Origin of the sequence: Peribacillus frigoritolerans, assembly GCF_004358755.1 — a bacterium.
Lineage (GTDB): Bacteria > Bacillota > Bacilli > Bacillales > Bacillaceae > Bacillus_P.
Window position 1 is genome coordinate 57672 of record NZ_SMZY01000002.1, and the last position, 57671, is coordinate 115342.

General features: G+C 41.4%; 58 protein-coding genes and 1 other annotated feature (2 of these 59 cut by a window edge). Of the genes, 7 read left to right on the forward strand and 51 right to left on the reverse strand.

Translation table 11 applies throughout. From position 1 onward, the window contains the following. From ileS to E2R53_RS07960, 35 genes are all read right to left on the reverse strand, one after another. Nucleotides 1–1795: the 5' portion of an isoleucine--tRNA ligase gene (gene ileS / locus E2R53_RS07790; protein ID WP_133311243.1), read on the reverse strand. It extends 977 nt beyond the left edge of the window; the window shows 1795 of its 2772 coding nt (coding positions 1–1795); it begins with the start codon at nt 1793–1795; its stop codon lies off the left edge, out of view. An 80-nt stretch (nt 1796–1875) separates the two neighbouring features. Beyond that, nucleotides 1876–2102: a binding site (T-box leader), on the reverse strand. Between the two features lie 57 nt (nt 2103–2159). Then, nucleotides 2160–2666, reverse strand: a complete 507-nt coding sequence (locus E2R53_RS07795; RefSeq protein WP_133311244.1) for a DivIVA domain-containing protein — start codon at nt 2664–2666, stop codon at nt 2160–2162. A gap of 100 nt (nt 2667–2766) precedes the next feature. Next, nucleotides 2767–3537: an RNA-binding protein gene (locus E2R53_RS07800; RefSeq protein ID WP_286166111.1), complete on the reverse strand. Its 771-nt coding sequence runs from the start codon at nt 3535–3537 to the stop codon at nt 2767–2769. A 66-nt stretch (nt 3538–3603) separates the two neighbouring features. Continuing rightward, nucleotides 3604–3867 carry a YggT family protein gene (locus tag E2R53_RS07805; protein WP_133311245.1) on the reverse strand — a complete coding sequence of 88 codons (264 nt, stop codon included), beginning with the start codon at nt 3865–3867 and terminating at the stop codon, nt 3604–3606. 6 nt (nt 3868–3873) lie between these two features. Then, a complete protein-coding gene (locus tag E2R53_RS07810; protein ID WP_133311246.1) occupies nt 3874–4311 on the reverse strand; it encodes a cell division protein SepF in 438 nt (145 codons plus the stop codon). A gap of 20 nt (nt 4312–4331) precedes the next feature. After that, a complete protein-coding gene (locus E2R53_RS07815) occupies nt 4332–5000 on the reverse strand; it encodes a YggS family pyridoxal phosphate-dependent enzyme (RefSeq protein ID WP_133311247.1) in 669 nt (222 codons plus the stop codon). Then, nucleotides 4997–5836 carry a peptidoglycan editing factor PgeF gene (pgeF, locus tag E2R53_RS07820; protein ID WP_133311248.1) on the reverse strand — a complete coding sequence of 280 codons (840 nt, stop codon included), beginning with the start codon at nt 5834–5836 and terminating at the stop codon, nt 4997–4999. Before pgeF ends, E2R53_RS07815 begins: the two co-directional genes overlap by 4 nt. Before the next feature lie 94 nt (nt 5837–5930). After that, the gene (locus tag E2R53_RS07825) at nt 5931–6194 is read right to left on the reverse strand and encodes a YlmC/YmxH family sporulation protein (RefSeq protein WP_133311249.1); all 264 of its coding nucleotides are present in this window, start codon (nt 6192–6194) and stop codon (nt 5931–5933) included. Nucleotides 6195–6323: 129 nt separating this feature from the next. Further along, nucleotides 6324–7172 (reverse strand): RNA polymerase sporulation sigma factor SigG, encoded by an 849-nt coding sequence (gene sigG, locus E2R53_RS07830; RefSeq protein ID WP_249042921.1) that lies wholly within the window; start codon nt 7170–7172, stop codon nt 6324–6326. A gap of 73 nt (nt 7173–7245) precedes the next feature. Then, nucleotides 7246–7965 (reverse strand): RNA polymerase sporulation sigma factor SigE, encoded by a 720-nt coding sequence (gene sigE / locus E2R53_RS07835; RefSeq protein ID WP_070879092.1) that lies wholly within the window; start codon nt 7963–7965, stop codon nt 7246–7248. A gap of 55 nt (nt 7966–8020) precedes the next feature. Continuing rightward, entirely contained in the window at nt 8021–8950 is a 930-nt protein-coding gene (gene spoIIGA, locus E2R53_RS07840; RefSeq protein WP_133311250.1) for a sigma-E processing peptidase SpoIIGA, read from the reverse strand. 279 nt (nt 8951–9229) lie between these two features. After that, on the reverse strand, nt 9230–13549 hold the full coding sequence (locus tag E2R53_RS07845) for a S8 family peptidase (protein ID WP_133311251.1): 4320 nt from the start codon (nt 13547–13549) through the stop codon (nt 9230–9232). Nucleotides 13550–14065: 516 nt separating this feature from the next. Continuing rightward, nucleotides 14066–15220, reverse strand: a complete 1155-nt coding sequence (gene ftsZ / locus E2R53_RS07850; RefSeq protein WP_133311252.1) for a cell division protein FtsZ — start codon at nt 15218–15220, stop codon at nt 14066–14068. Nucleotides 15221–15264: 44 nt separating this feature from the next. After that, nucleotides 15265–16560, reverse strand: a complete 1296-nt coding sequence (ftsA, locus tag E2R53_RS07855; protein ID WP_133311253.1) for a cell division protein FtsA — start codon at nt 16558–16560, stop codon at nt 15265–15267. Between the two features lie 217 nt (nt 16561–16777). Then, nucleotides 16778–17140, reverse strand: coding sequence for a small basic family protein (locus E2R53_RS07860; protein WP_133311254.1), 363 nt, complete (start codon nt 17138–17140; stop codon nt 16778–16780). Further along, entirely contained in the window at nt 17140–17817 is a 678-nt protein-coding gene (locus tag E2R53_RS07865) for a DUF881 domain-containing protein (protein WP_133312214.1), read from the reverse strand. The genes E2R53_RS07860 and E2R53_RS07865 overlap by 1 nt, the downstream gene beginning before the upstream one ends. 54 nt (nt 17818–17871) lie before the next feature. Continuing rightward, a complete protein-coding gene (locus E2R53_RS07870) occupies nt 17872–18570 on the reverse strand; it encodes a DUF881 domain-containing protein (RefSeq protein ID WP_133312215.1) in 699 nt (232 codons plus the stop codon). Next, entirely contained in the window at nt 18560–19399 is an 840-nt protein-coding gene (locus E2R53_RS07875) for a cell division protein FtsQ/DivIB (RefSeq protein WP_133311255.1), read from the reverse strand. Before E2R53_RS07875 ends, E2R53_RS07870 begins: the two co-directional genes overlap by 11 nt. Before the next feature lie 148 nt (nt 19400–19547). After that, nucleotides 19548–20459: a UDP-N-acetylmuramate dehydrogenase gene (gene murB / locus E2R53_RS07880; RefSeq protein ID WP_133311256.1), complete on the reverse strand. Its 912-nt coding sequence runs from the start codon at nt 20457–20459 to the stop codon at nt 19548–19550. A gap of 169 nt (nt 20460–20628) precedes the next feature. Continuing rightward, nucleotides 20629–21714 carry an undecaprenyldiphospho-muramoylpentapeptide beta-N-acetylglucosaminyltransferase gene (gene murG, locus E2R53_RS07885; RefSeq protein ID WP_133311257.1) on the reverse strand — a complete coding sequence of 362 codons (1086 nt, stop codon included), beginning with the start codon at nt 21712–21714 and terminating at the stop codon, nt 20629–20631. 108 nt (nt 21715–21822) lie between these two features. Beyond that, the gene (spoVE, locus tag E2R53_RS07890) at nt 21823–22923 is read right to left on the reverse strand and encodes a stage V sporulation protein E (protein ID WP_070879083.1); all 1101 of its coding nucleotides are present in this window, start codon (nt 22921–22923) and stop codon (nt 21823–21825) included. Nucleotides 22924–22987: 64 nt separating this feature from the next. Continuing rightward, entirely contained in the window at nt 22988–24337 is a 1350-nt protein-coding gene (gene murD / locus E2R53_RS07895; protein ID WP_133311258.1) for a UDP-N-acetylmuramoyl-L-alanine--D-glutamate ligase, read from the reverse strand. Nucleotide 24338: 1 nt separating this feature from the next. After that, nucleotides 24339–25313, reverse strand: a complete 975-nt coding sequence (mraY, locus tag E2R53_RS07900) for a phospho-N-acetylmuramoyl-pentapeptide-transferase (protein WP_133311259.1) — start codon at nt 25311–25313, stop codon at nt 24339–24341. A 104-nt stretch (nt 25314–25417) separates the two neighbouring features. Then, a complete protein-coding gene (locus tag E2R53_RS07905) occupies nt 25418–26884 on the reverse strand; it encodes a UDP-N-acetylmuramoyl-L-alanyl-D-glutamate--2,6-diaminopimelate ligase (RefSeq protein WP_133312216.1) in 1467 nt (488 codons plus the stop codon). A 242-nt stretch (nt 26885–27126) separates the two neighbouring features. Further along, nucleotides 27127–29067: a stage V sporulation protein D gene (locus E2R53_RS07910; RefSeq protein WP_133311260.1), complete on the reverse strand. Its 1941-nt coding sequence runs from the start codon at nt 29065–29067 to the stop codon at nt 27127–27129. 159 nt (nt 29068–29226) lie between these two features. Further along, on the reverse strand, nt 29227–31431 hold the full coding sequence (locus tag E2R53_RS07915) for a penicillin-binding protein (RefSeq protein WP_133311261.1): 2205 nt from the start codon (nt 31429–31431) through the stop codon (nt 29227–29229). A gap of 2 nt (nt 31432–31433) precedes the next feature. Then, nucleotides 31434–31799, reverse strand: coding sequence for a cell division protein FtsL (gene ftsL, locus E2R53_RS07920; RefSeq protein ID WP_133311262.1), 366 nt, complete (start codon nt 31797–31799; stop codon nt 31434–31436). A gap of 31 nt (nt 31800–31830) precedes the next feature. Further along, a complete protein-coding gene (gene rsmH, locus E2R53_RS07925; protein WP_133311263.1) occupies nt 31831–32763 on the reverse strand; it encodes a 16S rRNA (cytosine(1402)-N(4))-methyltransferase RsmH in 933 nt (310 codons plus the stop codon). A 91-nt stretch (nt 32764–32854) separates the two neighbouring features. Then, nucleotides 32855–33286: a division/cell wall cluster transcriptional repressor MraZ gene (mraZ, locus tag E2R53_RS07930; RefSeq protein WP_133311264.1), complete on the reverse strand. Its 432-nt coding sequence runs from the start codon at nt 33284–33286 to the stop codon at nt 32855–32857. A gap of 123 nt (nt 33287–33409) precedes the next feature. Further along, entirely contained in the window at nt 33410–35038 is a 1629-nt protein-coding gene (bshC, locus tag E2R53_RS07935; protein ID WP_133311265.1) for a bacillithiol biosynthesis cysteine-adding enzyme BshC, read from the reverse strand. A gap of 88 nt (nt 35039–35126) precedes the next feature. Next, on the reverse strand, nt 35127–35519 hold the full coding sequence (locus E2R53_RS07940; RefSeq protein WP_133311266.1) for a DUF3397 family protein: 393 nt from the start codon (nt 35517–35519) through the stop codon (nt 35127–35129). Beyond that, nucleotides 35516–36397 carry a 2-dehydropantoate 2-reductase gene (locus E2R53_RS07945; RefSeq protein ID WP_165970926.1) on the reverse strand — a complete coding sequence of 294 codons (882 nt, stop codon included), beginning with the start codon at nt 36395–36397 and terminating at the stop codon, nt 35516–35518. Before E2R53_RS07945 ends, E2R53_RS07940 begins: the two co-directional genes overlap by 4 nt. A 275-nt stretch (nt 36398–36672) precedes the next feature. After that, a complete protein-coding gene (locus E2R53_RS07950) occupies nt 36673–38214 on the reverse strand; it encodes an acyl-CoA carboxylase subunit beta (protein ID WP_133311268.1) in 1542 nt (513 codons plus the stop codon). A 16-nt stretch (nt 38215–38230) separates the two neighbouring features. Continuing rightward, nucleotides 38231–38446, reverse strand: coding sequence for an acetyl-CoA carboxylase biotin carboxyl carrier protein subunit (locus E2R53_RS07955; RefSeq protein ID WP_133311269.1), 216 nt, complete (start codon nt 38444–38446; stop codon nt 38231–38233). Between the two features lie 57 nt (nt 38447–38503). Further along, nucleotides 38504–39841 carry an acetyl-CoA carboxylase biotin carboxylase subunit gene (locus E2R53_RS07960; RefSeq protein ID WP_133311270.1) on the reverse strand — a complete coding sequence of 446 codons (1338 nt, stop codon included), beginning with the start codon at nt 39839–39841 and terminating at the stop codon, nt 38504–38506. A 218-nt stretch (nt 39842–40059) separates the two neighbouring features. On the opposite strand from E2R53_RS07960, the gene E2R53_RS07965 reads away from it, so the two are divergent. Beyond that, the gene (locus E2R53_RS07965) at nt 40060–40539 is read left to right on the forward strand and encodes an N-acetyltransferase (RefSeq protein WP_133311271.1); all 480 of its coding nucleotides are present in this window, start codon (nt 40060–40062) and stop codon (nt 40537–40539) included. Between the two features lie 35 nt (nt 40540–40574). On the opposite strand, the gene E2R53_RS07970 is transcribed toward E2R53_RS07965, so the two are convergent. The 4 genes from E2R53_RS07970 to E2R53_RS07985 form a co-directional block, all read right to left on the reverse strand. After that, nucleotides 40575–41189 (reverse strand): RsfA family transcriptional regulator, encoded by a 615-nt coding sequence (locus tag E2R53_RS07970; protein WP_133311272.1) that lies wholly within the window; start codon nt 41187–41189, stop codon nt 40575–40577. A gap of 107 nt (nt 41190–41296) precedes the next feature. Then, nucleotides 41297–42055 carry an enoyl-CoA hydratase/isomerase family protein gene (locus E2R53_RS07975; RefSeq protein ID WP_133311273.1) on the reverse strand — a complete coding sequence of 253 codons (759 nt, stop codon included), beginning with the start codon at nt 42053–42055 and terminating at the stop codon, nt 41297–41299. A gap of 180 nt (nt 42056–42235) precedes the next feature. Beyond that, on the reverse strand, nt 42236–42409 hold the full coding sequence (rpmF, locus tag E2R53_RS07980) for a 50S ribosomal protein L32 (RefSeq protein WP_029285043.1): 174 nt from the start codon (nt 42407–42409) through the stop codon (nt 42236–42238). A gap of 76 nt (nt 42410–42485) precedes the next feature. Next, nucleotides 42486–43007 carry a YceD family protein gene (locus tag E2R53_RS07985; protein ID WP_070879066.1) on the reverse strand — a complete coding sequence of 174 codons (522 nt, stop codon included), beginning with the start codon at nt 43005–43007 and terminating at the stop codon, nt 42486–42488. Nucleotides 43008–43239: 232 nt separating this feature from the next. Here E2R53_RS07985 and E2R53_RS07990 point away from each other — a divergent pair, with 232 nt between their 5' ends. Then, nucleotides 43240–44469 carry a nucleotidyltransferase gene (locus tag E2R53_RS07990; RefSeq protein WP_133311274.1) on the forward strand — a complete coding sequence of 410 codons (1230 nt, stop codon included), beginning with the start codon at nt 43240–43242 and terminating at the stop codon, nt 44467–44469. 44 nt (nt 44470–44513) lie between these two features. Here the strand turns inward: E2R53_RS07990 and E2R53_RS07995 are convergent, their stop codons facing one another. Both E2R53_RS07995 and E2R53_RS08000 read right to left on the reverse strand, forming a co-directional pair. Further along, nucleotides 44514–45533, reverse strand: coding sequence for a SepM family pheromone-processing serine protease (locus tag E2R53_RS07995; protein ID WP_133311275.1), 1020 nt, complete (start codon nt 45531–45533; stop codon nt 44514–44516). Then, nucleotides 45523–46323: a patatin-like phospholipase family protein gene (locus E2R53_RS08000; protein WP_435796784.1), complete on the reverse strand. Its 801-nt coding sequence runs from the start codon at nt 46321–46323 to the stop codon at nt 45523–45525. The genes E2R53_RS07995 and E2R53_RS08000 overlap by 11 nt, the downstream gene beginning before the upstream one ends. A gap of 174 nt (nt 46324–46497) precedes the next feature. On the opposite strand from E2R53_RS08000, the gene ylbJ reads away from it, so the two are divergent. Continuing rightward, nucleotides 46498–47709 carry a sporulation integral membrane protein YlbJ gene (ylbJ, locus tag E2R53_RS08005; protein WP_133311277.1) on the forward strand — a complete coding sequence of 404 codons (1212 nt, stop codon included), beginning with the start codon at nt 46498–46500 and terminating at the stop codon, nt 47707–47709. A gap of 132 nt (nt 47710–47841) precedes the next feature. On the opposite strand, the gene coaD is transcribed toward ylbJ, so the two are convergent. Both coaD and rsmD read right to left on the reverse strand, forming a co-directional pair. Further along, nucleotides 47842–48324: a pantetheine-phosphate adenylyltransferase gene (gene coaD, locus E2R53_RS08010; protein WP_070879061.1), complete on the reverse strand. Its 483-nt coding sequence runs from the start codon at nt 48322–48324 to the stop codon at nt 47842–47844. 1 nt (nt 48325) lies between these two features. Then, nucleotides 48326–48895: a 16S rRNA (guanine(966)-N(2))-methyltransferase RsmD gene (rsmD, locus tag E2R53_RS08015; RefSeq protein ID WP_133311278.1), complete on the reverse strand. Its 570-nt coding sequence runs from the start codon at nt 48893–48895 to the stop codon at nt 48326–48328. Between the two features lie 591 nt (nt 48896–49486). Between rsmD and E2R53_RS08020 the strand changes: the two genes are divergently transcribed. Continuing rightward, entirely contained in the window at nt 49487–49867 is a 381-nt protein-coding gene (locus E2R53_RS08020; protein WP_133311279.1) for a DUF7147 family protein, read from the forward strand. Nucleotides 49868–49926: 59 nt separating this feature from the next. On the opposite strand, the gene E2R53_RS08025 is transcribed toward E2R53_RS08020, so the two are convergent. The 5 genes from E2R53_RS08025 to E2R53_RS08045 all read right to left on the reverse strand — a co-directional run bounded on the left by E2R53_RS08025 (nt 49927) and on the right by E2R53_RS08045 (nt 52335). Then, entirely contained in the window at nt 49927–50199 is a 273-nt protein-coding gene (locus E2R53_RS08025; protein WP_070879159.1) for a YlbG family protein, read from the reverse strand. Nucleotides 50200–50651: 452 nt separating this feature from the next. Next, nucleotides 50652–51101, reverse strand: coding sequence for a YlbF family regulator (locus E2R53_RS08030; RefSeq protein ID WP_133311280.1), 450 nt, complete (start codon nt 51099–51101; stop codon nt 50652–50654). Nucleotides 51102–51163: 62 nt separating this feature from the next. Beyond that, nucleotides 51164–51586 (reverse strand): hypothetical protein, encoded by a 423-nt coding sequence (locus E2R53_RS08035; protein ID WP_133311281.1) that lies wholly within the window; start codon nt 51584–51586, stop codon nt 51164–51166. A 99-nt stretch (nt 51587–51685) separates the two neighbouring features. Further along, on the reverse strand, nt 51686–51925 hold the full coding sequence (locus tag E2R53_RS08040; protein WP_133311282.1) for a YlbE-like family protein: 240 nt from the start codon (nt 51923–51925) through the stop codon (nt 51686–51688). Between the two features lie 14 nt (nt 51926–51939). Beyond that, entirely contained in the window at nt 51940–52335 is a 396-nt protein-coding gene (locus E2R53_RS08045; RefSeq protein WP_133311283.1) for a YlbD family protein, read from the reverse strand. Between the two features lie 176 nt (nt 52336–52511). Here E2R53_RS08045 and E2R53_RS08050 point away from each other — a divergent pair, with 176 nt between their 5' ends. After that, on the forward strand, nt 52512–52994 hold the full coding sequence (locus E2R53_RS08050; RefSeq protein ID WP_133311284.1) for a PaaI family thioesterase: 483 nt from the start codon (nt 52512–52514) through the stop codon (nt 52992–52994). Between the two features lie 224 nt (nt 52995–53218). Here the strand turns inward: E2R53_RS08050 and E2R53_RS08055 are convergent, their stop codons facing one another. Both E2R53_RS08055 and E2R53_RS08060 read right to left on the reverse strand, forming a co-directional pair. Continuing rightward, on the reverse strand, nt 53219–54256 hold the full coding sequence (locus E2R53_RS08055) for a CAP domain-containing protein (protein ID WP_133312217.1): 1038 nt from the start codon (nt 54254–54256) through the stop codon (nt 53219–53221). Between the two features lie 262 nt (nt 54257–54518). Next, nucleotides 54519–54950 carry a CBS domain-containing protein gene (locus E2R53_RS08060; RefSeq protein WP_133311285.1) on the reverse strand — a complete coding sequence of 144 codons (432 nt, stop codon included), beginning with the start codon at nt 54948–54950 and terminating at the stop codon, nt 54519–54521. Between the two features lie 191 nt (nt 54951–55141). On the opposite strand from E2R53_RS08060, the gene E2R53_RS08065 reads away from it, so the two are divergent. Together E2R53_RS08065 and ytvI are read left to right on the forward strand one after the other, a co-directional pair. Then, the gene (locus E2R53_RS08065; protein WP_133311286.1) at nt 55142–55498 is read left to right on the forward strand and encodes a YugN family protein; all 357 of its coding nucleotides are present in this window, start codon (nt 55142–55144) and stop codon (nt 55496–55498) included. Nucleotides 55499–55671: 173 nt separating this feature from the next. Then, nucleotides 55672–56730: a sporulation integral membrane protein YtvI gene (gene ytvI, locus E2R53_RS08070; RefSeq protein WP_133311287.1), complete on the forward strand. Its 1059-nt coding sequence runs from the start codon at nt 55672–55674 to the stop codon at nt 56728–56730. Between the two features lie 37 nt (nt 56731–56767). Here ytvI and E2R53_RS08075 read toward each other — a convergent pair whose 3' ends face one another. Beyond that, nucleotides 56768–57671 carry the 3' portion of a GNAT family N-acetyltransferase gene (locus tag E2R53_RS08075; protein ID WP_133311288.1) on the reverse strand. Its footprint extends 257 nt past the window's final position, so only the last 904 of its 1161 coding nucleotides appear in the window; the start codon falls outside the window, past its right edge; the stop codon is at nt 56768–56770.

Here is a 57671-nt window from a genome sequence, read left to right on the forward strand (position 1 = left end):
ACGATTTACTCATTTTTCGTCCTTCTCCGTCAAGAGCAAATCCATGGCTCAGCACTCCTTTGTAAGGAGCTTTCCCAGTTACAGCAACTGCTGTTGATAAGGAAGAGTTAAACCAGCCGCGATATTGATCAGAACCCTCTAAATAAAGATCTGCCGGACGCTGCAGGTCATCTCTTTCTAATAAAACAGCCTGATGGGATGAACCTGAATCAAACCATACATCCATAATGTCCTGTTCTTTCGTGAACAATCCATTCGGGCTGCCCGGATGAGTATATCCTTCAGGAAGTAAATCTTTTGTCTCACGTTCAAACCAAATATTAGAACCATGTTCGCGGAACAAGTCTGAAACATGATTGATTGTTTCATCGGTGATGATTGGTTCCCCGTTCTCAGCATAGAAAACTGGAATTGGAACGCCCCATGCACGCTGTCTGGAAATACACCAGTCGCCGCGGTCGCGGACCATGTTAAATAATCTTGTTTCTCCCCATGCCGGAACCCATTTTGTTTCTTTTACTGCCGTTAGAAGCTCTTCACGGAAATCTTTAATGGATGCAAACCACTGAGCCGTTGCTCTGAAAATCGTTGGTTTTTTTGTTCTCCAGTCATGCGGGTATGAGTGAGTAATAAACGATAGTTTCAGCAATGCGCCTGCTTCTTCAAGCTGTTCTGTAATTGGTTTATTTGCTGCATCATAAAACATGCCTTCAAAGCCTGGTGCTTCATTTGTCATATGGCCTTTTTCATCTACTGGGCAAAGTACGCCAAGTCCGTATTTCTGTCCGACAATGAAGTCATCTTCCCCGTGTCCAGGAGCCGTGTGAACACATCCGGTACCAGCTTCTGTTGTTACATGATCGCCAAGAACAACAAGTGATTCGCGGTCATATAACGGATGTTTCGCAACCACTTTTTCAAGCTGTGCACCTTTAAGTGTTTTTGAAACCGTATAAGTTTCCCATTCAAGTTCTTTAGCAACAGTTTCTAAAAGAGCAGATGCAACGATGAAAGAATCATCATTTACAGATACCACACTGTAATCCAGCTCAGGATGAACGGCAATTCCAAGGTTTGCAGGAATCGTCCAAGGTGTTGTCGTCCAAATCACGATTTTTTCTCCGCCGTTTAATACATCATTTCCTTCGGTAACTGTAAACGCCACATAAATGGAAGCAGATCGTTTATCGTAGTATTCGATTTCTGCTTCTGCTAAAGCAGATTCACTTGATGGAGACCAATAAACAGGTTTTAAACCTTTGTAGATATAGCCTTTTTTCGCCATTTCACCGAATACTTTAATTTGCTGTGCTTCATATTCAGGGTTTAATGTCACATATGGATTTTCCCAGTCTCCCCGAACGCCAAGGCGCTTGAACTGTTCACGCTGGTTATTGATCTGCTCCCAAGCGTATTCAGCGCAAAGCTTGCGGAACTCAGCGACACTTAGTTCTTTCCGGTTCACTTTTTTGTTTTTTGTTAAAGCTGTTTCAATGGGAAGACCGTGTGTATCCCAGCCTGGCACGTATGGTGCATTGTAGCCCGTCATCGACTTGTATCGGACGATAAAATCTTTCAGCACTTTATTTAGTGCATGCCCCATATGAATATCGCCATTTGCGTATGGAGGACCATCATGCAAGACGAACATCGGACGATCCTTCGTGCGCTCTTGAACTTTTTGGTAAATATTCATTTCTTCCCATTTTTCCTGCATTTGAGGCTCGCGGTTCGGCAAGTTTCCGCGCATTGGGAATTCAGTTTTTGGCATTAGCAGTGTATCTTTGTACTCCATGGGTATTCCTCCAAACAATTTTTAAATAGGCTTTAGATGCCAGCCATTAAATCAGAAAACACAAAAAACCTTCTCATCCCATAAGGGACGAGAAGGTTTTCTCGCGGTACCACCCTTTTAGATAACCGGCATTCTGGTTATCCTCTCGACATTCGTAACGTGAATAACGCGTCTTTGCTTACTTTCTATATTGTTTCAGCAAAAAACTCAAGGGTGATTTTCACTTATTCTCCTTTGCCGGGCTTCCACCAGTTCCGGCTCGCTTAAAAAGGATAAAATGAGCTACTCTCCCTCTCATCGTTTCAATTTATGATAATTGTAGTAGTGATCGTATTATATGTGAAACTATGTACGCAAGTCAAGATTACACTTTAGATTCTTCGCGTTCTTCGTAAAGTGCTTCCACTTCATACTCTAATAAATGATCCCAGTCGTCATTTTTAAGGAGATCAAGCTGTGCTTCAATCAGCATTTGGAACCTGGTGCGGAAAACCTTAGACTGCTTTTTGAGCTCTTCAATCTCAACTGCGATTTTTCTTGATTTAGACAGCGATTCATTAATGATGCGGTCTGCGTTTTTTTCTGCTTCTTTTACGATTAATTTCGCTTCTTTTTGAGCGTGGCGGCGAACCTCTTCAGCTGCTTCCTGAGCAACTAGAATCGATTTGTTGAGTGTTTCTTCAATGTTTGCAAAATGACCAAGCTTCTCAGACAATTCTCCGACTTTTGATTCAAGTTCTTTGCGTTCGCGAATCGCCATTTCATAATCCTTTATGACTTGATCAAGGAATTCGTTCACTTCATCTTCATCATAGCCGCGGAAGCCTTTGTTGAATTCTTTGTTATGAATATCTAACGGTGTTAAGGGCACTTGTGCCACCTCCATTATGTATTGAATGAATCGTTTCTTTTAAAAATAGTATAATTCATTATTAGACAGAAATGTCTAAATTCCTGCTAAATCGCTAAAATTATTTTTGTTTTCCAATGGTCAGCTTCCATTTATCTTTCTTTGTTCTGCCATCAATCGACAAAAGTCTGGATCTCCCAAACCCTCTGACAGAAAGGGTATCTCCCTCGCGGCATTCAAAAGAAGTCTGTTCAGTCACTTTCCAGTTTACTTTTACATGTCCATTTTGAATGAGCATGCCGATTTTTTGTCTGGATACATTATAAATAGAAGCTGCAACAGCATCTAGTCTTAAGGAGCTGACAGTTGCAGACAGTTCTTGAATTTCTTCAGCATGCGGAATTCTTTCACTCCAGTCAAGCTTGCGAAGAGAAACCTTAGCTCTGCCGATTTCGGTTACATTCATTAAAATAAAATCCTCAACCTCTTTGGCTGCCACAAGCTGAATCCGTTCTCCAAAGAACAAAACATCTCCAAACTTAGACCGCTTCAGTCCAAGAGACATAAGTGACCCTAAAATATGGCGATGCTCAAGAGTGATAAATTTAACGGGATATTGAATTTCGATCAGGGATAACTGAAAATCATCCAAGGAAGGTGTAAAGTAATCAGGGTAAAGAAGAGCACGCTTTCTCTCCATGTCATCTTCTGAAAACATGACCTTTACTTCCCCATTTGAACCCACTACTGCCTGTACCATTTCCTGCTCTCTCGGATCAAGAAAGTCAGTCAATTTAGGACTGTATTGATTCAGTACATTTTCTTTCCACTCCATCACCTGATCAATAAAGTGACGCTCTTCTTGTCTAAAATGCTGATAAACATGGTTCACTTCATACAGCTCCAAACCGTTCTAAATGAAAACAGTGCCGCATAAACGGCACTTGCAGGACAATTTTTATCCAATCATGCTGAATATTGAATTCAGCCCATATCCCGCAAATCGAAGTGCCAGAAGCGCGACGATCGGGGAAATATCAATCATTCCAAGAGGCGGAATGAATCTGCGGAATGGCTCCAGGTAAGGTTCAACGATTTTAGCTAACAATTGGCCAAAACCGCTTTCTCTTGCATTAGGAAACCAGGAAAGCAGAATATAAATAATAATCGCATACGAATAAATCTGCAATAATGTAAATAATACATCAGCTACAATGCCCATCTAGTCTTACCACCTCTGATCTTCTTCAGTTACAATTTCAGATATCGATCCTGCGACATCCACATTATCAGGAGTGCAAAGAAAAATATTTGCCCCTATCTTTTGAATGTCTCCACCTATAGCGTACACAGTTCCGCTTAAAAAGTCTACAATCCGCTTTGCCTGATCATGCTGAATCCGCTGCAGATTGACAACAACAGCTCTGCGGTTTTTAAGCTGGTCGGCTACATCCTGAGCTTCAGCATAAACTCTGGGCTCACATAATACCACTTTAGATGATTTTTGAACACTTTGCAAACTTACAACATTCTGTTTCGCTTGCGGTTTTGCGGCAAACGGCTGCTCGTCTTCATAATTATCTTCCTGATAACGGTCCTGCTCAACATACTCATATTCTTCTTCATCCAAGGCAAAAAAGCTTTTAAACTTATTTTTAATACTCAACTTTTGACACCTCCGATTTCTTATCCTACCAGGGCAGAGCCTATTCGTATAAAGGTTGCGCCTTCTTCAATCGCGATCTCGAAATCATTCGACATGCCCATTGAGAGCTCTTTGCACGGGGCATAAGGCAAGTGAAGCGCTCTTACTTCTTCGCTTAACTCCCTTAATCTGCGGAATGATTGCCTTAAAACACCTGTATCGTCTGTATGAGGGGCCATTGTCATTAATCCTGCCACATTTATGTACGGAAAGCTTTCAAGTTCTTTAACAAATGGCAAAACCTCATTTGGAGCCATACCATGCTTTGATTCTTCCCCTGATGTATTTACCTGGATAAAGCAGTCTATTTTATTATCGGCACGTTTGCTGATTTCTTTTGCCAGTGAAAGTCTGTCAAGCGAATGAATATAATCCGCTTTCCCGATGATATCTTTCACTTTTCTCGTTTGCAGTGTTCCGATAAAGTGCCATTTCGCCTCTGATCCAATTGCTGTATATTTTTCGTTAAGCCCTTCATTCCTGTTCTCTCCAAGATGGCTGATGCCAGCACTTAACGCTTCTTTAGCACGATTTATATCCACATATTTTGTAACGGCAATGATTTGAATTTCATTAGGATTTCGTCCTACTTTTGAACATGTATTTTCAATTCGGGCATGAATTTCTTTTAAGTTGTCTGCTACACTCATAGCTGGTTGTGCCTCCTCGTCAAACCAATAAAACTGAACATTCTCCCAGTCGATCCCGCGTCTCTGCGATGTGAAAAAAACATGGACGATTCACAGCTTGTACAAAAAGAACTCGTCAAAATCCGGTCCTCTTTCACACCTGCATGAATCAGCAATTGTTTGTTCAGCTGTTTTAGATCAAGAGAATATTGTCCTTTAGATACTTCGTAATATGGCAACGCATCCTTATTCGGCATCACTTGAGTGACCCGTTCAATAACGTAATCGTCAACTACATAGCAGCAGTCTCCGATTGATGGTCCAATCATGGCATAGATTGAGTTTACATCAGCTTCTTCGTCCTTTATCCATGTTTGAATCATTTTTCCGCCTATATCCTTGACAGTGCCCTTCCAGCCCGCATGTGCAGCTCCAATCAGCTTTTTACCGTGTTCATAAAAATACAAAGGAACACAGTCAGCATAACAAAGTGCAAGCATCAAATTTTCTTCTCTTGTATAAAGGCCGTCTGTTCCAGGGATTGCTGAATGATAATCAAGTATTCCTTTGCCCCTATCGGATTGCGTTACTTTATGAATGCTGCTGTCATGGATCTGATCTGCACAAACCCAATTTTCAAGCGGCATATTCAATTCTTCTGCCAGCCGTTTTCGATTTAAAACGACATGTTCAGGCTTGTCTTTTACATGCAGACCAAGATTCAGCGAGTGAAAATCTCCGCTGCTTATGCCTCCGTTTTTTGTAGTAAAACCGACAATCAGCTCATCATTTAATTTTTCCCAGACCGGGCTGTTCAAATGGATTTCATGCTGCAGTTGTAACGGCTGCTGAGTCATAAAATGTTCATTCCTTTTGTTTACAGATTGCTGCATGTTTTTGATATACACGACTATATTTTACCACATCTTTCCCATTCCGACAGAAAGATTGTTAAATTAATTCATTATTTTGGTCTATCTCCCTATTTACACGCACTAAAATGACGTCTTCTCCGATTTTCACAATATTTCTCCAGGGAACAACAAGCTCTTCATCTTTTCCGAAAAAACCCAGCACTTTTCCAGTTCCGCTAATAATCACTGCCTGAATTTTCCCTGTTGTCACATTTATATCAAAATCTGAAACAATCCCTAGTTTCTTGCCATCTGAAACATTGACAACATCTTTCGTCTGAAACTCAGATATATTCATCACCGAAACCGCCCCCTGTTCTTACTTTAACTATATGATTGTAAGTCCTGAATCTATTCGAGCTTTTTACGCAGTATTTTCCCATAAAGGGTGAATGCAGAACAGATAAAAGGACTGTTCAGATGAACAGTCCTAATTTTGTATGTTCTTATTCATTTGTTTGATTGCAGCTTTCTCAAGTCTTGAAACCTGTGCTTGAGATATACCTATTTCTTCTGCTACTTCCATTTGAGTTTTCCCTTGGAAGAACCGCTTTCTGAGAATCAGTTTTTCACGGTCATTAAGCCGTCTCATTCCTTCTTTTAAAGCGATTTCTTCTATCCAGTGGGAGTCTCGGTTCTTCTCATCGCTCAGCTGATCCATTACATAAATCGGGTCGCCCCCGTCATTGTAAATCGGTTCAAACAGAGAAACGGGATCTTGTATAGCATCTAAAGCGAAAACAATTTCTTCATGAGGAACTTCGAGCACCCTTGAAATCTCCTCAGCGGTAGGTTCCCTTGAGGTTTTGCTCATTAATTGTTCTCTGACCTGCAAAGCTTTGTAGGCAATATCGCGAAGAGATCTTGATACGCGGATTGGATTATTGTCCCGCAAATATCTTCTGATCTCCCCAATTATCATGGGTACAGCATAAGTTGAAAATTTTACATTTTGGCCAAGATCGAAATTATCAATTGATTTCATAAGTCCAATGCAGCCTACTTGAAACAGGTCATCAACAAACTCTCCCCGATTGTTAAAACGCTGAATGACGCTTAACACCAGGCGTAAATTGCCGTTTACCAGCTTTTCTCTTGCTGATAGTTCACCGCTTTGCATTTGCCTGAACAAAATTCTCATTTCCTCATTTTTTAGGACTGGAAGTTTGGAAGTATCTACTCCGCAAATTTCAACTTTATTTCTTGCCACATCTTTCCCTCCTAACAGGAGCTGCTGTACAGAGTTAAGTATCTCCTTAGGTGGGAAAAATATGCACATGTCCAGGCACGGAAAATTATTCATAAACGTGAAAAACTATGCCGGTATTGGAAATTATCTGGGTAAAATTTTTTTAAACCATTTTATTAAATTCTTTGCGCAATCTTTTGATAATTCTTTTTTCAAGTCTCGAAATATACGACTGGGATATACCAAGCATATCTGCGACATCTTTTTGAGTTTTTTCTTCTCCCCCCTGAAGCCCAAAGCGGAGTTCCATTATTTGCTTTTCCCTGTCATTCAGCTGCTGAAGAGCTTTCAACAGCAATTTGCGGTCAACATTTGCTTCGAGATCTTTCGTAATAATATCTTCCTCTGTTCCAAGCACATCTGATAGGAGGAGCTCATTTCCATCCCAATCAATATTTAATGGTTCATCAAAGGAAACTTCTGAACGAATTTTATTATTGCGGCGCAAATACATTAAGATTTCATTTTCGATGCATCTGGATGCATATGTGGCAAGTTTAATTTTCTTTTCCGGATTAAAGGTATTAACTGCTTTGATTAAACCGATTGTGCCGATGCTTATCAGGTCTTCAATATTGATGCCTGTGTTTTCAAATTTCCTGGCAATGTATACAACTAAACGGAGATTTCTTTCAATAAGAATCGATCGCGCTGCCTGATCGCCGCCCGGCAGTTTTTTAAGAAGAACTTCTTCCTCATCCTTTGAGAGCGGGGGCGGGAGAGCTTCACTTCCTCCTATGTAGTGGATTTCATCCGTTTTCAGGCCAAGCTTCATCAGTAATTTATACCATAGGTACGTAATGTGCAATTTTAGTTTTTTCATGGTTCTCCCCCTTCTATTTTCCGATTGATCTGAGTACACTACTACAGGATGATGATCACGAAACGTCCTGAACGGCTCCGCTCTGAAGCATCTTCGGATGAACAATGCAGTCGTATTCCCCTTCAGGCGACAGGCTTGTTCGGTTCAATCCAATAATGGCTTTTGGAACCAGTATGGTTTCATCTTTTGTTGTGATCATCACTTCATCAGGTTTAAGGCCAATTAAAAACTGGTTTGATTTTCCAACTACACGGAACGGAATAATCCGCACCCTGTTCTCTAGAGGATGTGATTCTTCCGAAGATGACAATGCCGTCATAACATCTTCCTGAAGGGCTATATTCAGAAGAGCATCCGGCAGGAAACCTCTGAGCTTTCCTGTATCTGCAATCATTACGGGAGACTTTGAAATCGGATCATAAAGCTGATTGCCGCTGTCGATAAGACCTTTTAACGGAATGGTCGAGTCCCCTACTTTAATGAATACACTGACGATCTGATCATACTGGATTTTTTTCATTTCCAGGTCATCTAGCCGCTTTCTCGAAAACATCCAGGCAGCTGGAAAACCGACCAGCACGAACAGCCAGCTGACAGGGTCACCAAAGCCTCCTGAGTTTGTCATGAGAATGCCGTCAGCAACTCCAATTTCCGTCTGAATAAAATAATGTGCTCCCATCATCCCCCCGCCTACCATAAAGGTGACAAAGTAAAAAGTGAACAGCGATTGTGCGAAAAACTTAAACCTTTTAAAACCAAAGGCAGAGAGTACCATAAGAATAGATACAAACAGCTTTCCCAATGGATGCATAGCTAATGGAGCAAACGGCGTAAATAGAAGAACAACGATACTGGATCCAATTAAGGCTCCAATCATGATCCGGAGCTTCATGATCTTTCTTTTCAGCAAAATCGCTGTAAGAAGCAGCAATAGCAAATCAAACGAAAAATTCAAAAACCAGATTACATCCAAATAAATGGCCACGTGAAACTCCTTTCCGAAGGTTTTCACATACATATAAAAAAGGATGAAGGCACTGTCCGATTGGATAGTAATAGTATAGCTGAGCAAAGCCGGTGAAGTCTGTCAGTTACTGCCGATAAAATAGAGTATTTTTGATAGATATCGCTGCTATTTGTCGATGGAAAAGGGTGGAAAAGCTTAAGGAATTCTGTTTGCTGATTAGCTATAGTTTTTTAGAAAACAGAGGAAATCGAAAAAACTCTCATTCCCGTGCTGCTGGAATGAGAGTTTTTCTTTTGTTTAGTACTTCGCCGGCTTCTTGCCGTTTATAAACAGCTTTCCTTCTGCGACAGCTCTTGTTTCGTTGCCAAAATCATCTTTTGCAATGATTTCGACTCTCGCACCGTCAGCCTTCATATTGGATGTTGCTGTGTAATATCCTTCGTAATAACCAGGTGCCGTTTCTCTCATTGGAAGCTCTGTTGCATTTTGAATGCCCGCATTAGTCAGCGGCATATGGAGAACGAAGGTTGCATCTAAATCTTCTTCGCTGTTGAATGCTATTTTCACACTTTCCCCTGATTTGATGTATTTATCTTCGGAAGGTTTTAGATTTTCAATGACTGGTGCATCGTATTTGACATATACTTTAACGGTTTTCTTTAAACGATTTCCTGCTTTGTCTGCTGCAAGAACGGTAATCACGTTCTCTCCGTTTTCAAGCAGGATCCGTTTAGAGAATTTGCCGTCTTTGACTGCTGCCTTTTGACCATTGACTTTTATCCAGTCTAGATGGTCATCTGAAACGGTTCCGCTGACCGTCAATGCCTCTGTATTCAGCTTTTGCCCGTCTTTTGGATTTTCAACAGCAAACTGAGGTTTTGTTTTGTCCAAAGTAATTTTTACCGCATTGGACGCGTCAGTCATGCCTGCATCTGTGCTGGATTTGGCAGTCAGTACATTTTCACCTGCATGAAGTGTTACTTCTGCACGGAATGTACCGTTTTCAGAAGCTTGTACAGAAGCTGCTTCTGTTTCTCCATTGTAAATATGAACGGTTGTAGTCGGTGATGCATACCCTTCAACAACAGCTGTTTCTTGATTTGTAAACGAACCGTCTTTAGGCGACGTAATTTCAGGTGCTGTCACCTCATAATCCACAATTGCCCTGATCATATAGTTTCCTTCGTCAGCAGGTGACGGTGACCAGCCTCCGCTTACCATCTGCCAGCTGCGGCCGGCATTTTCACCATCTTCATCTGTCGCAAGTCCAGGTGAGTTAGGGTTTGCTTTTGTTTGGATGTAAACCATGTAGAAGTCTCCATCGACGACTACACCCTGGTCAAGCAAATCAACCATTGTCCATTCTCCGTTGCGCAGAGCCGTTGCATTGATTGGTCCTGAAAGCTTTTTGCCCGGGGCTCCGTCAGTTCCTGATGCATCGTAGATCGCAACCTGGAACTCAGTGCCTCCAGGTACAGGCCATTCTGTATCCCAGAACCTGAACAGGCCTCCAGTGACCATTGCGCGGTCATTTCCTTCAGCAAGAGACATTTTAACCGCCCAGCCATTGCCTGCTGCATTAAAGGCTCTCGCGTTTTCAGCTGTACCGTCGTCATATCCGATTTCACCAGGATACCCGATGAATGGCTTGAGCGTAATATTTTGAACAGTTGGCTGTTCTGCATCAATCACGATGCTTGTATCCTTGGCATAATAGGAAGGTGCCATCGCTTTTAACGTATAGTCTCCTTCATATGCTTCAATTGAATATTCCCCTTGTTGATTTGTCTGAACAGGCGTAATTGCTGCATCTTCAACAAGCAGAAGTGTTGCGTTTGGCACTGGCTCGCCTGTTGCTTCGTTTGTAACGACACCGCTGACTGTTCCTTGAGGAAGTTCTTCAAGAACAAAGTTTGCTTCTGTTATGCCGTCGTTTTCAATCGTGATTGGCTGAGTTTCTGTTGCGTACCCGTATGCTTCTGCCTGGAGAGTAAATGATCCAGCACCATGAACAATTTCATAGCTGCCATCCTGCAGACTTGAGTATGTGGATCTTCCCGTTTCAACGATGCTCACTTCCGCTCTCATCGGAAGGGCTGCAGGCATCGCAGTTTCCTGAGATCCCCTTACAGAAGCACTGAATGGTGCAGGCATTATTTTATTCGGATAGACTTTTTCTTTTTTCTCTTTAGATGTTTTATCAGCACTTGCAGATTTCCCATCTAAGCCAAGACTTGCTTTGTTTTGAATTTCAATGGCCGTATTGGATAATTTAACATTATCGATGTACCAGCCGTCTTTTACAACGCTTCCGTCAGTGGTTACATTGAATGCAACATAAATCCGCTGGCCTGCATACTGGCTGAGATCAACTTGGCCGTCTATCCACCCGGTTGTATTTCCATTAACCCTGAGGGCCTGTGTCCATGTTTCCTGATCGGTTGAAACGAAAACATGGCCATAGTCATATCGCGCTTCAAGTTCATGCCACTGCTTAAATTGAAGGAAGGCTGAACCTTCAGCAGGCAAATCAATCGGAGGCATAAGCAAATTCATATTTGCTCCATTTTCGTAATCTCCATCTAGATTGGTTGCAAAGACCTTTTCACCTGAAGCGGCATTGCCAGGACCGTTTACCGGAACTCCATGCTCCCAGCTGTTTTTCACTCCGTAAGAAGTCCAGCCGGCAGCGCCTGATTCAAAATCCTGCTCATAGCCAGTCGTAATGCCCGGCTGAACAGCTATTTCATATTCTTCTGATACCACTTCATTTGCGCCAAAATCAACAGCTTTCCACTTATAGACAAGTGTGCCTTCTTCTAATGCCTCACCAGGAATGACTGCTTCGTAATTTCCATTAAGGAAATCACCCGACACTCTGGCAGCTTCAGCTGTCTGCCATTGCCCTCCGTTGTTTTGATAATGAAGTGAGACGTTTGTCACGCTGATATTATCGGTTACATTCACAGTTAAAGGAAGATTCATACCCGCGAATGCCTGTGACGGCCCAGTATGTTCCATAACCGGAGCCTCGGCATCTTCCCCTTCTTTTGCAACCTGTCCTTTTACTTTTCCAAGACCTGTCATCAGAGAGGAAACCGCATCATAGGCATTTACCAGTCCATGGCCATATCCGTTATTGGGAGAGCTGGTAAAAGTTGAATCCGTCAATGGTGTTGCTGTAGTTGTCAGTACGTTTTCAATTTCCTCTACCGTAATGGAGGAATCAACCTGCCTCAACAAGGCCGCTACAGCAGAAACGTGAGGTCCTGCCATTGATGTTCCGTTCCACCCGCCTTCATAAACCCCGCCTGGAACAGATGAACGGATGTTTACGCCCGGTGCTGCAATATCAGGCTTTGTTTCATTGTAAGGTGACGGTCCCTGGAGTGAAAAGCTTCCTAATTGGTTGTTGATGTCTGTTGCACCTGTGGCAAAGGATTCAGGATAGTTTGCCGGATTGGCAATGGATCCTGGACCTCCCGGGTTAAACAATGTCGTGTTGCCTGCAGAGAATTCCGGAAAAATATCTGCAGCGCGCCATGCATTGACCATAGGCCTGTACCATTCATCAAGCCCTGCTCCGCCGCCCCATGAGTTATTGACGACATCCGGCGCCATTTCAGGGTGCGGATTTCCGGCTGCATCTTTAGGAGCAAGAATCCACTCTCCTGCCTCAAGCAAGTCTGCATCTGTTCCGCCATTTGCAGTGAATGCTTTGACAGCAATCCACTTTGCACCTGGTGCAACACCGATTTGATTATTGCCGTTTGGCTCTGCGCCTACCATCGTGCCTGTTACGTGCGTTCCATGCCCATCATCGTCGTATGGCGCTCCCTGATTTGCTGTAGCATCAAACCAGCTGAACTCGTGATCCGGTGCATTTGGTGCAGCTGGATTGAAGCCGCGGTATTTTTCTTTTAATGCCGGGTGATCCCATTGAACGCCTGTATCAATCGAAGCAACAACGGTTCCGCTGCCGTCGATGCCCATCTCCCATGCTGCCGGAGCACCGATCTGATTAATGTTCCACTCGGCAGCAGCAGGAGCTGCTTTTCCATCAGCCTGTTTCCCGAATGTTTTTTCTTTCTCTGCAGTCCCTGCTGCCAGCTGCCGGACTTCGTTTGGAAGAATCTTGTCCACCTCAGGAAATGCAGCAACCTTTTCCATGACATCCTTTGTGGCAGTGACAGCCATGCCATTTACAATGTAAAAGGATTGCACATCTTTTGCATTGCCGGCTTTTACTTCTTTCGTTAAGTATGATTGAAGGTGCTGCTGAGTTTCCATTGCTTTTGCCCGAAGCGATGATACAACAGCCGAACGCTTCTCGTATTTTGCCTGGCTTTTTGATTCCTTAGCGGATGCTTTCATCGCATTTTTTGCCACTTTTGCTGTATCAACCTGCTCCTTTAATTTGATGAGAAAGGTGACCTTTTCTTGTTTCTCAAAAGACTTGGCAAGTTTTTTGGAAACTTTTTCAGCCGCTATGTTTTTTTGATCTTTTACTGAAGTGCTGACGCTTGTGCTTGCTGTTGATACACTTGGAGACAGCAAAGTCAGCAGCAAGATAAAAACTGACAAAATACTGAGCCATTTCACACGTTTCATCCGCATTCCTTAAATTCCCCCTTAATTTGTAGTTTCCCGGAAACGATCCCCCTTTCTGCTTGAATGTTTGTCAGTTCTGGGATGTTATCTTAAATGTATAGAAAATTTTTAGAAAATTTTGTCATTTAATGTAACCAAATTCTTCCTGTTAAGAAAACAAGCGTTTAGTAGGATATATATGGAAAATAATCTGAGGCTAAAGCATGTCAACTAAAAATGGCGATCCTTGATCAAGCAGGCTATTACAGGATTTATAGAAGATGGATATGGAGGCCAAACTATCTATATCAATAGAAACAGCATAAAAAATAAACATTTATTACCTTATTTAATTTTTAATGGCTAGTAATTATTTGAACAAACTGCGGCTATAGTAATAGAAAAAGAGTTAGTTAAAAAGAAAAGTGATGGATAGATGAGGACTTTTAGAGCAAGCTCCAAAGAGGATTGGAGCAAATGGTTTAGATAAATAATTTGCTGAAAAATAAAAAAGACATGGCACTTGGGCCATGTCTTTAAGTTTTATCGGCGTTTATTGCGGTTTCTTAAGAATGTTGGGATATCAAGTGTATCTTCACCTTGCTGCATAGAACGGTTTGTCATTTCTTGTGCAGGCTCTTCGCGCTCACGCTTCATTTCTCTTACATCTCGAGGCTTCGGCATAGGTTTAGCCGATGTATTATTACCAAAAGGTCTTGATGCCGGTTTGCTGTGGTTGATCTCAACTTCATTGAAACCAGTTGCAATAACCGTAACGACAATTTCATCCTTTAAGTTTTCATTAATAACAGATCCGAAAATCATGTTTACATCTTGATCAGATGCAGTCGCTACAATATCAGCAGCTTCCTGAACTTCGTACAAGCTTAAGTTTGAACCGCCTGTAATGTTCATCAGGACACCTTGAGCACCATCAATTGATGTTTCAAGGAGGGGACTTGAGATTGCCTTCTTAGCAGCTTCTGCAGCTCTGCTTTCTCCAGTTGCAACACCAATACCCATTAATGAAGAACCTTTATTGGACATGATTGTTTTAACATCAGCAAAGTCAAGGTTAATTAATCCAGGTACAGCGATCAAGTCAGAAATACCTTGTACACCTTGGCGTAAAACGTTGTCTGCTTCACGGAAGGCTTCAAGCATAGGAGTATTTTTATCTACGATTTCAAGAAGACGGTCATTTGGAATGACGATTAGTGTATCAACTGATTCCTTCATAGAAGATATTCCGCCTGCAGCCTGCATTGCACGCTTGCGTCCTTCAAATGTAAATGGACGAGTGACAACACCTACTGTTAAAGCTCCTAAGTCTTTAGCGATCTGGGCAATAACCGGAGCTGCCCCAGTTCCTGTGCCTCCGCCCATTCCCGCTGTAACGAAGACCATATCAGCGCCTCTTAAAGCTTCTTCAATCTGTTCTTTGCTTTCTTCAGCTGCTTTTTTTCCCACTTCAGGGTTAGCACCAGCACCAAGACCTCTTGTAAGCTTAGAACCAATTTGCATTCTTGTTTCTGCTTTTGAAAGGTTCAGTGCCTGTGCATCAGTGTTCACAGCGATAAAGTCCACACCTTGAACACCGTGTTCTATCATACGGTTAACAGCGTTGTTTCCTCCGCCGCCAACCCCTATTACTTTAATTGTTGCCATGCCATCAATATTGCTTTCAAACTCCAACATACAAAATCCTCCTAATCCATCGAATGACTTCCTCTTGATGCAGGTTATTCAAAGAAGTAACCAAAGAATTTTTTTACTTTGCTTTCTTTTTTCTCTTCTTTTTCTTTTGGTTTTGAACGCTGCTGCTGCTGATTCTGATGCTGAGGTTCTCTTTGAGACGTTTTCTCAAGCTTATCAGGAACAACATTCGAACTGATGCTTCTGCCTTGAATCTTCGCATTTTTATAAGCAAATTGGATTAATCCTACTCCAGTCATATATTGAGGTTCTCTTACACCAATATAATCCGGGCTTGCAATGCGGACATTGTTTTGCAGAACAGCCTGTGAGATCTCAAGAACTCCCGGCATGCTGACCGTTCCTCCAGTCAGAACAAATCCGCCAGGCAGGTCTCTTACTCCAAGTCTCTTAATCTCGTGTAATACTAGTTCAAACATTTCTTCAAGTCTAGCTTCTATAATATCAGATATTTCAAGCTGATTGAATTGCTGTTTTTGGTCTGTGCCAATAATTGCAGCTTCAAACACTTCTTCTTCAGAAGCATAATCATAGAAAGCATGTCCATGTTTCACTTTAATGCGTTCAGCCTCATCCGTTGTTGTGCGAAGTCCGATTGAAAGATCCTTCGTAATATTCTCTCCGCCAATTGGAAGAACGCTGGTCGTTTGCAGATGACCTTGATCAAAAACGGCAATCGTCGTTGAGCCTCCGCCAATATCAACCAAGGCAACACCGAGGTTTTTCTCATCTTTTGATAGGGCAACGGCTCCGGAAGCAAGCGGCTGCAGACAAATATCCGTAATTTCAAGTCCTGCTTTTTCTACACAGCGAAGCAGATTATGTAAAATCGTTCTAGATCCCGTGATGATCGTACCTTCCATTTCAAGACGGACACCGATCATTCCGCGGGGATCGCTGATTTCATCCAAACCATCGACTATGAACTGCTGAGGAATTACATCTATTATTTCTCGTTCTGGAGGTATAGACATAACTTGAGCTGCTTCAATCACTCTTCTAATGTCCTCATTAGCTATTTCACGATTGTCACTTGAAACTGCAACAACACCGTGACAATCCTGCAACTGAACGTGATTGCCAGTCACCCCTACTACGACTCTTTTAAGCGGTATGCCAACCATTCTTTCTGCCTGCTCCACCGCTTTTTTAATAGAATGAACGGTCTCGTCAATATCAACGATAGACCCTTTTCTTAATCCTTCAGATTTCACATTGCCTACACCTATAATGTTTAAATTATCATCTGCCATTTCACCGATGATAACCTTAACACTGGATGTACCGATGTCTAGACTTACAAAGATTTCATTGCTGTTCATTCTATGGCACCTCCTTAACTTATCATTTCCATTCTATTATTAGAGGAACAACAATACAATGAATCTAGTTTTACATATTTGTAACAATGGTGAAAAATATTGTGATAATTGACTTCTCATTGTCACATTTATTTTTCGGCCCGTCATACGGACTCTTTTTAATAAATACATACTAAAGTGAGTATTCGTCAAATCCTTGATTTTCCCTCTTAAAAAATCAACTTTTTTTAAGTTTTTGGCGCGATTGAGTCCAATTGGAAATTAATATTCGTCTAATCACAGCAATATTCTGAAACAGTCTGACTCCAAAAGCAAATATTGCTACCAAATACAAGTCTACACCAAGATGAACACCTAGAAAAGCTAAACTTGCAGCCAATATGATGTTAAAGAAAAATCCGGATACAAAAACCATCTCATCGTACATGTTTTGCAGATGAGCACGGATTCCTCCAAGCAGAGTATCCAGGGCTGCGAGAATAGCAATGGACAGATAATTCGAATATTCACCGGGTATTCGGAGATCAGTCAGCAGCCCCAATGTTATTCCTAGTATTAATCCTAAAATGGGAAGCCACATTATGATTTCTCTCCTTCCTCAACCGGCTTCATATTTTTTATCCGGATCGCATCATCATACGGCGGTATGACAATCCGGTTCTTTGGCTTTGAAATTGAAAGCCGCAGATTGTCAATTGCAAAGGTGTCCATTGTCGTGGACCCGTTCAGGCGGCTGAATAGCTTTTCTGCGTCTTCGGAAATGACTTTAATTTCAATTGGATATGAATTCAAACTGTATCCGTCCATTTTTGTCTGGCCATTAATATCTCGGATGACAGTTGTATTCACAACTCTTCTGCCTGAGATTGCGACATGCTCGGCACCATATGAATTCAGCTCGTTCAACAATCGTTTCAGCAAATCAGGCGCAATGTTTTCTACTTCAGTTTGAGAAACCGCTGCATCAAACAGGGGTTCTATTGTAATGACTACACCCGCTCCAGTCACTTCCGTTAATCCCGCTTCATTTTTAAGTTCCTCAAGAGTCTCTTTCAGCGTTTTTTCTGCACTTTGATTTTCATCATTTTCGTATGTATCTATCAGCTCTTCGTATTTGCGGATCTCAAGCAAAAGGTTCGACTGAGTCTCTTGTTCCTGCTTGAGCGCCTCCCTCAATTGCCACATGTCACGTGTATCTCTTACTGCGGGCTCCTGGATCGATTGAAATTGAACGGCAAGCATTAAGCCAAATATCATGGTCAGCAGTGAGAAGCTGACACCCTTAAGATTTTTCTTCAAGGCAACCACCCATCAAGATTTCTTTTCTTGCAATAAAGGATTCATCTTAATTTCATTTTTCTTCTCAAGGGTTATGACGATATTATCGTAAGCAATCTGCTCGACAATACCGCCGGCGATATTTAATGCCTGGTCCAGAACAGCAGGCTCGCCAATGGCAGAGATGACAAAGGGAGCTGGAAATTGATTTCCATCCACGGTGACGACAGGACCATTACAATATATATACGAATCATGTGATAATCTTTGTCCATTGATGGCTACGGCGCTTGCACCTGATATAAGCAATTCATTAATTACTTTAAAAATATGCCCTTCATGAACAATGTAATTATTTACATTTTCCCCTTCTGGAATGTAGGAGGAATCCTCAAGAGTCACTTCAATCCCCTCCCCTGCTACACCCAGTTCGCCTACATACATTCTGTACTTCTCAACATCTTCAACAAGATTAAAGTAAATCTGCTTTTCATTCTTCAGATTTTCTTCAATTTCTCTTACTTCTTCCTGGCTTTTAAATAGTTCCTTTTGAAGCTCGGTATTTCTCTCCTCCTGCTTGATCAGCAGCTGTCTTGTTTCATACTCTTTGCTCCACTGTTCAGAAGATATTCCATTATTCGGACGCTGTTCTTTAGTGAGCTGATAAGAAAAAGAAACTAAAAAACCGAGAACAAGCATGATTAAAGATAGAACTACATATCTACCTCTCATCTTCATTTTCATTTTGCACTGTCCCCTCCGGCTCTGCTTCTGATGCGGCTCCCTCTTCCGCCGCTTCTTCTGCAGCTTCATCTTTCTTATCATATGATTCAAAATAGGTCCCGACTTCCATATGAATGATGCCTTTGGAATTTGGAGCCAGCTGGCTGACAATGGCTGGATAATCAATCATTTTTTTTGAGAAGCTGCGGACTGAGGCCTGCACTTCAAATCCGTCATTCATGTACAGCGTAATATGCCAGGGATCCGTTTTTTCAGGTGTATGATAAATTTCAGAAATCGCATTTTTTACACTGTCTGGAAGACTCATGAGTTCCATAGCCATTTCTTCAATCTCCTCAGCCTTGCTCCAATTAATCAGAAGCGGTGCATCATCTGGAAAAGTTCCTTCAACCGGGTCAAGTGTTTTGCCGTTTTCTAGGATGGGAGAGTATTGGTCTCCTTTAACGATATAGGCCACTTTATAATATTCTTCAACCACGATCGTCACCTTATTTGGCAAATGCTTGTCCAATTTCACATTTTGAATCTGTTCAAAATCAGAAAGGGCATCATTCACTTCTTTTTCATTGATGCTCCAAAAGCCTGATTTTTCTGTAATTCCACTCATATTTATTATTTCTTCTTCTGATACTGTCTTATTACCGGCAACATCTACGGAAGATACTTTGCTAAGCGGAGATTGAAAGTAGATCACCAATAAAATGAGGATGAAAAAGACGGATAAAAATAAAATTAACCTGCGGTTGGATTTTTGTTTCCGATGCTCCTTGAGCTTTGGAACACGATCTTCAAGCGAAACGACTTTGCCTTTTTCCAACTTGTAATCACCCCTCATCCCGAAACACTTTCGGGGGCGTAAAATCATCTTTAAAAGAGAAACAAACGGCATATAGTATGCCGTTTAGCAACTGTACCTTTAATAAAGACATTATACCACAATAAAAGGAAAAAGAGATAAGCATTCTCTACTCATTTACACCGACAATCTCAACTTCTGTTTCCATTTTGACAGCGTGTTTTTCAAAAATTGTTTTTTTAACAAAATCAATTAAATCAAGAACATCTTTTGCTGTGGCATTGCCTGTATTCACGATGAAATTCCCGTGAAGTTCGGAGATTTTCGCTCCGCCGATCTGATATCCCTTCAGGCCTGACTCCTGTATCAGCTGACCGGCATAATGAGGCAGGGGATTTCTGAAAACGCTGCCGCAGTTAGGATGATCCCAAGGCTGCGTTTCTCTGCGGTAATCTTTATTTTTCTGAAGCTCTGCCACAATTTCTTCCCGATTGCCTTTTTCAAGCTTCAGAACCGCTTCAAGACAAATGCCAGGACGCTTCTTCTGAAGCAGGGAAGTACGGTATGAAAACTCTAATTCTTCCGCCGTCAGCCATTCCATTGTTCCATCTTCAAACAGGATATGTGCCTTTACAAGAATTTTAGACATATCAGAACCGTGAGCACCCGCGTTCATGTAGACAGCTCCGCCAACCGATCCGGGAATCCCTCCCGCGAACTGAAGACCTGAAAGTCCTTGTTTGCTGATGACAGTCGTTAATTTAATAAGTGAGTAGCCTCCGCCAGCGGTAATGATATCTCCATCCACTTCAAGATGATCCAGCCCTTTTCCGAGTTTAATCACAACACCCTTAATGCCTGAATCCCCGACAAGCAGGTTTGATCCTCTGCCAATCGCTCTCCATGGAACTCCGCTTTCTGTCACGATATCCATCGTTTTTTTAAGATCTTCAATCGAATTCGGCTCTACAAAAATCTCTGCAGGACCTCCGATTTTTATCGTCGTATGCTTTGCCAGCGGCTCATTTTGAACAACTTTCCCAACTTCTGCTTCTTGTAATTTCATTCGTATCTGTTCCATGACAGCCTCCTAAAATAGATTGTTCTTTTGTGTATGACATTGAAGAAGGCTCATAGGAATTATAGTTCGATAGGCACAAATAATTTCATACCCTCTTCTGTCATGTTATAAACCCCTATGACTTCTGTCTTTTTAAAATTTTATGTCTGCAATTAAGATAAAAACTTATTTATTTTTTAGCAAGAACCTGTATTTCTTTATATAACTTGGCTGCAGCATCTGGAATGCCCAGCTGTTTAGATGCAGCTGACATTTTTTGAAGATTCTCCGCATCAAGCAATATAACATCCATCTCTTTTATTAATACAGCACTTGAGAGGTCTTTTTCAAGGATTAATGCCGCAGCATCATGATCACTTAAAGCCCGTGCATTTTTTTCCTGGTGATTTGCCGTTACGTAAGGACTGGGGATCAGGATACTCGGAAGCCCAAGTGCCGTAATCTCGGCTAATGTAGTTGCACCTGACCTGGCAACAATTAAATCAATCCCTTTTAAAACTTCAGGCATGTTATGAATGAAAGGCTTGATTACAACATTTTGTGGGAGATTCTTAACTTGATCCATAACGTGATCATAATGAACTTCACCCGTTACATAGATAACTTGATAATTTTTATTTTTCATTTCATCAAGCATTCCGATGACAGCATCATTAATAGGCTTTGCCCCTCTGCTTCCTCCCATAATCAGCACTGTTTTTTTATCGGGATTAAGAGCAGGGTCCTTATAATGTCTTACGTCATCCGTTGCTACTTCAGACGCTCTCGGATTTCCGGTCAGCACTGTTTTTTCAGCAGGAAAATAGCTTCTTGCCTCTTCAAAACAAATCGCTACCTTATCTACATACCGGGCCAAGAATTTGTTCGTTACTCCCGGCAGACTGTTTTGTTCATGGATAATTGCAGGAACCTTAAGCTTAGAAGCAGCATAAACAACAGGTCCGCACACATATCCGCCCGTGCCGATTACAACATCAGGCTTAAATTCTTTTATGAATTTTCGGCTGTCGCTGACGCCTTTGAAAAAGCGCATAATCGTTTTTGCATTATCCAGAGAGATCTTTCTTTTAAAACCGGAAATTTTGATTGAACGAAAAGCTACTCCTGCTTTTGGAACGATTTTAGACTCCAGTCCATTATCAGTGCCGACATACAAAAATTCCGCATTTGGATCATTTCTTTTTATTTCATTTATTAAAGCGAGAGCAGGATAAATGTGCCCGCCTGTCCCTCCGCCGCTAACCAAAATTTTCATATGTATCCCCCATTAATTAGAAACATTTTCAAAAATATTCAACTTTAGCTTAAAAAAATGATAAACCCTGTTTTTCAACAGGGTCTATTTCAACTATAAAATGTAAATTCAGTATCTTGCATATCTGCTAATATTCAGCAGAACACCAACCGCCATCAGCATGAGCGTCAATGAAGATCCGCCGTAGCTCAGAAATGGCAAGGTAATACCTGTAACCGGCATCAGTCCCGTTACTACTCCAACATTGATCATAACTTGAATTGCAACCATTGTGATGATGCCAATTGCCAAAAATGAACCGTACAGATCAGGGGCACCGAGGGCTATTCTTACACCGCGCCACAATAACAGACCAAACAGCAAAATGATCAGAGAGCCGCCGATGAAGCCCAGCTCCTCTGCCAGGATTGCAAAGATAAAATCTGTTTGCGGCTCTGGCAAGTAAAAGAATTTTTGCCTGCTCTGTCCAAGGCCAAGACCAAATAGTCCGCCGGGACCAATCGCATACAGCGACTGAATAATTTGAAATCCGCTTCCCAGGGGATCTTCCCACGGGTTTAAAAACGATGTGATCCTCTTAATCCTATAGGGAGCTGATAACACTAAACCTACGAATCCGGCTACTCCGAGCAAACCAAGCAAACCAAAATGTGTAATTCTCGCTCCGGCAACAAAAATCATCACAATACAAGTCCCGACCATAACAGTTCCAGTTCCAAGATCAGGCTGTAGCATAATTAATGCAAATGCGGTAAACACGAAGCCAAGTGAAGGAAAAAGACCTTTTTTAAATGATGTTATTTTTTTTTGATTTTCAGACAGAAATTTAGCCAAAAAAGCTATCATGGCAAGCTTCATGAACTCAGAAGGCTGAATGGAAAACGCGCCGACTCCAATCCAGCTGCGTGAACCATTTCTCTCCATTCCAATGCCCGGAACTAAAACGGCCAGAAGCAGCACAAAACAAATAATAATCAGCATTTTTGCCCAGGTTCTCCACGTCCAGTAATCAACATTCATTAAAAAAAACATGGCGATTACACCTACACCCGCAAAAAGCAGCTGCCTCTTTGCAAAGAAAAATGAATCCTCAAATTTATAAGTTGCCCAAACTGCGCTTGCACTGTATACCATGATCAGTCCAATCGTCAGCAGCAGCAAGGTAATGATGACTAGAATGAAATCTGGTGCAGATCTTTTTGCCGTCAACGCCGAACACCCCAATATTATGGAATTAGGGCTCAAGCTTTGTGGCGATGCGTGTACGAGCCCTTTACTTTAGCTTATGCACGGCGTTCTCAAACATGTCTCCTCTTTGCTCAAATGTTTTATATTGATCCCAGCTAGCGCACGCAGGGGATAAGAGAACAATGTCACCATCTTGAGATAAGTCAAACGCCGCCTTAGCTGCTTGTTCAACATTATCGACACGTTTGATCACTTCTATTCCAGCATCTCCTGCTATTCTCTCAAGTTTTGGCGCCGTCTGTCCGAATGTGATGATTGCCTTCACATTGCTGAGGAATGGGATCAGCTCATCAAATTCGTTTCCGCGATCCAAGCCTCCTGCAAGCAGGAGCGTCGGCGCATCAAAGGCCTGCAGCGCTTTAGATGTGGCCAATATATTGGTAGCTTTAGAATCGTTGTAGTATTTTACTCCGTCAATCGTGCTGATAAACTGCAGACGATGTTTAACACCTTTGAAAGCAGTCAGAACTTTTTGAATGGCGCAGGTTGAAGCTCCATATAGTTTCACCACACAGATTGCAGCAAGGATATTCTCAAGATTATGCTTGCCCGGCAGGACAATATCTTTTATTTCAATAATCTGCTCATCGTTATACCATAGCGCTCCATTACTCATATAAGCGCCTTTTTCAAGCTTCTCGGAAACGGAAAAATAAACGATTTGACCTTTTGATTTTTCTGCTGCACGGCGCACTTCCATATCATCATAATTCACGACAGAATAATCATCAGACTGCTGATTTTCATAGATCTTCGCTTTTGCAAGGGCATATTCTTCTCTAGTGCCATGATAATCAAGGTGGGCATCAAATAGATTCAGCAGCAGCGCTATTTTCGGTCTGAATTTGATTGTGCCCATGAGCTGAAAAGAAGACAGCTCAGTCACAATGACATTTTCTTCAGTAGCATGTTCAGCTACCTCACAGGCCACGGTTCCGATGTTGCCGGCGATCAAAGACTTCTTTTGATCAGCTACAAGCATTTCGTGTATAAGAGTAGTCGTTGTTGTTTTTCCATTTGATCCCGTTATTCCGATCATATCGGCTTCAGAGATTAGATAAGCGAGCTCCACTTCTGTGACAATCGGAATCTTCCGCTCCAAAGCAGCAGCCAGCAGTGGATTGGAATAAGGAATGCCAGGGTTTTTCACAATGTATTCTGCATGATCAAGAAGCTCCATCGGATGACTTCCGCATAGGACCTTCAGACCTGCAGCCTGAAGCTCCTGGGCAGACTCATTTTCCTCGAACGGCTTCATATCATTGACTGTTACTATCGCGCCAAGTTTATGTAAGAGCTTTGCAGCAGCTAAACCGCTTTTTGCAAGCCCCAATACAAGTACATGTTTATGAGTAAAATCTTGAATGCTTTTCATCTTATAACCACACCTCAATATAGATTCCCAGAATGGCGAACACGAGACCCACAGACCAGAATGTTACGACAACTCTCCATTCTGACCAGCCGGTCAATTCATAGTGGTGATGAAGCGGGCTCATCTTAAACACCCGTTTTCCAGTCGTTTTAAAAGAAATAACCTGAATAATAACAGACAGAGTTTCAATGACGAAAACTCCGCCGATTAGCACAAGAAGAATTTCAAGCTTTGTTAAAATAGCAACCGTAACAATAGCTCCTCCGAGTGCAAGTGATCCTGTGTCACCCATGAATACTTTTGCCGGATGTGCATTAAAGACAAGGAAACCAAGAACCGCTCCGACAACTGCCACTGAAAAAATAGCCACATCATATTGAGATTGATTCCAGGCAAGAACAGCAAATGCACCAAATGCAATGGCTGCCGTACCTGAGAGCAAGCCGTCAAGTCCATCTGTTAAGTTAACAGCATTAGATCCGCCGACAAGCATGAAAATAATCAGAATCACATATGCAAAGCCTAAATCAAACGAAAATTCCGTGCCTGGAATGCGGATTTCTGAAGAAAACCCATATTGTTTAAAAACGATATAGAAAATGACAGCAATGATAATCTGGCCAATCAGTTTCTGCTTTGATGTAAGACCGAGGTTGCGCTTCATCACAACCTTAATAAAATCATCCAGAAAACCGAGGAGACCGTATCCGAACATAACGAATAACAGCAAATACATTTCCACACTCGGTTCTGCAAATTTATAGCTCATGACAAGTGTTGTCACAATGACAGACAGAATAATCATGATTCCGCCCATCGTTGGGGTGCCTGATTTTTTCTGATGGGATTTCGGCCCTTCATCCCGAATGCTTTGTCCGAACTTAAGCCTTCTTAAAAATGGAATAAAGATGGGAGATATCAGAACACTGATTAAAAAACCCATAATAATTGTAAATAAAATAATTTGTTCGAGCATGTTTAGATCCTCCCTGAATAACTGCGTGATGACCGCTTTTGATTACGGATTCATCATAAATACAAGCTTGTGAATTTCTTAAATGCATGTGCTGCGGCGAATCATTATTTAATTCGTTCTTTAATAGCTCTCAAAGCTACTTCGCGATCATCAAAATCGAAAATCTGCGTTCCGATCTGCTGATAAGTTTCATGGCCTTTTCCTGCAATTAAAATGACGTCTCCCGGCTTCGCATTGGCAACGGCAAAATAGATGGCCTTCTCTCTATTTTCAATGGAATGATAATATTCTCCCCTGACCCCATCTTCCATTTCATTCAAAATGGCGACAGGATCTTCACTTCTTGGATTATCGGAAGTAAAGATCGGTTCATCTGCATACTTAACGGCAATCTGTGCCATGATTTTACGTTTTGTCCGGTCACGGTCACCGCCGCAGCCGACAACAACAAATGTCTTTCCAATAACAAATTGTTTAACCGTTGAAAGAACATTTTCGAGACTGTCTGGAGTATGTGCATAATCAACAATGACAGAAAAGTCCTGACCGCCGTCGACTACTTCAAACCTTCCGCGAACACCTTCAATCTCACCAAGTGTTGCCGCAATAATGGATAAAGGCACATTGGAAGCCAGACTTGCAGCTGCAGCTGCAAGTGCATTATAGATGCTGAATTTGCCGATCAGCTTCATATTGACCTTCTCGCTGCCATGCGGAGTAACAAGATCAAATGATGTTCCGCTTGGAGACATCGCAATATTTTTTGCCATCACATCACACTCTGAATCAATGCCATACGTTAAAACATGAGCTGCCGTCATTTTCATGAACTCGGCCGAAGCTGAGTCATCTCCGTTTAGGACAGCTGTTTTGGGCTTATTTTGATCAAACTTGTTGCCAAGCTGTGAAAATAGCAGGCCCTTAGCTGCACGATATGAATCCATTGTCTGATGGTAATCGAGATGATCCTGCGTCAAATTTGTAAAGACGGCAACGTCATAGTCACACCCATGAACACGTCCCATATGCAAGGCATGGGATGAAACCTCCATAATCGCATGACTGACTCCTTTTTCAACCATGGTTCCGAAGGTTTTTTGCAGAGTCAGACTCTCAGGAGTCGTGTTTTTAACGCTCAATTGTTCATCTCCGATTTTTATGTACATCGTGCCGATTAATCCAGTTGCAAGGCTGTCATTTTGAAGAATCTTCTCAATCAGATGCGTCGTTGACGTTTTGCCGTTTGTGCCTGTAACACCAATTAAATGAAGATTATGTGTAGGCTGCCCGTAAAATGTGTCTGCAAGGAGCGCCATAGCTCTTTTAGTGTTATTCACAACAATAACAGGTACTGGAAGTGACAGCGGCTTTTCAGATAAAACAGCAGCAGCCCCCCGGCGGACAGCCTGTTCAGCATAATCATGGCCATCTACTGTGTACCCGCTGATGCAAATAAATAAACTTCCTTCCTTCACTTCTCTTGAGTCCATTTCAATCGAGAGAATATCTGGATTTTCATTCACGCTCAATTTCATATTTTGCAGCTGCGAAAGCAGTGTCTGTAATTTCATCATTACCAAATCCTCTCAAAAACCAACAATAGTTTCTTTCTAATTTTTTATACAAAATCATCCATTTAGTGAAAAACGCACAGTTCTTATTTTATCTCATCTTAGCTAAAAGAGCCATATCAGCTTTTAAAAATGTCTTTAATAAAGGGAGAGGATGCGGGAGCTGCTCTATCCCGCCTTAAAATAAAAGCGAGGCAAACACGTTTTGTGATTGCCGCTTTTTTTGCTGTATAAATGAGTTTTTACTCGTCCTCGGTTTTTTTATCGCTTTTTCCTAAATACAGACGGAGAGTTGAACCTTCTTTCACTTTCACTCCGGCTGCTGGAGACTGCTGGACAACCGTGTCGCCGGAACCTGCAATATCAAGTTTCAGGTTTACCATTTGCTCTCTTAGCTCCGTTGTCGTCAGCCCTAAAACATTCGGGACATTTACAAGTTTTGTGTCTAGCCATGTATATTCTTTTTCGATTTGATCTTTTCTCGGCTTCACACCAAGCTCTCTTAAACTGTCTTCCATGATATTTCCTACAATTGGAGCAGCTACCGTTCCCCCGAACTGAACAGTGCCTTTAGGGTTATCAACAGCCACATAGACGACGATTTCAGGGTCATCAGCCGGTGCAAAGCCAATGAATGATACGATATAGTTATTTTTCAAGTAAACTCCGTCTTTAACTTTTTGGGCGGTCCCCGTTTTGCCGCCGACACGGTACCCATCGACAAATGCATTTCTTCCTGTTCCTTGCGCCACTACACTTTCTAATGCATATCTAATCTGTTTTGACGTTTCTTCTGAAATCACCCTGCGCTTAGCCTCAGGAGCTGTCTGACTGACAACGTCTCCGGTAATTGGATCAATCCATTCCTTGGCAATATAAGGCGTATAAAGCGTTCCGCCGTTAACCGCCGCTGAAACGGCTGCCACCTGCTGAATAGGAGTAACCGATACCCCTTGGCCAAATGCCGTTGTCGCCTGTTCAACAGGTCCGACATTTTTAACATTGAAGAGGATTCCTCTCGCTTCTCCCTGCAGATCAATTCCGGTTTTTTGCCCGAAACCAAAGTTTTGAATATATTTAAACAGCGTATTTGTGCCAAGTCTTTGTCCTAATTCTACAAAGCCCGGGTTGCATGAGTTTTGAACGACTTCAAGAAATGTCTGGCTGCCATGGCCGCCTCTTTTCCAGCACTTCAGTCTTGCTCCGCCTACTTCAACAGATCCGCCGTCATGAAAGTGTTCTTTTTGCAGATTTACCTTGTTCTCTTCAAGGGCTGCAGCCAGTGTAATAATCTTAAAGGTTGATCCAGGTTCGTATGAGCTCCATACAGGAAGATTGCGGTTATATATAAGCGGATCTACATTCCTGAAATCCGCAGGATCAAAGTCCGGTCTGCTTGACATCCCAAGAATTTCCCCATTTTTCGGATTCATGGCAATGGCAATCATGCCGTCAGGATTGTATGCCGCCTGGGCGTTATCCAGCTCCCGCTCCATTATGGTCTGCACTTTGGAATCGATTGTTAATTTTAGATTTAATCCGTCTATTGGAGCTGTATATTCATCCGCTTCCTCGGGCATTCTTTTCCCTTTTGCGTCCGAGTAGAATTTCACATACCCTTTCGTGCCTTTCAGCTGTTCATCGTAATAGGATTCAAGACCAAGCAGCCCTTGATTATCAATGCCGGCAAAACCAAGCACGTGAGAAAGGTAGCTTCCAAACGGATAATGCCGTTTGGAATCTTCCGCTATGTATACTCCCTTCAGTCCGAGAGCGCGGAGCTCTTTTGCTTTTTCATGCGATATCTTTCTCCCTTCAGGATTGATGCGCTGTATGGACTGTTTCTTTGTTATAAGCTCATAAGCTCTCTGTTTAGACATATTTAATACAGAAGCAAGCTTTTCAGCCGTATCTGCCGGATTTTCCACCTGCCTCGGAACTACAAGGACCGACGGAGCACTCATATTCGTTGCAAGCTTGACGCCATTGCGGTCAAGGATCTCGCCCCGTTCAGGTTCAAAAGGAATGTTTCTGCTCCAGGAATCCTTAGCAAGAGCAGTTAATTTATCCCCTATAAAAAACTGAACGTATCCAAGACGGATATCAATAATAATAAAAATCAAAAATCCAAATAACAGCACCAATGCCAGACGTTTTCTGACAGTCACATTTGAAACGCGCATAGAATTAGACTCCTCCTTATTCAGGCTCGTTCAAATATATGCTTGTACAGAATCATCTAGAACTTTTTGAGATTAGGAGAAGGAAGCCGAACATGTGAAACGATCATCCATGCCATGACCGAAAAAAGCTTGGTCAACGATGTTGACCAAGCTTTGTTTCTACCTAGCTTCTTCTTCCTCATCAGACTGTTCATTATCTCCGCTGTCTGGCTGTTGCGGACTTTCAAGCTTTACAATTAACTGATCATTCTCTTGTACTGTTTCGTTTTTGGATATATTTTGAGAAACGACATAGCCGTTTCCATTTATCTTAAGATTAAGATCAAGGAAATTAGCAAGCTTCATCACGTCCCTTGATGACCAGCCATTTAAGTCAGGCATCTTGATTTTGCCATCTGTCCGCAGAAGCACACGTTCATTGACAATCATCTTTTTGCCCGCTTCCGGGTATTGGGCAACAATTTCATTTCCAGTTCCAAGAATCAGCGGCTGAACATTGTTCGATCTCAGCTGTTTTTCTGCTGATGCTGAATTTTCACCAACAAGAGAAGGGACTTCTGCGCCTATTTCCGTTTCCGTTTTCTTCGGCTTTTCTTCCGTTTCTTCAGAAGGCTGGATTTTCATGTACTGCAGACTGTTTTTCATAACAGTATTAAATACGGACGATACAGGCATTGAGCCTGTTTCAGTGTCTTTCAGTTTAGGCTGCTGGACCGCAACATATACAAGGAGCTCCGGATCTTCTTTTGGCGCCATTCCAAGGAATGAAAAAATAAAATTATCCCGGCCGCTTAAATATTTTCCGTCACTTCCTGCAATTTGAGCTGTTCCTGTCTTACCAGCTACCTCATACCCTTCAATCTGATACGGTCTTCCGGTGCCTTTTTCCGAACTGACAACTGTTTCCAGAATGTCGAGCACCTCTTTTGACGTTTTCTCAGAAATAGGTGTGCCTGCCACTTCCGGCTTATTTTGTTTAATCACTTTATCATGATCAACGTCAACAATTTTATCAATGATATAAGGCTTCATCATCTTTCCGCCGTTTGCGATTGCAGTTGCTGCCTGCACCTGCTGAATCGGCGTCACGGTTGAACCCTGGCCGAATGCGGTCGTTACTTTTTCAATATCATATTTATAGTTGAACTTCCCATTTGCCTCGTTCGGCAGATCAATTCCGGTTTCCTCATTTAACCCGAACTTGTTCATATACTGCATAAAACGATCAGGTCCAAGTTTTTCCTTAGCAAGGATGGCCATCGCTACATTGGATGAACGCTGAACACCTTCAAGGAAGGAAATCGTTCCCCAGCCTGTTTTATTATGATCGCGGATTCTTCCGCCTTCCACTTTATAAGCTCCAGACTGATACAATTCATTGCGGTTAAATACGCCTTCTTCAACGGCAGCCGCAAGCGTGAATATTTTCATCGTCGAGCCTGGTTCAAATGGATAGGCAACAGCATCATTGTAATAATTGTTGATATCGCGGACATTTGGATCAAAGCTCGGACGCTGCCCCATTGCAAGAATCTTCCCTGTCTTTGGATCCGCTACAATTCCGATAATCTTCTCTGGTTCATATTCCTCTGCAGCTTCATTCATTGCATCTTCAAGGAAAGTTTGAACTTTTTGGTCAATCGTCAGATAAATATTGTTTCCGTTATCCGGAGCGACAATTTTTTCTTTTCCATTTGGGAGCTTAAACCCTTGTTTATCTCCCTCATAGACTTTGTAGCCATCTTTTTCTTGAAGATATTTATCAAGACTTTTCTCAATTCCGAACATCCCTACCGTATTATTTGATTCTTCGTCTCTTTGGGCATAACCGATTATATGAGAGGCGAATGTGCCATTTGGGTAGTAACGGTGAGTGTCTCTTAAAAATCCAATCCCCGGCAGTTTCATTTTTTCAATCTTCACTTTTAGCGTGTGGCTGATATTCCGGCCAGCAGAACCAAATTCTACTTGTTTCGCATCCTTGGTTAAGATCTTTTCTACATCGCTCTCTTCCATATCAAGCAATGGAGCGAGTTTCTCAGCTGTTTCTTCCGGGTCAACCACATGCTTTGGGTTTTTGGCACTTGTCGTTAATTTATCATCAAGAACTGCAATCAGAGTATACGTTGATGTATCCTGTGCAATCACTTCTCCTCTTCTGTCCAAAATAGAGCCCCGGTTCGCTTCAATGCCGCGCTTTCTTTCGTATTGCTCCTGGGCGCGGGCAGCAAGGATTTCGCCATTTACTTCCCCTGTCGTTTGCAAAAACAGGAATCTGATGATTAAGACAAAAAAGAGCAATGCAAATATTAAAGTTAATATTGCTGCTCCTCTGTTCATATTGATATTTTTTGGCTGTGTCATAATTATTCGTTAACAGCTTTCACATTGTCTGGATTAAGGTTTAGCCCCTGCTTTTTTGCTTCAGTCATGATTCGCTCATAGGTGCTTAATTCTTTGACTTGGACAGTTAAGTCTGAATTAACTTTTTGCTGATCCTGTACTTGCGACTCAATCTGCTGAATCTCAATGTTTGACTGATAAACGGTTACGCTGTTTGATACGATTTGGATGGCTGCAAATAAGAGGACAGATAAGAAAGCGACGATAAGCACTTTTTCCCCGACTGTTATGGTTGGTCTTCTTGTAATGACAACCGTTTGCTGCTGCTCGGGCATATGCTTGTGCTGCTCTTGCCTTTGCTGCTGTAATTTCACTGCTAAATTACTCATGAACAAACCCCCTCTGATTTTTTGGATTTCTTTATAGTTTTTCTAGGATTCTAAGTTTGGCTGATCTTGCCCGGTTGTTTTCTTCGAGTTCTTCGTCTGATGGCACGATCGGTTTTCTTGTGATCAGTTTTACTTTCGGTTTAAATTCATCCGGTATAACCGGTAAGTTGGGAGGCAATTCCGGTAATGCAGCAGCTTGTTTAAATGCTGTTTTGCAGATTCTGTCTTCTAATGAATGGAACGTTATGACACTGACTCTGCCGCCGGGTTTGATCAGATCGACAGCTTGTCCAATCGCTTCTTCAAATACTTTCAGTTCATCGTTTACCGCAATTCGGATCGCCTGAAAAATCCGTTTGGCAGGATGTCCGCCTTTTCTTCTTGCTGGAGCAGGAATCGCATCTTTAATTAATTCCACTAGCTCTCCTGTTGTTTGGATTGGCTGTTTTTCTCTTGCTGCTTCAATTTTTCTTGCTACCTGCTTTGAGAATTTTTCTTCTCCGTAACGGAAGAAGATTTTGACCAGCTCTTCATATGTCCAGTGATTCACCACATCAAATGCGGAAATACTGGCATGCTGATCCATTCTCATATCTAGAGGTGCATCGTGATGATAGCTGAAGCCTCTCTCAGGTGTATCTAATTGCGGCGATGATACGCCAAGGTCAAATAAAATGCCGTCTACCTCTGTAACACCTAACTCTTCCAGTTCTTCTTTTAAATACCTGAAATTGCTTTTTATAAATGTAACCTGTCCCGCGTAATCCGCCAGAATTTCTTTAGCATGCGAGAGGGCTGCATCATCCTGATCAAAAGCGAAGAGGTGGCCATCCTTAGACAGCTTGGACAGCAGATAAGAGCTGTGCCCCGCTCCCCCTAGGGTGCAGTCTACATATACACCGTCTTCTTTAATGTTTAATCCGTCTACCGTTTCACGCAATAATACTGTTTTATGTTGAAACATTGCTGTTACCACCTTTATCAGAGTCGATTGTTTTGGATGTTTTAATATGATGTTGGAATGTCTTATTACTCATTGTTTGCACAAGAGACCATTATATATCAAAACCAATCATATTTTCAGCAATTTCGGCAAATGAATCTTCCTGTTCAGTCACATATGTATCCCAAATTGCCTTATCCCATAACTCGATCCGATTTGATACTCCGATAACAACACATTCTTTTTCAAGCTTTGCATATTGCAAAAGCGGTGCTGCTAAATTAATGCGGCCTTGCTTATCGAGCTCGCATTCAACAGCCCCTGAAAAGAAAAACCGGGTAAATGCACGTGCATCTTTTTTTGTTAACGGGAGAGCTTTAAGCTTATCTTCAATCAATTTCCATTCGCTCATTGGATAACCGAACAAACATTGATCAAGTCCTCTTGTGATGACGAAAGTTTCTCCGAGTTCTTCCCGGAACTTGGCAGGAACGATCATGCGGCCTTTTGCATCAATCGTATGATGATATTCACCCATGAACATGTCCGTCGCCCCACTTTCTTTCTCTCAGTCACCACTTCCCCCCACTTCTCCCCACCTCCTATTCTACACGTTCTTTTCATAAAAAAAAACCCTGTATTCCACAGGATTTCAGAAAATCGTTATTTAAATTTTGACAATTTTATGATGATTGTTAAAAGAATAGCGAAGCTGCACGATTTCGTCTAAAAAATTTGGACCGTATTTATTCAAATAGTAGTAAATATTCCACGTTCTCTCCTGAAAACCGTCATTCGGCTTGAGAGATTTCCCGATTCTTGTGAATTTTTCCATTTCAACCTGATGTTTTTGTTGAATCTTCTTGTCGATATGAGAATGGAGTAAATCGAGCTGAGCTTGAATAAAATACGCGTTTTTCATTAAAAATGGTTCTAAGCTTTTGTCAATTGTCAAAGCTGACTTACGAAGTTCATTGTGAATCTGTTCAAATTGCTTTTTCGTGTCTTCAATTTTAGGTGTCATTCGAGACGGTTCTCTTTTTGATACCCATTCTTCACGCGCTTTATCAACACCTCGAGTAAAAACATCTTCAATCCCAATCTCCACATCCATCATGTCTGTTTCAATCGAGCGTTCCAAAATGGTGATGTTCAGTCTTGGAACGACAGGCGGCATTTTTACATCCAAAACTTGAAAGACTTTCTTCAATTCCGCCCAATAAGTAAGCTCCCCTGGTCCTGCAATAAACGCCAGGGTCGGCAGGATGCATTCCTGCATTAACGGTCTTGTGACAACATTATTGCTCAGTCTTTCGGGACTTTGTTCAGCAAGGTGCCTTAGTTCTTCTTCATTAAACGTTAATTTATCATCCACTGAATATATTTTATCTTTTGAACGGTGGAGCAAAGAGCGTTCATGATTTTCATGATGATAAAACAGATTGGCACTGGTCTTTTCTGTTACAATGATCGGCTGATAGCCCGCTGAATTCATAAATTCCTGCTGTACCGCAAGCGCTTCAGAGATTTCTTCATTTTTTCTGATGAACTGCTGGAAGTATGGTGATTCCATCTTTCTTAGGTCAGGATCGGCTGAGTTCATAATAACAAGTCCGTATTCAGAAAACATTTCATATGTAAGTTTTTCGAAAAATTGAGTATACGTTTTTGAAGTACTTAATGTATGTTTGAGACTTGCCAACAGCGTGTTTGAATAATCTGTTTCACCAAAGGTTTCAAAAACGGAGCAGATCCAATTCCAGCATTCCTTCTTGTCCAGCTCTTTATGGAAAACAGGAATTTTTTCGGATTGCATGTGCTTGATCGCTTTCTTTTTTATCACTTGATTTTGCGATACATATAAATGATTGATTTCCGCAAAATCATGGTCCTCGCCTGCAACCCAGAAAATTGGGATGACGGGAACAGACAGCTCTGCTTCCTGCTGCTTTGAAAGGACGAGAATGGAGATAATCTTATGTATTGTATAAAGCGGCCCCGTAAGTAAACCTGCCTGCTGCCCCCCGACTACTACAAGACTGTCAGGCTGTTTAAGACGTTCAATGTTTGCGGTCACTGCATGATTTTCAGGAAAGTGTTTCCGGTGATAGGATAAAAGGTAATCCGATAATTCTTCCCGTGCAAACGTTCTATTTTTTAAATCGTTCATTCTCTTCTCATACACATCATTATTTGTAATTTGATAATCAAAGTAATCCACCGTATTTAACCTTGCATGAACCAAATCTTCCACAAGGCGGTTCGTGTGGCGAAGGGAGAGTTCAGTAATCTCCATTTGTGTAACTTCCTTTCCGGGTTATGTAAGCTTCCGAGAAGAGTATAGCATTTATTGCTTCGAAAATAAAAAAAGTTTGCCTGAGATCTTACAGATAATCAAGGATTCCGGAAATGATTCCATATACAGTAAGAAACGTTGAGAGCGGCAGCAAAAGCAAAAAGGAGAAACGCCAGCATTTTTTAAATGCAATGGATAATGAAATGGACGATTGCGATCTGATTAGGATAAGCAGACCAGTAAACAAGATGAGGAGGCAGACGAAAAATAAGCCGCCGTAAAAAGCAGTTTGTGATAATGTAAGCAATTTGAAATAAATCGAGAATATAAATAAAACCACGCCAATGTCCGCAGCAAGCAGCAAGGCTCTTTTTTTGCTGTTTGTCATAACAATTAAAAGAAGAAACAGAAGGAAAAAACTAAGCAGCGGAAGTGTAACTGCAAATGCAAAAATACTGATAAAAGAATCGATGATAATCATCCTTCCATTCCCCTAATGGCCTGATATAAGAAATGCAAGACAGGAACTTCAAGCTTTTCAGCTTCTGCCTGATTGATTAAAAAGCCAATGATTCCATCTATCTCTGTCATTCTGCCTTCTTCAATATCTTTCAGCATAGATGACCGATTTTGAGCCGTGCTTCTGCATATGTCCATGACATGCTCCCATTCTTCTTGTCCTTTCTGAAAAGCCAAAACTTTCATTGCCTCACGAAATACAGCCTCTGTCATTTTATTATACATGGGGTTTGAAGCAAGCTCGCCATTTGGCACCCGCAATAAAGCAGTCAGAGGATTTATGCAGGCATTCACAAGCAGTTTCCGGGACATCATTTCCTTCCAGTCTCTGATATATTCAAATGGAAAATGCTCTATTTGCATCTGCAGGATAGGCAGCTCTGTTAGACGATCGTCAGGATATAGCGAGCTTACCTTAATGCATCCCAAACCTGTATGCTTAACACTGTTGTCACTCAGTTTTAATGCGCCATGCTCTACTGTGCCCACAAATATGCGATGTCCTTTCAGCGTTTGAAGCAAAGGTATATGGGACATGCCATTCTGCAAAAAAAGCACCGTTTTGGATGGACTCTTTTTCAAGGCATCAAGTATAGAATCCAGCTGATATTGTTTGACCGTTATAATTAGAAGAGGTTCTTTATAGGAGGTGTTTTTTTCTGCTCCGAGGTTAATAGATATGTTCTCAGGACGATCCCCGCGCATGAGGGTTATTCCTGCATCGTTGATAAGATCTGCTTGCTCTTTGCGCCTTGTATACAGCGTCACTTCATGGTATTTGCTTAAATACGCGGCACTGAGTAATCCGACTGCTCCTGAACCGATAATCCCTATCTCCATAAGCGCATCCCACCGTTTTCCCTTAATTCTTTTATCATACCAAATATAAGAAGTATTTCCCATATATAACTATCAGAAAATAAGAAAAGCGGAATCGCCCGTTTAGCGCAGGCATGACAGATAAGGATCCGCCAGTTAAGGCGCTTTTTGCCAATACTTCCGGATCCGTTCTGGCCGAGGAGTTGGGCGATGGAGCTAGACATTGAAGAGCAAAATTTTATACTTTCCTAAACAATAAGAAAAGCCAGCTCTGAAAGCTGACTTTTCATTCTGAATTAAACCGGATAAACCGGGTGCTTCCGTTCACTGAATGAAAGCTGTTTTGTTTCATATAAAGAGAAGCGGGAAATAAGTTCCTCTCTAAGGTCATCTGCGGAAACAATGTCATCAACAATCATTTCAGATGCAAGCTTATAAATATCGATATTCTCTTTATATTCCTGCTGTTTTTGAAGGACAAATTTCATTCTCTCCTTCGGATCTTCAATTTCATTGATTTTGTTTGAATAAATCGCATTAACTGCAGCTTCAGGACCCATAACAGCAATTTGAGCTGTAGGAAGAGCGATCACGCAATCCGTTTCAAAAGCCGGTCCCGCCATTGCATAAAGGCCTGCACCGTATGCTTTTCTGACGATAACGGAGATCTTTGGAACCGTAGCAGAGCTCATGGCAGCGATCATCTTAGCGCCATGGCGGATAATTCCCGCTCTTTCTACCTTAGTGCCAATCATGAAGCCCGGCACATCCGCAAGGAAAAGCAGTGGAATATGGAAAGCATCCGCAAGCTGCATAAACTTCGCTGCTTTGTCTGCTGAATCTACGAATAAAACACCGCCTTTTACTCGGGGCTGATTCGCAATGACCGCAACAACTTTACCGTCCATCCGGGCAAATCCTGTAATGATTTCCGGTGCGAATAAGCGTTTAATTTCAAAAAAGCTTCCCTCGTCTATAAGAGAGTCGATGCACTCATACATATCAAATGGAGCATTCTGATTTTCCGGAACAATTTCAGACAGCCTTCTGCCCTGCTTTGGAGCAACTGCTTCAACCGGCATTGAAGCATGCTGATAATTTTGCGGAAAGTAAGTTAAGTATCTTCTAGCCTCTAATATGGCGTCTTCTTCTGTTTTTGCAAGAACATCTCCGCATCCGCTTACAGAGCAGTGCATTCTCGCTCCGCCCATTTCTTCAAGACTGACTTTTTCGCCGATTACTTTTTCTGCCATTCGCGGCGAACCCAAATACATGGAGGCATTTCCTTCGACCATGATGACAATGTCACAAAATGCCGGGATGTATGCTCCTCCAGCTGCTGAAGGACCAAATAGAAGGCAGATTTGGGGAATCATCCCTGACAATTTAACCTGGTTATAAAAGATCTTCCCTGCACCGCGGCGATTTGGGAACATATCAATCTGATCCGTAATTCTCGCTCCGGCTGAATCCACCAGATAGAGCAAGGGAACTTTTAATTTTTCAGCTGTTTCCTGAATACGGATGATTTTTTCAACCGTTCTCGCCCCCCAAGAGCCAGCTTTGATGGTAGAATCATTTGCCATTACGCAAACGGTTTGATTATTGATTTTCCCGATGGCCGTAACCACGCCGTCTGATGGCAGGTCGCCGGCCTGGTTATTCGCAAATTTCCCATCCTCTGTGTATTTTCCATTATCAAACAGACGGTTAAGTCTCTCTCTTACAAACAATTTACCCTGTTGCTGCAGCTTTTCATGATATTTAGGGTGTCCGCCGGCCTCAATTTCAGCTGTCTTTTCTTTAAGGATTTTGACCAATTCATCCGTTTTCAACATTGGAAATACCTCCTTTTTACGCTTTTAAAATAAGTAATACATCGCCCTCGTTAACAAAATCGCCCGTTTCGGCTTTTACTTCCTCCACAACACCATTTTCCGGGCTGTCTAAAGGTATTTCCATTTTCATTGATTCAAGCATGATCACATCTTGTCCTGCCGTTACTTCGTCCCCTGCTGCCACTAATACATTCAATACCGTTCCTGCCATACTTGCTTTAATTTCGATCATGTTAAAATCCTCCATTCTTGATGTGGTGAAACAAATACTTTCTTTTCAGGCTCTTGCTTATGCGAAAACAGCTGTCTGTAAAAAGGCTGTGCTGTATCTTCCGCGGTTAAATTGTTCATTCGATAAAATATTAATAAATAAAGGAAGGTTGGTTTTAATTCCCTCGATTTTCATTTCATTTAAGAATGTCTTTGCTTTTTCAATGGTTTCTTCACGGCTATTGCCGTTTACAATAATTTTTGCCACTAGCGGGTCATAAAAAGGCGTAACTGTATTTCCTTCTTTATAGGCAAGATCCACAACGACACCGTTCATCTCATTAAATGTAAACGCTTTTATTAATCCGGGTGACGGAATGAATTTCACAGGATCTTCGGCGTAAAGCCTGAATTGAATGGAATGGCCGTTTTTCGTAATTTCCTCTTGTGTAAAAGGAAGCGCGTTCCCTGCCGCAGTCTGAATTTGAAGCTCTACAAGATCAAGACCGGTCACACCTTCTGTCACCCTGTGCTCGACTTGCAGTCTAGTATTCATTTCAAGGAAATAAAAGTTTTCTTTATCATCCACAATAAACTCGATCGTTCCTGCGTTTATGTATCCTACATGCTTTGCTGCAGTGACAGCAGCTTCGCACATTTTGGCCCGTGTCTCATCAGACAGGTGCGGGGATGGAGATTCTTCGACCACTTTTTGGTTTCTGCGCTGAACAGAACAGTCACGCTCAAACATGTGCACGACATTTCCGAGATGATCTCCAAATAATTGAATTTCAATGTGCCTTGCCTCTGCAATGAATTTTTCTATAAAGACTTCATCATTTCCGAAGTATGCTTTTGCCCTTGTTTTCGTTGAGGCAAAACATTTTATAAGGGCTGCTTCATCGTCACACCGCTGCATGCCGATCCCGCCGCCTCCGCCGCTTGCTTTAAGCATAACCGGATAGCCGATTTCCGCTGCAAAGGAACAGGCGTCCTCAACTGTAGAAATACCTGTAACACTTCCAGGCACGACAGGCACGAGAGCTTCCTTCATGGTTTTTCGCGCTGCAACTTTATCTCCCATTAGAGCCATTGTTTCTGAATGAGGACCAATAAACTTTATGCCCTTTTCTTCTGCTGCCTGAGCAAACTCCGTATTTTCAGATAAGAAACCATAACCCGGATGAATTCCATCCACTTGTTCCCTGACGGCAATATTTAAAATTTCATCCTTTAATAAATAGGACTTCGCTACAGGAGCTTCTCCTATTCTAAAGGAATAGTCTGCTTCTTTAACAAATGGCAGCTCAGCATCGGCATCAGAAAAAATGACGACTGTTTCAATCCCCATTTTTTTGCATGTTTGGATAATCCGAAGCGCAATTTCTCCCCGGTTTGCAATTAAAATCTTCTTCAATTTCTCCCCTCCCTAGGTGTAAAAGAATATCCCCACAGAGTACATTTCTTCATAAACTTCAAATTTCCTGCTATAAAATGAAAACGCTCACTAAACTCTTTTCTAATCTTCTCTGCGTGGTATAATAAATGTAAGTTTTAAAATGTTGGTAAGATTTTGTATTCTTATCTTAAACCTGCATGATTAACAACGATCAGAGGCTGCAAGGGGGAGAAACAATGTTTAAGGTAGAAAAGTTGCTTATTAATTATAAAACGTTAGAGGAATTTAAAAAATTTAAAGAATACGGGCTGCAGGAGCTGTCCATGCTGGATGATCTTCAGGATAACATCATCGAAAATGACAGCAATTCTCCATTCTACGGCATTTACTTTGGCGAAAAACTGGTTGCCCGCATGAGCCTTTACCGTGTTGATAAAAAATTCGATGAATATTTTGACCCAAAACAGGATTATTTGGAGCTGTGGAAGCTTGAAGTGCTTCCTGATTATAAGCGCAAAGGCTATGGCACGGCACTTGTTGAATATGCAAAGTCTTACGGTGTTCCGATCAAAACCAATCCAAGAATAAAGTCGGGTGAATTCTGGTCAAAAATGGGATTTGAATCAGTGACATATGACATGGACCGCGATAAAGGAGAAAATCCTCTTGTCTGGTATCCTGAAGGCGTTTCCGAACAAAAAGGAGAATCCGCTTAATAAATAAAAGAATGACCGCCGGTGCGGTCATTCTTTTATTTTTCAGCTCTTTCGAGATTTCCATTGCGGTCCACCTGAAACTTCACTTTGCGGCTGCGTTCATCATCTCTCAAAACAGCCATATTTCTCGCGCGTTCCATCATTTCAATCAGCATCATATAATCTTCCTCTACAATCTTAAGATTGCTGTGGATGGTCTCTTTTTCAGCCTGCAGTTTTTCAATTTGCTGCTCAAGATGGGTTACTTTTTTAATGAGTTTTTCATTTTCGCTTTTTAAGTCTGCCGCGCTTCCTGAATTTTCATAGGTTTGCAAAAACGATATCACTTCATGAAAAGTCAGCGGTCCTCCTGCTTCAGGCTGCTGCGATTCAGTTTCGTAAGAGGGTTTAGTCTGCTCAGCTGATTCTTCAGGCTCTTGTTTACGGATTTTCTTGCGCTGCGCTTTTGCCATTTCAATCGCTGATTTGTACTGCTTTCTCACATAAGAATTCCAGCGGAAACCGCATGCTGCTGCCGTTCTTGATAACTTTTGCCCAACTTCCTCAAACGCTGCAAGCTGTGTACCGCCTTCACGAATCTGCTTGAGAACTATTTCAGCCAGCATCAAATCCTCATCCTGAGTCCAAGCATCCTGACGTGTAGTAGTCATATCTATTCCCCCTAATACGCATTTTTTACATACATATGCGCCTGCTAGAATAGATAGACTACCGAACGTGACAGAATTCACAGGAATACAAGCTGTTTTTTCCCTGTCTACTTTTGAAAGAATTGCCTTACAGCATTCAAGTGATCTTCGCCTGCCCAAAGCTCTGCACACTGGGCAATTTCATCTTGCATTCTTTTTTTCAGACCGGAGCTGACCCATTTATTGATCTGAACTTTTTTATACGCTCTTATCACATCAGGATAAGGAATAAGAGACTTTCTTATGTACTCATAAGCATCTGTTTCAAATGTAGCAGAATGAAAAACACGAGAAGCAAATCCAAGTTCTTTTGCCTTTTGAGCATTCATTCTCTCTCCGCTCGTGAGCATGTATAAGGCTTTATCATGCTGCATTTTTTCAAACAGCATCGTGCTGCCTCCCCAGCCTGTAGTAATCGCCTGATTTCCCTGAATAAATCCTAGTGAAGCTTCTTCATTTACTAGTCTGAAATCAGCAGCAGCAGCTATTTCCATCCCTCCCCCTACAGCCGTTCCATTTATCAGAGCGAATGTAGGCACGGGAAGAGTCATGATTCTGTATAATAGATCACCCATTTTAGAGAGCATATGCATAGCTTCTTCAACAGTCGTGATATTCCCGAAAACAGAAAGATCGCCGCCTGAACAAAACGCCTTGCTGCCGCTGCCGGTTATGATTGCCGCAAGCAGTCTCTCATTGCCTTCTGATCCATTCAAAATCGTTTCTAATTCATTCATCACATCATAATCAATTGCATTTCTGCGTTCCGGCCGGTTAATTTTAATCTCTAATAGTCCGTTTCTCTCGCTTGCTGATACTTTCCCCACTTTAATCCCCCTAATAGAAAAGATGATTACCTTTTATTTTATAGAAAGGACCGGCTAAGCACTAGAGCGTATTTAAATTGATCTTCATAAAAAGGCTGTTTTCTCACAGATTGTTGTTTTTGATTATAAGCATCAAAAAAAGCGCAAGGATCAGAGATCCTTGCGCTTTTAATGAAGTTATTATTTGCTAACAACTTCTTTTCCTTTGTATGTTCCACATTCTTTACATACACGGTGAGCTAATTTAACTTCACCACAGTTTGGGCATGCTACCATACCAGGCACTTGCAATTTGAAGTGTGTACGACGTAGTCTTTTTCTTGTTTTAGAAGTTCTTCTAAAAGGTACAGCCATTATTCCCACCTCCTTACAGAGTTTCATTAAAACTTTGTGTTTAAAACAGCCTATATATAAGTGCTAAACAATAGCATTAGCTGTCTTGATCATCGAAAAATTTCGATAAGCCTGCAAGTCTCGGGTCAATCTTGTTTTTGTTATCTTCTTCAGAGATAACTTTCCAATCTTTTCCCTCTTGCGGGGCAGCCTGATCATTTCCTTCAACAGAATCGCTAAAAACCTGCATCGGTACTTCCAAAAGTATGTTTTCTTTAATAACAGGTATTAAGTCAACGATATCTTCTTGAACGTGATGGACATCTTCCTCCATCTCGAAGTCGGCATTCGGTTTTAATAAAAACGTTTCAGTTGTATGAATTTCGAACGGAAATGGAACATCCACTAGCGTTCTTGCACAAGGGAGAATCATCGTGCCAGTCAGCGTCAAATGAAAAGTTGCTTTAGAAGAGCCAAGATCTGCTCTGCCTTTTACTGAAACAGGTGAAATTTCACGTATTTCAGAAAGAGCGCCTTTCATATCTGTCAATTGGACGGTTTCATCAATTTGCAGTCCCTTGTTTTGCAGTTGGTTCAGTTGATTAATAGACCATTTCATATGGTATCACCTCAAGGCAACAAAGGTAATTATAGCTTTCGCAATAATATTTGTCAATATTTTTTCTTTACAGTGTTTAGTATACATGAATATTGTTTTAATGCAAAATGTTCACGCTGATTTTAAAGGTCTTTCAGCCATTTTTGCTGCAGAAACTTGACTTCATGAGCCTCTCGTTTCATGATTTAATTAGAAAAATAATGAAAAAAAAATTAATCAGGGAGGAATGTTCTTGAAAGCAGTCGGGTTAGTAGTTGAATATAATCCATTTCATAATGGCCATCTCTATCACCTTCAGGCTTCCAAAGAAAAAGCGGAGGCGGATACAGTCATCGCCGTAATGAGCGGCCATTTTCTGCAGCGCGGCGAGCCTGCACTTGTCTCAAAATGGAGCCGGGCGAAAATGGCCCTGCAGCAGGGAGCTGATCTTGTCGTTGAACTTCCATATGCATTTGCGACCCAAAAAGCAGAATTTTTCGCAGATGGCGCCATCTCCATTTTGGAGGCGTTAAAATGCCATTCCGTTTGCTTTGGAAGTGAAAATGGAGAAATCACGCCTTTCCTTGAGACGGCTAAAACACTGGAGGAACTTGATTCAGACTATCAGGATGCTATTAAGTATTATATGAAACAGGGAATAAGTTATCCAAGTGCCCAGACAAAGGCCTATCAATCACTGGACACAGGCGGACATACACTTGATTTATCGATGCCGAATAATATTTTAGGTTATCAATATGTAAAAGCTATTCAGAAACAGGGATCTGCCATTTCCCCGCTCACGATTAAACGGACATCCGCAGGCTACCATGATGAAGAATTTAATGAAACCTCCATTGCAAGTGCGACAAGCATTCGCAAGGCTATCTTTTCAGAAGAAAACAAAGATATTCAATCTTTTGTACCTGAAACCACCTGGGACAATCTAAAGACTTATAGACATGATTTTAACACCTTTCATCAATGGGAAGATTACTTTGGATTTCTTAAATATACTATCTGCACGATGACGCATGATGAACTGAAGCAGATTTATGAAGTTGAAGAAGGCCTTGAAAACCGGGTGAAATCCCTCATTCATCAGGCCGCATCATTTAAGGATTTTATGGAGCAGCTGAAAACAAAACGATACACTTGGACAAGACTTCAGCGTCTTTGTCTTCATATTTTAACAAGAACGACAAAAGATCAAATGAAGCTTGATGAAACAGGAGCCCCTTATTTGAGGCTGCTTGGCATGTCTTCGCAGGGGCGGGCTTATTTAAACAGCATAAAGAAAACGGTTGATAAACCGCTTGTTTCAACTTTGTCTGCTTTCAGCCACCCGATCCTTGATCTGGATATAAAAGCAGCTTCAGTCTATGCCATGGTTTTCCCTGAACCGATCCGTTCTCAATTTATGCACAGCGAATATTCAACAAGACCTATTCAATATAACGAAACAGAAAAACTGTTTTTGTAGCTGCTGTAAATAAAAAAAGTGACTTCGCGATGAAGTCACTTTTTTTATTTTTCTTTTAATTTTTTCAAATAAGCTACCGCATCATCAAATGTGTCAATCGGCACAATTTTCATCTCCGTGTCAATCTCTTTGGCCGTTGCAGCTGCTTCTTTATAATTGGAGGCAGCAATGCCATTTTGATTCGGTGCAAAAAAGATCTCTGCTCCCGATTTATCCGCTGCTACAATTTTCTGTGAGATCCCGCCAATTGGGCCAACTGTTCCCTTTTCATCAATCGTCCCAGTGCCTGCAATATGATAGCCTTTTGTATAATCTTCCTTTGTCAGCTGATTATAAATTTCAAGTGTCATCATTAATCCTGCAGATGGTCCGCCTATATTGCTTGTATCAAGCGAAATGTCAGGCTCGGTTATTAGTTCTCTGTCAGTTACAAGAGAGATTCCGATGCCGACTTTGTTTTTGTTATCGGGAAACTGAGCCGCTGTTATTTCGGTTTTGCCTTCTTTTCCATTGCGGTCATATGTAATATCAATCTTATCGCCTTTTTTCTTTTGGCTGACGTATGCTATAAATTCTTCTGCTGTTTTAAATTCTTTCCCGTCGACTCTGAAAATGCGGTCTCCTGTTTTAAGCTTGCCTTCTGACGACATACCTTCAACAACCTGCATGACATAGATGCCGTGGAACTTGTAGTCCACTTTTTTTCCGGCCTTTTCGTACGCTAAAGCAACAGCAGATTCCTGAGAAGATTCCATCATATGCATTTGTCTATTTAAATAATCATCATCTGATTCACCTTCTTGAACGACATCTTCAAGCGGCAAAAGCTCATGATAAGGAAGGACATTTGCGAGGACGTAGGAAAATAGGTTTGCCCTTCCAAAACCGACGGTTGTCAGCGAAAAACTGCCTTCTTCATCATATCCGCCATCCACTTCAATAATCGGCTCAAGCTCAGTTGCCATGCCCGGCTTTGTTACATAATAAGGGAGTTTAATAAAATTCAGGACCGCAGCGAGGATCACCCCTATTAAAATGGCTCTGACTACTTTGTTATTCTTCATCTTGCTGTGACCCCTTCCAACTCTCAATCAGCTCTTTTATTTCATTTACATGCTTTCTTGCTTCGTTTTCACCAATCTCAATGATTTCTTTTATGTTTTTAAATGCTCTTGAACTATATTGCTCTACATGCGGCCGTATCATAATATCGGAGGCAATTTTGCGGTGATGAACAAGCTCATCCTGCATAATATCGAGGCTCTGCAGAATGACATCAAAAATGGACGTGATTTCCTCCGTCTTTTTCACATGAGAAACATCTACTGCTATGACAAGATCTGCGCCCATCTCTTTTACTACTGAAACGGGAATCCGGTCAATCACCCCGCCGTCAATGAGAAGCTTTCCATCTATTTTTTCAGGAACAAAAATACCGGGAATGGCAATGCTTGCCCGCACTGCATCGGCAACAGGCCCTTTTGTAAAGACCACTTTTTTCCCTTCGTATAAATCTGTCGCAACAATAGACAGCGGAATATCCAAGTCTTCAATATGCTTGCCTCTTGTGAAGACCTTTATAAAATCTTTTACGCGGTTTCCTGCAATAAAGCCCATTTTAGGCACTGTAAAATCAAGATAATATTTGCGTTTAAATAATGTAGCAAGCTTATATAAATGCTCAAATCCGAGCCCTGTCGCATAAAAACTGCCGACCAATGCACCCATGCTGCTTCCGGCAATCATACTGATAGGTATGCCCTCTTCACTTAATACCTTCAATACTCCGAGATGAGCAAAACCGCGTGCTCCGCCGGATCCCAAGGCGAGACCAATTTTAGGTTCTCTTTTCAAAGAGATGCCTCCTCTAATGTCAATTCATCCGTTAGTCAATTCTATGGTCTAAAATGGTCCCCTATTCTCGTATATTGAACTATCAAAGAGTGTACAACCCTGCAGAAAAGATTGACTATATTTTATCATTATCCGCTTTAAAAAGTATAGAAAGAAGCAAGAGGGGGACAGATTTTGAACGCAGCTAAATTAAAAACACTTCTGCTGGGATTTTTATTGATCATCCTGGCATTTGCTATGATTATCAGCCCCAAAGTATCCTTTACTGCTTCTAAAGCAGGGCTTGAGCTTTGGTGGGGAGTCGTTTTCCCGTCTTTGCTGCCCTTTTTCATCCTTTCCCATCTGCTGATCGGATTTGGAATTGTCAGGTTCATAGGTGTGCTTTTAGAACCAGTCATGAGACCCCTGTTTAAAGTTCCAGGCATTGGAGGCTTTGTCTGGGCAATGGGATGGGCATCGGGCTCCCCTGCAGGCGCAAAGCTGACGGCAGAGATGAGGAAAAAAAATCAGCTGACGGCTCTTGAAGCTGAGAGGCTTGTATCCTTCACGAATTCTTCTAATCCGTTATTTATTTTCGGAGCGGTAGCCATTGGATTTTTCAACAATCAGGCTCTTGGCCTGCTTCTCGCTGCTGCCCATTATACCGGAAATCTGGCCGTTGGTCTGACTATGAGATTTCATGGCCGCGAACAGGATAAACCGTTAAAAACAGACTACAAACGACCTTCCATTAGAGAAGCTTTCAGACAGATGCACCAGACCCGGATTGATGATAAGAGGCCTATCGGAAAAATGCTTGGCGACGCTGTTCTCTCATCAATCCAAACCCTGCTTATGGTGGGGGGATTCATCATTTTATTTTCTGTTTTAAATAAACTATTATCCCTATTATCGATCACAGATTTTATTGCTGTCGCATTCGCTCTATTGCTTGCTCTTTTTAAATTGTCTGCTGAACTCAGCGTTCCGCTTGTATCAGGCATGTTCGAGATGACACTCGGCAGCAAGCTTGCAAGTGCAGCAGGTGCCGACCTGCTGCAAAAAGCGATTGTGACAAGCTTTATGCTTGGCTTCAGCGGTCTTTCTATTCAGGCTCAGGTTGCAAGCATTCTTGCAGAGACGGACATCCGTTTTCGTCCGTTTTTTATCGCTCGAATTCTGCAGGGAGTATACGCCGCCTTCTTTGCGTGGATCTTCTGGAAGCCAGTCTATTTGGAGCTTTCCGGCTCAAATGTATCTGTCCTGCCGGTTTTTCTTACTGAGGATACACCGATTCTACTAGCGTCCATCTGGAGCCTGCTAACTGAAATTGGGCCGATGATCACGATCGTCTCTTTGCTTGTATACATTTTCATTTATACAGGCAGAGTTTTTTCAAGGAATTAAATTAAGCATGCTGAGACAAAAATGGAAGATCAGCGGATTCATAAAATTCACCAGCCGAATTACCTGGTTTTTCATTTTTATCACCATATAAAAAGTGACCCCCATAGAACGCATTCAGGAGGTCACTCTTTTTCATCGGTTAAATTTCTGTTTTAACGCATTTTCAACAGCTTTAGGAACAAGTTCCGAAATATCGCCGCGGTACTTGGCCACTTCTTTCACGATACTCGAACTTAAAAATGAATATTGGTTGTTCGTCATCATGAATAACGTTTCTACGTTAGGATCAAGCACCCTGTTCATGGAGGTAATCTGCATTTCATATTCAAAATCTGAAACCGCACGCAGCCCTCTTAAAATCGTGCTTGCATTCTTGCTGTTTGCATACTCAATTAATAGACCCTTAAAGGATTCTACCACAACATTCGGCATATCCTTTGTTACTTCCATTAAGAGCTCACAGCGCTCATCCACATTAAACAATGGGTTTTTTGATGAATTATTCAGCACACAAACATACACCTTATCAAATACTTTTGCCCCGCGTTTAATAATATCCAAATGTCCGTACGTCACAGGATCAAAGCTTCCCGGACAAACAGCAATGCTTGCCATTTTACTCCCCCGTCCCTTGTTCTTTAAATATATAGATGGAAACAGCACTAATTCCGTATGATTCATAGCGGATGAGCTTATAGGATCCAATCTCATCCGGCAATGTAATCCCGGCATCATGTTCAGCCACGATAATGCCCCCATCTTCCACTAGACGAAAAGAATCAATCAATTCGATAAGCGCTTTCAATTTTTGTTGCTTGTACGGAGGATCCAAAAAGATCAACTTGAAGGACAGCTCTCTTTTCGCAATGGCTTTTAACGCTCTCTCTGCATCATTGCGGTAGACCTCTGCCTGACTTTGAAAATGACAGGCTTCTAAATTTTTATGTATGGTTGCAACAGCTTTTGCTTCCCGGTCGACAAAGATGCATTTATCCATTCCTCTGCTTAAAGCTTCGATTCCAAGACCGCCGCTTCCCCCAAACAAATCGACTGCAAGCCCCCCGTCAAAATAAGGACCAATAATATTAAAGATAGATTCTTTCACTTTATCAGTTGTCGGGCGTGTCGACATGCCCGGCACCGCTTTTAATGGCCGCCCTTTACAGCTGCCTGATACTACTCTCATCTTTCTCACCACTGTTATTTTGTCTTTGCTGCTAGAAATTAGCCTGTTTTATCGTATCATAGAGCGTGGACCGAGACAATATTGAAAAGCGGAGCACTTCCTCTATCCATCCTGCTGGAATCAGGATTTTCGCTTGCATGGAGCTGCTTCTTGACTGCGGCCATTATTTATAAGGTGTCCGAAAGACATAAAAAGACGATTAAAAGATCTGGTTCAGCCTCAAAAAAGGCCTTTATGAGCTGCTTTGGGCTCATTGTCAGTAAACTTACTTAAGAGCTGAAGTCCGCCAACTAAAAAAACCCCGCAGGAAACCTGCAGGGTCCTTCTAATCCAAAAAAAGCGGACTTTTTTTGGGCAGAAGGCAAAGGGAGAGGAGAAACCGGAGGAAGAACTTATGGGGAAACGTAAGTCTTCTCCGCGGTTGGCAACAACATCTTCGATTCGATGTTGTTACTATACATTATCCACCAATAGAGTTCACACTATACATTTCTATAAACTTTTTTCTTGATATTAATAAAACATCATCTATCTAACTGAATTTAAACATGTTACATTATGATGAGAAAGAAAGAACAGGAGGAAATCAGTTTGATACAGCGCTTTATCGAACTTGGAGCCGGCTATTCGGATCTGTATGAATTAATCGAAACCACACAGGCGAATGCTCATCGTGTTTCAAGATTTTTAATCCTTAATACAACAATTAACGAAAGAAAAATGTCATCTTTTGCAGTCACAATGAACCCGACTGACCCTGGTCAATTCCAGGCGATCTACCTGTGCCTTGAAGGCATTCCCGCAGGAGAAAGCAAACGCCGTGAATTATTCGAAGAACTTGCAAAAAAACTTGAGAAATCAATTATAGAGCTTGACGTCAAATCTTCTTCACAATTTGCCGAAAAAGAATTGTATTTTCAATACCTCACAGGAATTCTGAGAATGAACCGGTATTTACCGCCTTGGCAATAACGAAATGCCCATCTGAAACAAGCAAAAAGCGCAATCCCCATCAGGATTGCGCTTTTCTTCTATAGACCAAGTTTATAGTCATATTCTTTTGCTTTATCGATCTTCGATTCGAATTCCAATTTCAGAAAGGGCTTATATGACGGTTCAGCGTGCTTTACAAATGAAAAGGATGACACCTTCTCTATTGTATGTTCAACATGTTCCATGTCACAATATAAGACAACATACTTTAATTTTTTGGATACGTAATGGATGTTCCCGAATTTACGGAGCATTTTAATTTGCTTTAAGGAATGCATCCAGATGATAATGCCTTGACGCTTATCAAACATCATAAATAATCTCCCTTTTTATATTCTCCACTTGAAGTGTACCAATTTTCTAATTTTTTTACAATACGCACCATGAAAACCTTTCTGCAAAAGGAGCTGAATGCTGTGAACCTGAACCAGACAGTCCAATTATTTTTAGATAGAATGAATGCAGATAAAACACTTTCATGCTGGATAAAAAAATCTGCCGGCATTCCTTTTCTCTATGTTCAGGTAAATTCCGCCGGATCACTTGCTCACATTAAGCTCAAGATTGAGAAAGAGTCACGTTATGCAATGAAAGGGAAACGGCTTACGTTTGAATGCATCTTTGTCAGAGAAGACACGACATTATATGTATTTAGGCACCGGTTTTATGTGCCTCAGGAAAAAATGTTCTGCTGCGGTAATTTGTGCGAGGACTGTATCCGTCTAAAAAAAAGAACTTAAAAAACGAGGACTGGCCTCGTTTTTTAAGATGCTTTACAGCCGCATCCCCCGCCTGAGCTGCATCCTCCCCCGCAGCTTGATCCGGCATCGAAAAACGGATTGCCTGTGGGCACTTTGATATTTTGTGAAACGGCTCTGCCGAGTTGGACGCTTATTTCATCCAGCAGCGATTGAAGCTCTTTCTCTGCCTTTTTAAAAGCGATTACTGCGTCATGAAGGTCAAGCTCACGCTTTGCTTCCCTCATGGCCTTGGTGATTTCCTTATAATCAGGATGATATTTGCCGAAACGCTGGACATCTTCGTATAAGTCCTTGATTTCTACAAATTTGGCGATCACCTTTTGTGCAGATTTATCTTTATTTAATGTATTTAAAGTGCGGCGATAGTCTTCCGCAATTTCCGACTCAACAACTAACGATCCAAGAAGCTCAGCTTCGTCGATTAAATTGACGCTTTCTATAGTAGCAAACATAGACGGCATCACCTCCAGCTATATTTTAACACGTTTTTGCCGGAATGGTAAATGCAAGCGTCTCACTGAACCGTAACATTCCACGTTTTTTTTAAATGATATTTGGAAGAATCATTGTGCAATAGTTCAAGGGAAATCGTATGAGTTCCTGTTTTTAACCCTTTAATGATAAATGCTGCTGTATGTATTTCATCCGTTTTTTTTCCGTCCACATACAGGTTCATGTATCCTTCACCATTTATTTTTTTCCCGTGCTCATCTGAAAAAGTAAAATTTGGGACAAAGCACTCAATGTAGACATTTTGCCCTTTAATATGATGATTGACATAAAGCTGTCTTCCTGTCTGAGCACCCGCTTCAATTGCATCCTCTTTTGCAATGCTGATTTCCATCGGAACAGCATCTCCCTCTGGACGGGGTTTTTCATTTGTGCAGGCTGTTAAAGATACGAGAAATAAAATCAGCACCATAAAGTGTTTTATCAATGACAACGCCTCCTTATGGAGGTAGTTTCACCAGTTTTATTTCAAATATGTTTTCAGCCAAATAAAAAAAGAAAGTCATGGCGGCGACTTTCTTCCTAGTCAGTCCTGCTGTCTCATCGACTGAAACATTCCAAGCATCATGGATGCCATCTGCACGGAGTTTGAAAATTGAGCTACTTTATGCGGAATGGTTTTTTGATAATAATTCATCATCGCAAGCTTCATGGATTCTGTATCTTGAGGATTTCTGGCGAGCTTTCTGTACCAATGGGGCTGTTCACGCAAAAATTTCTTTAATTCATCGTCTGCTGCAATCATTTCCTGAATTTCTTTTCTCATGCTGTCGCTCCTGCTCAATCTTTCCTGAAAGAAAAGGGATTGCTTGGTGTTTTCGACTGATTAGCTGATGAGCCTTTTGTAAGCCCAAAGGTTGAAAATAAGTTTTGTATGGATGAAATGGTGTTGTTCATGTTGTACAAATGCTGATTCATTTGATTGGCATCCATGCTTTTCACAGCCGTCATCATCCTGGACATAAAATCAGACTTCTTTTCTGCTGCAGTTTCCGCCTCATCTGCATCATCTCTGTACTTTTTCCATGAAACATCATTTTCTCCAAGCAAATACCAGTCTTCAAATAATTCCTGCCATTTTTTCTCGCCTTTTCTGACTTCAGTAATCAATTTAGGGTGTTTTTTAACAAATTCTTTAAATTGTCCAATTGAAGGATGTTCTTTTTTTTCTGTCATTAGATAATCACCTCTGCTTACCTTCGCCTACTATATTTTATTGGATCGTCTAAAAACGGTTCGCCCATTTTATGCCCTTTTACCATTTTGCACACATTTTTTTAATAAATCCTGATTGCACAATATTTGGGAGGACTGATAAGATGAAGTGGAGAATAGAAAGGAATGGGTGAGAGATGGAACAGGAAGAACTGATGCGCTTAGTGGCAGAATTAAATGAAGAAGATGCTCCCGTTTTAAAGCTGTTTCTTGAAGGCCTTAAAAAGAAAGCGGGTAAAGAAAATGGGTCATACATAGGTGCATTGCTGCATGCACAAGGAGAATATTCTGAAAAACAATTTATATTAACCATCCCCAACACGGCAATTATTCAAAACTCCCTGAATATAGTACATGGAGGAATTACCGCTACCCTGCTTGATTCTGCGATGGGATCGCTTGTGCATCACGTTTTGCCTGAGCACCTTGCTGCCGTTACTTCTGAAATGAAAATCAATTATGTTGCTCCCGGAATTGGCACGGAACTGAAATGTATAGCCACCCTAATCCATAAAGGCAGCAAAACGGTCGTGACTGAGGGTAAAGTCTTCCGTGATGACGGCAAATTGATGGCACACTGTACAGCAAGCTTTTTTATTATCGATCGTCCTAAACGATAAGTAAGGAGAAGGAAATGTTCCCTTTTTTTAAAAAGACATGTTATTTCTGCAAGAAAAAATCCAAGAGCACAGAAACTTATATAGGTGATAAACAAGCTAAAATTCAAGTTTGTCATCTTTGTAAAGGTTATGCTGAGAGACGAGCGTATAAAAAAGCATAGACAGGCCTGCATTCTTAAACGAAGCAAAAAGACACCCGCTTGGATGTCTTTTTGCCGTGATTTTCATTCATTAAGCGGTCTGATAAAATTTTGTGTATAGTAGAGCTCATTTACACCAACACCGAGCCTTGTAAAATCTGGATTTAAAAGTGTATCACGGTGGCCTTTGCTGTTCAGCCAGCCTTCAACAGCCGCTATTCCATCGATATATTGGGCTGCAATGTTTTCGCCAGCCATCTGATAAGCTACATCCCCTTCTTTTAAACGGTCTGCAAGCGACCCTGCGGTTGGCGATTCATGTGAAAAATAGTTATTGGAAAGCATATCATTGCTGTGCAAAAATGCTACCTCTGAGGTCATCTGATCCCACTCTACAGGAGGAATGTCGTGCCGGCTGCGAATAATATTTGTAAGATCGAGAATTTGATTTTCTGCTCCCTTTTCTACTGCCTTCCATTCTTCTGCATTAAGCTGCTTAGGCTGAATCAGTTCCCCGCGGTAAACAACTTCATAAGGACGCTGCTTTACCAGCGTTTCTTCATCTAAAGCTCTAATGCTTGAAAGCTCGCCATCAAATTTATCTAAATAAAGCTGAACATACACATTGCCCATTTTTACAATCGGCCTTGTGTTCATATCCTCTTCAGACATTTCAAACCGGTAGGAATTGCCGTCAAAATCAATGGAAATACTGGAAGAAATTGAATTAGTCTTAAAAACCTCTCCAACAGGCTGCCCAAGTTTATAAGGTTTTACATTCACCTCAGGGCCGATGGCATATACCGTGACGACCTTCTCATCCAGCACCCCCACCTGAAGGTACTGCTGATCGTTCTGGTTATAGATCCACCATTCGTAGTCATAAGATGAAGGATCTTTCCTTGCAGGTTCCCCAAGTGTTTGAAGGATCTCACTTGAAGATTTTCCAACAAAAGAAAGAACGCCTGAATCCGGCATATTTAATTCTTCATTTGATTCATTTGCGATTTGTTCATTTTCATCTATTTGTTTGATCGGTTCATAATTTCCATATTGAATAAAAAGTATATAAGTAATAAAAATAATCAGCAATAAGAAAATGGTTTTTAATATACTGCTCAGCTTAAATCCCTCCAGGTCACTCATTTCTACCATTATATGAACCATTAGATTCATTATACTACTAAACAGTATTTCACAATATTGGCAGATAGTATATCCTTTTATAGGTCATTTAATCAAAAATAGCAGCATTTTTCAAATAAGATGTTCAATTTAACCTTTTTTGACGTATGTCTCACGCTGGAGTCAAGTGCGCAACAAAGTTTACGAAAAGAGCCTAACTAAAAGAACATGCCCAATAGATGGCATGCTCTTTGACAGCTTAGTGAAGCTGATGATCATCGTTTTCAGAAATTGTCGTTAATGCAGAGCCTGCCTGCTGATCTGTCAATTGATTCAAGGACAGATCCCCAAGTGAAACCATTCCTACAATATGTCCATCTTCTACAACTGGAAGCCTTCTGATCTGATGCTCTGCCATCAGCTGTGCCGCTTCATCTGCAGATGCATCCGGACTGATTGTGCACAAGTGATCGCTCATCACTTTTGTCACTTGATAAGATCCAGGATGTTTTTCTGCAATCCCTCTCACAACTAAGTCACGATCCGTTATCATCCCGAGCAATTGATCGTTCTCAATGATCGGAATGGCTCCCACGTTCCATTCTTTCATTTTGACCGCTACTTCGTAAACATTATCAAGCGGCGTGCATGCCTGGATGTCATTAGACATAATATCTCGAACTTTCTGCATAAAAAAACCTCCTTGAAAGTAAATAAAAAATCATCATTCTGCTAAAATAGTTTGGCCTAAAAAAAGATAAAGATGTAAATTATCAGGTAAAGATTGAAAGTTCCATGCATTCGTACTATGATTGAAGTGGAGTTCATTAAAGCGCTTTACTAATGAAAATGCCGTTATAAGGTTTTAGGAGGGAATACATAATGAAATTGGAAAACACGGGACTGGATGGTTTGAAAGTAGAATTAGCAAGACTTGATGAAATTATGGATGAGCTTGGCATCGTCCGGGCTGGTCAGTGGGATTATGAACGTGTTACATACGATCGTAAATTCGAAAACAAAGGTGAAACGTTTTATCTGCGTATCCCGGGATATGCAGTAGAAGGCGATATTGGCGCAAAGCATGCAGTTGTAAAATTAATGACACCTCTTCTCGGCAAGCATTATTATCCGCACGGAGTAGAATACGGCGAAGGCGAAACATTTCCAAATGCCGTTTTAAGTACAAGCCAGAATCTGCTTAAACAGCTAAAAGAAGAAGTCGGCCGAATCGTTTAAAGATTCTACACGCAAAAGCATAAACTGCTTTTGCTTTTTTATTTGATCATTTTAGTAAAGCCCCTTTATACGCCTCATACTGAGAATGAAATTTTCATAAAATTAAAAAAGCCTTTCTGCACACCGTACTTTCGTACTATAATTTAAGGAGAACCATAGAAAGGAGCAAGGGATTGTCTACTATACTTAATAAGCACAATTTCCTCATTTTTTTATCTGTTATTGTGATTGGACTGATCATCTATTTTCTTTTGCCCATATCAATTCCCTTAATTATGGCATTTATTACAGCGTTATTATTGGAACCTCTCGTAAAGCTTTTCCAAAACCGTGTAAAGCTTAAACGGAAAATGGCTGTGCTGGTGACTTTTTTAATCTTTCTGTTCACCATTACCATCAGCGGTTACTTTATTACAACTAAAGTAGTAGGCGAAGCCATTAGGACCATAGAAAATGCACCAACCTACATAAACGAAATTACGATAGCCTGGAATAATATTGAAAAACGGATTACAAACTCAGCAAAGGATCTTCCGCCGGAGTTTGTAAATGAAATCAGCAATCAGGTAGAAGAATTTCTCGAAAAAACAAAAGCCGATCTTGCAGGCTCTGTAAATATAGACAATGTCAAAAGCGTATTTACAAACATTCCTAATTATATGGTAAATATGCTGGTTTACTTGATTGCCTTATTCCTGTTTATGCTCGAGCTGCCAAACCTGAAAATCCGAATGTATGGACATATGAAGGAAAATACTGCTCAAAAAGTGAACTTTATGATTACTCGCATGTCATATGTCATTTTCGGCTTTGCAAAAGCACAGTTTTTAGTCAGCATTATTATTTTTGTTGCATCCTTTATCGGACTATTGCTGATAGTCCCCGAAATTGCGCTTGTTATGTCCATTATCATCTGGATTATTGATGTTATCCCTATCATAGGATCTATCATTATAATGGGCCCCTGGACCCTTTATCATCTCATTTCAGGCGATCCAGTGCTTGCGGCTAAGCTTGGAATTCTGACAGCTGTTCTTTTGATTATCAGACGAACCATAGAACCTAAAGTAATGGGCAGCCATATTGGATTATCTCCTCTTGCGACGCTCATCTCGATGTATCTTGGGTTAAAGCTGTTTGGCGTCCTTGGTTTTTTCATTGGCCCAATGATTTTAATTGTGTATAATTCCGCAAGAGAAGCGGGCATCATCCGTTTTAATTTTAAATTTTAAAAAATGAAAGGGCTGAACGCTTATCGTTCAGCCCTTTTTAAATGCGATCTATGCAAATCGATTTTTTCGATTGAAGCATTTTCTTCAGCAAATCTAGATCATCTTCCGGTCCCTGAATCAGACCTGCGTCATAGAGCGAAGCTGCATTCATATACCTGAAAAAAACAGCGGTTAAAACGGATATATCCATCTGCAGACCTCGTTTTGGAGGATGAGAACAGGCACTTCCTTGAGATGCCTTCTGAAAGTGAGTGATCTCTCCGTTTTTTATAAGATAAGTTCCGCTGTTCCAGTCTGCAAAGGAATCATGGATGTGCAGAAAAAGCGGCATTTCAGCAGGGGCTACCATATATTGCTCTAAAAAAGATTTGACATTAATGATCCTTCCCATAATGGAAGGTTTAACCTTTGATAGAATAAAAGGGTTTTTCAATAAAAACGAAAAATGATCCTGTTCATATGTACGCCAAATCAGTTCCTCAAATTTCATTCTTTTCCGGCAGATAAAAGTCCAAAGTGATTTTTTTGCTGTGTCATTGAGAGCTATGCATTCATCGATATACAGCTTTTTGTTTTCGAGCCTGCAAATCAAGTATCCATCTGCACTACCATCCTGAAGGAAGTGAACAAAAACAAAATGATTTTCTTTTAATATTTCTTTTTTCCACCATTCTTCCGATCTGACTAACATTCCATTATTCTCTTTGCTGAAACAATCATAAACTGCTTGCAGGAACGGCAAAGCAAGAATCCCGCTGAGCTCTTTGACCTTACAGCTCCCGCTAAACGTCCGGAGACGAAGATCTCCTTTCCTTATCGTCCACTGCTTTTCATTTGAAATGAGTTCCCAGCCGAATTTTCTGTAATAAGGTATGGAAGAAGGATGCAGATATGAAATGGAATAGCCTCGGTTTTTCATCCATACTAAAGCTTCAAATAGA

Coding starts and splice junctions, on each gene's coding strand:
- E2R53_RS07805 (WP_133311245.1), bottom strand. CDS start 3,867: ATGGGCATTGTAGCTGATGTATTATTTACATTATTGCAGATTTATTCG.
- E2R53_RS07815 (WP_133311247.1), bottom strand. CDS start 5,000: ATGAGTGTAGCAGACAACTTAAAAGAAATTCATGCCCGAATTGAAAAT.
- pgeF (WP_133311248.1), bottom strand. CDS start 5,836: ATGACTCAGCAGCCGTTACAACTGCAGCATGAAATCCATTTGAACAGC.
- sigG (WP_249042921.1), bottom strand. CDS start 7,172: ATGTGCATATTTTTCCCACCTAAGGAGATACTTAACTCTGTACAGCAG.
- sigE (WP_070879092.1), bottom strand. CDS start 7,965: ATGAAAAAACTAAAATTGCACATTACGTACCTATGGTATAAATTACTG.
- E2R53_RS07845 (WP_133311251.1), bottom strand. CDS start 13,549: ATGCGGATGAAACGTGTGAAATGGCTCAGTATTTTGTCAGTTTTTATC.
- ftsZ (WP_133311252.1), bottom strand. CDS start 15,220: ATGTTGGAGTTTGAAAGCAATATTGATGGCATGGCAACAATTAAAGTA.
- ftsA (WP_133311253.1), bottom strand. CDS start 16,560: ATGAACAGCAATGAAATCTTTGTAAGTCTAGACATCGGTACATCCAGT.
- E2R53_RS07860 (WP_133311254.1), bottom strand. CDS start 17,140: ATGTGGCTTCCCATTTTAGGATTAATACTAGGAATAACATTGGGGCTG.
- E2R53_RS07865 (WP_133312214.1), bottom strand. CDS start 17,817: ATGATATTTGGCTTAATGCTTGCCGTTCAATTTCAATCGATCCAGGAG.
- E2R53_RS07870 (WP_133312215.1), bottom strand. CDS start 18,570: ATGAGAGGTAGATATGTAGTTCTATCTTTAATCATGCTTGTTCTCGGT.
- murB (WP_133311256.1), bottom strand. CDS start 20,459: ATGGAACAGATACGAATGAAATTACAAGAAGCAGAAGTTGGGAAAGTT.
- murG (WP_133311257.1), bottom strand. CDS start 21,714: ATGAAAATTTTGGTTAGCGGCGGAGGGACAGGCGGGCACATTTATCCT.
- murD (WP_133311258.1), bottom strand. CDS start 24,337: ATGAAAAGCATTCAAGATTTTACTCATAAACATGTACTTGTATTGGGG.
- mraY (WP_133311259.1), bottom strand. CDS start 25,313: ATGCTCGAACAAATTATTTTATTTACAATTATTATGGGTTTTTTAATC.
- E2R53_RS07905 (WP_133312216.1), bottom strand. CDS start 26,884: ATGAAATTACAGACACTGCTTTCGCAGCTGCAAAATATGAAATTGAGC.
- E2R53_RS07910 (WP_133311260.1), bottom strand. CDS start 29,067: ATGCGCGTTTCAAATGTGACTGTCAGAAAACGTCTGGCATTGGTGCTG.
- E2R53_RS07915 (WP_133311261.1), bottom strand. CDS start 31,431: ATGACACAGCCAAAAAATATCAATATGAACAGAGGAGCAGCAATATTA.
- ftsL (WP_133311262.1), bottom strand. CDS start 31,799: ATGAGTAATTTAGCAGTGAAATTACAGCAGCAAAGGCAAGAGCAGCAC.
- rsmH (WP_133311263.1), bottom strand. CDS start 32,763: ATGTTTCAACATAAAACAGTATTATTGCGTGAAACGGTAGACGGATTA.
- mraZ (WP_133311264.1), bottom strand. CDS start 33,286: ATGTTCATGGGTGAATATCATCATACGATTGATGCAAAAGGCCGCATG.
- bshC (WP_133311265.1), bottom strand. CDS start 35,038: ATGGAGATTACTGAACTCTCCCTTCGCCACACGAACCGCCTTGTGGAA.
- E2R53_RS07940 (WP_133311266.1), bottom strand. CDS start 35,519: ATGATTATCATCGATTCTTTTATCAGTATTTTTGCATTTGCAGTTACA.
- E2R53_RS07945 (WP_165970926.1), bottom strand. CDS start 36,397: ATGGAGATAGGGATTATCGGTTCAGGAGCAGTCGGATTACTCAGTGCC.
- E2R53_RS07950 (WP_133311268.1), bottom strand. CDS start 38,214: ATGTTGAAAACGGATGAATTGGTCAAAATCCTTAAAGAAAAGACAGCT.
- E2R53_RS07955 (WP_133311269.1), bottom strand. CDS start 38,446: ATGATCGAAATTAAAGCAAGTATGGCAGGAACGGTATTGAATGTATTA.
- E2R53_RS07965 (WP_133311271.1), top strand. CDS start 40,060: ATGTTTAAGGTAGAAAAGTTGCTTATTAATTATAAAACGTTAGAGGAA.
- E2R53_RS07970 (WP_133311272.1), bottom strand. CDS start 41,189: ATGACTACTACACGTCAGGATGCTTGGACTCAGGATGAGGATTTGATG.
- rpmF (WP_029285043.1), bottom strand. CDS start 42,409: ATGGCTGTACCTTTTAGAAGAACTTCTAAAACAAGAAAAAGACTACGT.
- E2R53_RS07985 (WP_070879066.1), bottom strand. CDS start 43,007: ATGAAATGGTCTATTAATCAACTGAACCAACTGCAAAACAAGGGACTG.
- E2R53_RS07995 (WP_133311275.1), bottom strand. CDS start 45,533: ATGAAGAATAACAAAGTAGTCAGAGCCATTTTAATAGGGGTGATCCTC.
- coaD (WP_070879061.1), bottom strand. CDS start 48,324: ATGGCAAGCATTGCTGTTTGTCCGGGAAGCTTTGATCCTGTGACGTAC.
- rsmD (WP_133311278.1), bottom strand. CDS start 48,895: ATGAGAGTAGTATCAGGCAGCTGTAAAGGGCGGCCATTAAAAGCGGTG.
- E2R53_RS08025 (WP_070879159.1), bottom strand. CDS start 50,199: ATGTTTGATAAGCGTCAAGGCATTATCATCTGGATGCATTCCTTAAAG.
- E2R53_RS08030 (WP_133311280.1), bottom strand. CDS start 51,101: ATGTTTGCTACTATAGAAAGCGTCAATTTAATCGACGAAGCTGAGCTT.
- E2R53_RS08040 (WP_133311282.1), bottom strand. CDS start 51,925: ATGAGAAAAGAAATTCAGGAAATGATTGCAGCAGACGATGAATTAAAG.
- E2R53_RS08045 (WP_133311283.1), bottom strand. CDS start 52,335: ATGACAGAAAAAAAAGAACATCCTTCAATTGGACAATTTAAAGAATTT.
- E2R53_RS08050 (WP_133311284.1), top strand. CDS start 52,512: ATGGAACAGGAAGAACTGATGCGCTTAGTGGCAGAATTAAATGAAGAA.
- E2R53_RS08060 (WP_133311285.1), bottom strand. CDS start 54,950: ATGCAGAAAGTTCGAGATATTATGTCTAATGACATCCAGGCATGCACG.
- E2R53_RS08065 (WP_133311286.1), top strand. CDS start 55,142: ATGAAATTGGAAAACACGGGACTGGATGGTTTGAAAGTAGAATTAGCA.